Raw genomic sequence first — 57,671 nt, forward strand, 5'->3', positions numbered from 1 at the left:
AGAAGGTGGGACGAACTTTATGTTCGTTCCATCTTTTTTTTGTTTTAAAAAGGCTGCTTTTCTTTACCGTTTTATTATTAAATAGCTAGAAAAATAAACTTTGGAATCATTTGAAAGTTGAAAACAGTGCATTCGGGATATAAATAACGAGTTTTTATGAAAGAAGAAAGGTCCAACTTACTTGCCTTCACATTTATAAGTCCTCAAATGAATTTATAAGTCTTCAAAAAAATTTATAAGTCTTCATCAGAGTTTATAAGTCCTCAAAAAATATTTATAAGTCTTCACCATATTCTCACCCCTAACCCAGAGCTTAAAACCATCAAAAAGGAAACTTGGCATCTGCCAAGCTTTCATTCAACCCATAAAGTAAGCTCGGCAAGACGCCGAGCCTCGTATTCAAACCTAAAAAGGAAACTTTGGCTTCCGCCAAACTTCCTACTAAACTCCCCCAAAAACCACAACTGTTTTTGCATCAATTCTCCAGTTTCCAACTTGTCCAAAAAGTGTTATCCTTAACGAAGTATTTTTCACCTTGGGAGGCTTGCCATCATGTTAGATAATGCGTTCGTCATGGTTGGGATCATTTTATTGATCAATATTGTATATGTATCGTTTTTTACGATCAGGATGATCCTGACGTTGAAAGGGCAAAGGTACTTGGCTGCCTTTATTAGTGTGTTCGAGGTTATTATCTATGTGGTCGGCCTCGGGCTTGTTCTTGATAACTTGAATGAGATTCAAAACTTGATTGCATATGCGGTTGGTTATGGAATTGGTGTTTTAGTAGGAATGAAGATTGAAGAAAAGCTTGCACTTGGATATACTACTGTTAACGTAATTACGACAAATCTCGAAGGCGGTTTGCCGAACGAGCTTCGCAACAAAGGCTATGGTGTTACGAACTGGCTTGCAGAAGGTCGTGAAGGACAGCGGTTGATGATGGAGATTTTAACATCACGTAAATCAGAAATGAACCTATATAATACGGTAAAGGATTTAGATCCGAAGGCGTTTATTATTTCACATGAACCTAAAGCGTTTCATGGTGGATTTTGGGTTAAGGGTATCAGGAGGTAACAGATGGAGAAGAAACCTTCTAAAAAGAAGTTCGCTGTTGAAGCAGGAGAAACGATCTCGGATTGTCTGGATCGAATGGCCGATGAGGGCTATACACCGGTAAGACGTATGGAAGAGCCCGTTTTCCATGAAGTGAAACGAAACGGCAGAATGGAACCAGAAGTAAAGGAACAAAGAATTGTATTTGAAGGCAAACTCCTTCAATAATGACCAAAACACGAACATTAAATGTAATATACAACTTAATGTTCGATTTTTGTTGACAAAACAAAACAATCATTGCTACAATAAAACCAGAAGAATAAAGCCCTCATATAATTTCGGGGATATGGCCCGTAAGTCTCTACCTGATGACCGTTATTTCATCAGACTATGAGGGAAAGCATCTTTCTGTCTATTTTTTCGGATACGTATGTCCAGTTGGCTGCTTTCTCTCATATTAGGGAGAAGCATACCAACTGGACTTTTTTATATTTTCTGACAATAAGGAGGCTACCATGGCTAAAGTTGGCGTGATCATGGGAAGTGTTTCAGATTGGGAAACAATGAAAGAAGCGTGTGACCTATTAGATGAACTAGAAGTAGCTTACGAGAAGAAGGTGGTTTCGGCACACCGTACACCGGATCTCATGTTTCAATACGCAGAAGAAGCAGAGCATAGAGGAATTGAAGTGATCATTGCTGGAGCAGGCGGAGCAGCTCACTTGCCAGGTATGGTCGCTGCAAAAACGATCCTGCCTGTAATCGGTGTTCCGGTTCAATCCAAAGCGCTTAACGGCATGGATTCACTGCTATCCATCGTTCAGATGCCAAAGGGTGTTCCTGTAGCGACAGTTGCGATCGGGAAGGCTGGTGCAGCGAATGCCGGACTTCTAGCCGCACAGATGGTAGCCGTACATGATGAAGGAGTCAAACAACGTTTAAAACAACGCCGTGCCACAGCACAACAATTGGCGATCGAAAGTAGTGAGCTTCTTGTTTAAGACGATAAGACCACAACAAACACTTGGTATACTTGGCGGAGGTCAGCTTGGCCGTATGATGGCGTTGAGCGCTCGTGAGATGGGATTGAACGTTGTTGTTTTAGAGCCAGGTGAGAATTCACCATGCGGGCAAGTTGCGGATCAACAGATCACAACAGCTTATGACGACCGAGAAGGCATCAAGAAGCTTGCAGAACAAAGCGATGTCGTCACATACGAGTTTGAAAACATAGATGCAGAGAGTGCGAACTGGTTAGAAGAGAACGGAAACTTACCGCAGGGAAGCCGTCTTCTCTCTGTCACTCAGCACCGTTTAAAAGAGAAAGAAACGCTTCAAAAAGCAGGTGTCCCTGTAGCTCCGTACCGCCCTGTGACCGATCTTCGTTCACTCCAACGTGCGGTGGAAGAATTGGGTTACCCTTCTGTATTAAAAACGTGCAGAGGTGGATATGACGGGAAAGGGCAGTTTGTGATCAAGCAAGAAAGTGATCTTGAGATTGCAGCAACACTATTAGAAAAAGAGACAGATTGTGTGCTGGAAGCTTGGATTCCTTTTGAAAAAGAAATATCCGTAATCGTAACGAGAAGTGTGAGCGGTGAGGTTAAATCGTTTCCGATCGCAGAGAATATACACAAAGAGAATATCCTGCATCAAACGATCGCGCCAGCTCGCATCACGAACACAACAGCGGATCAAGCAAAGCTCCTAGCGGGGTCAATCGCAACGGAATTAGAGCTTGTTGGTACGCTTGCCGTAGAGATGTTCGTCGCAAAGGACGGTACGATTTATGTGAACGAACTAGCGCCACGCCCGCATAACTCCGGGCATTACACGATCGAGGCGTGTGAGACTTCACAGTTCGATCAGCATGTACGCGCCGTATGCAACTGGCCGCTTGGCAATACAGAATTAATAAAACCAGCCGTGATGATCAACATTTTAGGTGAACATCATGAGACTGTGTTACGAGAGATAGGAAATTTAGGAGAAGCGAAACTTCACCTGTACGGAAAGAAAGAAGCGAAAGCGAAACGAAAGATGGGGCATATCACGGTTTTAGGTGATACGATTGAACAGGCACTAGAAAAAGCAGAAAAAGTGTCCGCACTATTTTTAAGTGATAACAAAACGGAGGTAACACAATGATTGAACGCTATACACGCCCTGAAATGGGAGCGATCTGGACGGACGAAAACAAATATCAAGCGTGGCTTGAAGTAGAGATCTTAGCTTGTGAAGCTTGGGCAGAACTAGGAGATATTCCGAAAGAAGACGTGAAGAAGCTTCGCGAAAACGCGTCGTTTGATATCAACCGCATCCTAGAGATCGAAGAAGAAACACGTCACGATGTTGTTGCGTTTACACGAGCAGTATCTGAAACGCTTGGTGAAGAGCGCAAATGGGTACATTATGGATTAACTTCCACGGATGTTGTTGATACAGCTCTATCGTATTTACTTAAACAAGCAAACGACATTTTAGCGAAAGATCTAGATCGTTTCGTTGAGATTCTTGCTGAAAAAGCAAAAGAACATAAATATACCGTTATGATGGGTCGTACGCACGGAGTGCATGCTGAGCCGACAACGTTCGGATTGAAGCTTGCTCTTTGGTACGAAGAGATGAAACGTAACGTGGAGCGCTTCAAGCAAGCATCTGACACGGTTCGTTTCGGTAAAATTTCTGGAGCCGTTGGAACGTATGCGAACATCGACCCATTCGTTGAAAAATATGTGTGTGAAAAGCTTGGACTTGAAGCAGCGCCGATCTCAACACAAACGTTGCAGCGTGACCGTCACGCTCATTACATGTCAACGTTGGCACTAATCGCAACGAGCATTGAGAAGTTCGCAACAGAAGTGCGCGGTCTTCAAAAGAGTGAAACGCGTGAAGTAGAAGAGTTCTTTGCAAAAGGTCAAAAAGGATCATCGGCAATGCCACATAAACGTAATCCGATCGGATCTGAAAACATGACAGGATTGGCTCGTGTGATCCGCGGTTACATGATGACAGCGTATGAGAACGTATCCTTATGGCATGAGCGTGATATCTCTCATTCATCAGCTGAGCGTGTGATTCTACCAGATGCGACGATCGCACTGAACTACATGCTGAACCGTTTTGGCAACATCATCAAGAACTTAACTGTGTTCCCAGAGAACATGAAACGCAACATGGAGCGCACATACGGCTTGATCTACTCACAGCGCGTACTTCTCAAATTGATCGACAAAGGCATGGCACGTGAAGAAGCGTATGACACCGTTCAACCAAAAGCGATGCAAGCATGGGAAGAAGGCGTACAGTTCAGAACATTAGTAGAAGCCGAACAAAAAATCACTGAAAAATTAACACCTGAAGAAATCTCTGAATGCTTTGACTACAGTTATCATCTGTCACACGTAGACACAATCTTCGACAGATTAGGGCTTTAAAGGGTTTTATATACGAAGAATTGCTTTTATAAATGGTTAGTTTTTAAATCTTTAACGTTTGCACATCATTGAAAAGTTGATTGAAGTGAAAGATGCGAGACTCCTGCGGGACGAGTGGGCAGGTGAGACACTCAATGGCGCATAGCGGCGAGGGGCTCACCGCACGCCCCGCGGAAAGCGAGTATCTGAAACGGAAATCAACCTCTTTCAAACTTCGAAGATTAAACAAGCTTTTTTGCAGTACTTCAACTAAAAAGAGAGTGATCTATTGAGCTCTCTTTCTCTTTGCCTTTTTTAAAAGATTGAATATTAGGAATCTTCATATAACGGAGGGATCACGATGGAGAAGTTAGAGCAGCTATACGAAGGAAAAGCAAAACGCATCTACCGCACAACAGACGAAAACATCGTCTGGGTCAGCTACAAAGATTCAGCAACAGCGTTCAACGGCGAGAAAAAAGCCGAGATCGCAGGAAAAGGAAGACTGAACAACGAGATCTCTTCTATCCTTTTTGAACTGCTCAAAGAGAAGGGAATTCACTCCCACTTCGTAAAACGAGTATCCGAAACCGAACAGCTCGTGAAGAAGGTGACCATCATCCCCTTAGAAGTGGTTGTCCGCAACATCGCGGCTGGTTCTTTATCAAAGCGTACCGGAATTCCTGAAGGGCAGATCCTTCCACGCACGATCGTCGAATTTTATTACAAAAACGATGACCTTGGTGATCCGCTTATAACGGAAGAACATATCGACATCATGAACTTGGCAACACGAGAACAGCTCAGTCAGATTTCAGAACAAGCGATTCAGATCAACGAAGTACTCACGTCTTATTTTGTTCAAAAGAACGTAAAGCTCGTCGACTTTAAGCTAGAGTTCGGAACAGATGCTAACGGTAACCTTATGCTCGCTGACGAAATTTCTCCTGATACATGCCGTTTATGGGATGCAGAAACGAACGAGAAACTTGATAAAGATGTATTTCGCCGAGGGTTAGGAAGTTTAACAGATGCTTATGAAAAAATACTACAACGTCTAGGAGGCTTATCATGTACAAAGTAAAGGTGTATGTAACATTAAGAGAGAGTGTATTAGATCCGCAAGGTAAGGCAGTAATGAGCTCGCTTCACAAAATGGGACAGTCAGAGGTTGAAGATGTACGTATTGGTAAGTATCTGGAGTTAACACTTCAAAAAGGCGATTACGATCTTGATGAGAAAATCGTGAACATGTGCTCGAAGCTTTTATCGAATCCAGTGATCGAAGACTACCGCTACGAGGTGGAGGAGGTTGTCGCACAGTGAAGTTTGCTGTAATCGTTTTTCCGGGATCAAACTGTGACACTGACATGTATCATGCTGTAAAAGATGAGCTCGGCGCTGAAGTCGAGTACGTCTGGCACGATGCAACGAACTTAAATCAATTTGACGGTATTTTATTGCCTGGTGGTTTCTCTTATGGAGATTACCTCCGCTCTGGCGCAATCGCACAATTCTCGAACGTGATGACAGAAGTGGTGAAAGCAGCACGTGAAGGAAAACCAGTTCTTGGTGTATGTAACGGATTTCAGATTTTATTAGAAACGGGACTTCTGCCAGGAGCGATGCGCCGCAATGAATCTTTGAAATTCATCTGCCAGCCAGAAGAGCTAGTCGTTGAGAACACATCGACGATCTTCACGACTCAGTACGAAAAAGGAGAAGTGATCTCCGTTCCGGTCGCGCATGGTGAAGGCAACTATTATTGCGATGAAGAGACGCTAAAACAGCTAAAGGCAAACAATCAGATCGTTTTCACGTATAGGAACAATCCGAACGGATCGGTTGAAAACATTGCCGGTATCACGAACGAAGAAGGCAACGTGCTTGGAATGATGCCGCATCCGGAACGCGCGGTCGATCAGCTGTTAGGCAGCAAAGATGGTCTTAAATTATTTCAATCTATTGTGAAGAGCTGGAGGGAACGTTATGTCGCTGCAACATGAACCAACAAGTTCACAAATTAAAGAACAAAAATTATACCGTGAGATGGGTTTAAGTGATTCAGAGTTTGAACTCGTAGAAAAGATTATCGGCAGATCTCCTAACTGGACAGAAACAGGACTGTTCTCTGTTATGTGGAGTGAGCACTGTTCTTATAAAAATTCAAAGCCTGTTCTAAGCAAGTTCCCTACAAAAGGTGAGCGCGTCCTTCAAGGTCCTGGTGAAGGTGCTGGAATCGTGGATATCGGTGACGGTCAAGCGGTTGTTTTCAAGATCGAATCGCATAACCACCCTTCAGCGATCGAGCCTTATCAAGGAGCGGCAACAGGTGTCGGTGGAATCATCCGTGACGTTTTCTCAATGGGAGCGCGTCCGATCGCGATGCTGAACTCACTTCGTTTTGGAGAGTTAGAGTCTCCGCGTGTGAAGTATTTGTTCGAGCAAGTAGTAGCGGGGATCGCAGGCTACGGCAACTGTATCGGAATTCCGACGGTTGGTGGAGAAGTTCAATTCGATCCATCGTACGAAGGCAATCCACTTGTGAACGCGATGTGTGTCGGTCTGATCGACCATAAAGACATCAAGAAAGGTCAAGCGAAGGGTGCAGGAAACTCTGTCATGTACGTTGGGGCGAAAACGGGCCGTGACGGAATCCACGGTGCAACGTTTGCATCGGAAGAGCTTTCTGAAGCGTCAGAAGAAAAGCGTCCAGCCGTTCAAGTTGGAGATCCTTTTATGGAGAAACTCGTTATGGAAGCGTGCCTAGAGCTAATTCACAATTGTGATGCACTTGTTGGGATACAAGATATGGGTGCGGCAGGTCTTACAAGTTCGTCCGCTGAGATGGCGAGTAAAGCGGGTATGGGAATCGAGATGAACCTTGATCTTATTCCACAGCGTGAAACAGGAATGACAGCTTATGAGATGATGCTTTCCGAATCTCAAGAGCGCATGCTGTTAGTTGTTGAAAAAGGCCGTGAGCATGAAGTGGAAAAGATCTTTGCAAAATGGGATCTTGATTGCGTAACGGTTGGAACGGTTATTGAAGAACAAGTACTGCGTCTTACTCACCAAGGTGAGATCGTTGCAGATGTACCGGTAGATGCTCTTGCAGAAGATGCTCCGGTTTATCATAAGCCATCAAAAGAACCTGCTTATTATGGCGAGTTCCAAGCGCAAGCAGACTACTTCCCAGAGATTACTAGCTTCAAATCTACGTTGCTATCTCTTTTGAAGCAGCCGACGATCGCGAGTAAAGAGTGGATTTACAACCAGTACGACTACATGGTGCGTACGAATACGGTCGTAGCACCTGGATCGGATGCAGCAGTCGTCCGTATCCGTGGAACGAAAAAAGCGTTAGCGATGACAACAGACTGTAACTCTCGCTATCTCTATCTCGATCCAGAAGTGGGTGGGATGATTGCTGTTGCTGAAGCAGCTCGTAATCTAGTATGTTCAGGAGCACAGCCTCTTGCGGTGACAGACTGTTTGAACTACGGAAATCCTGAAAAGCCTGAGATCTTCTGGCAGCTAGAGAAATCAGCTGACGGAATGAGTGCGGCATGCAACAAACTTGCAACACCAGTTATCGGTGGAAACGTGTCTCTTTATAACGAAACGAACGGGGTAGCTGTTTATCCGACGCCAGTAATCGGTATGGTCGGGCTTATTGAAGATACGAATCACATCGTGACGCAAAGCTTTAAAGAAGCGGGCGATATCATCTATCTAGTTGGTGAGAGCAAGGCTGAGTTTGGCGGAAGTGAGCTTCAGAAGATGAAAGAAGGACGCATTTTTGGTAAAGCGCCTCACATCGATCTAGAAGTGGAAGAAACAAGACAGCGTGAGCTTTTAGCAGCGATTCAAAAAGGCTTGATCCAATCTGCGCATGACGTTGCAGAAGGCGGACTATCTGTTGCACTTGCTGAGTCTGTGATGGACGGTAAAGTAGGAGCGAGCGTGACGTTAACAGATGAGCCGATCGGAAGTCTTTTCGGAGAATCTCAATCCCGTTTCTTAGTCACTGTAAAACCTGAACATCAAGATGAGTTCCAACAGCTTGTAAAAGACGCAAAAATTATAGGTTTTGTACGTTCTGAGAGCGGTCTAGCGATCGATAATGAGCAGGGTGAAGAGTTGTTATCCTGCACGCTCCAGGAGATGCAAGACGCCTGGAAAGGAGCTATTCCATGCTTGCTGACATCAAAGGCTTAAACGAAGAATGTGGTGTGTTCGGGATCTGGGGTCACCCAGATGCCGCACAACTCACGTATTACGGTCTGCACAGTTTGCAGCACCGCGGACAAGAAGGAGCAGGTATCGTTGTAACAGACGGTGAGCGCCTGAGAACACATAAAGGAAGCGGACTTGTTAACGATGTGTTCAGCAAAGGGGAGCTCGAAGGCTTGATCGGACATGGTGCAATCGGTCATGTTCGGTATTCCACGGCAGGAGGTAATGAACTTGCAAATGTTCAGCCACTCTTATTCCGTTCGCAAACAAGTTCACTTGCACTTGCTCATAACGGAAACCTTGTAAATGCCAACGCGTTAAAACATCAGCTAGAATCGCAAGGAAGCATCTTTCAAACCACTTCAGATACGGAAGTGCTTGCTCATCTGATCAAGCGCAGCGGTTATTTTACACTAAAAGAAAAAGTACAGAACGCTTTAACGATGCTAAAAGGTGCGTATGCATTCTTAGTGATGACGGAGAACGAGATGATGGTTGCGCTTGATCCGAACGGCTTACGCCCATTGTCACTCGGTATGCTAGGTGATGCGTATGTGGTCGCTTCTGAAACGTGTGCGTTCGATGTAGTTGGGGCAACATACGTGCGTGATGTGCAGCCGGGAGAACTTTTAATCATTAATGAAGATGGGCTAAGAGTTGATACGTTCTCGACTTCTGTTCAACGCTCCATGTGTTCGATGGAATATATTTATTTTTCACGACCAGACAGCAACATCGAAGGAATCAATGTTCATGCGGCTCGTAAAAGTCTTGGGAAAAAGATGTATGAAGAAGCGCCGATTGAAGCGGATGTTGTAACCGGTGTGCCTGATTCTAGTATCTCAGCTGCGATCGGTTATGCGGAAGCATCCGGTATTCCGTATGAGATCGGTTTGATCAAAAATCGTTATGTCGGTCGTACGTTCATCCAGCCTTCTCAAGAGCTTCGTGAACTTGGTGTAAAGATGAAGCTTTCCCCGGTTCGAGGAATCGTAGAAGGAAAGCGTGTCGTGATGGTCGATGACTCAATCGTACGCGGAACGACGAGCCGACGAATCGTGAAGATGCTGCGTGCTGCGGGCGCTACAGAAGTTCACGTACGCATTACAGCGCCACCTATTGCACATCCATGCTATTACGGCATTGATACGTCCGAACGCGCAGAACTGATCGCATCTAAGCATTCAGTTGATGAGATTCGTGAGATTATTGGTGCTGATTCCTTATCGTTTATCTCCGTAGAAGGATTAATGGAAGGTATTGGACGATCGAATGCCGAGCCGAACTGCGGACAATGTTTAGCTTGTTTTACAGGGCGATATCCAACAGAAATTTATCCAGATACTGTTTTACCATATGAAAAAGAGCTTGTTTAAAGGGGGAGAAGACGATGGCAGAAGCATATAAGCAAGCAGGCGTGAACATCGAAGCAGGATATGAAGCGGTTGATCGTATCAAGAAACATGCACAGAGAACAAAGCGTCCGGAAGTATTAGCGGGTCTTGGTGGATTTGGGGCGATGTTCGATCTATCCGGATTCTCACATAAAGAGCCGGTGCTCATTTCCGGAACAGACGGAGTAGGTACGAAACTGATGCTTGCGTTCATGGCGGATAAGCATGACACGATCGGTGTAGATGCCGTTGCGATGTGTGTGAATGATATCGTGGCGCAAGGTGCTGAGCCGCTTTATTTCCTGGACTATATTGCTTGCGGCACGCTTCACCCTGAAAAGATTGAACAGATCGTTAGTGGAATTGCTGATGGCTGTGAACAAGCGGGATGTGCGCTCATCGGCGGGGAAACGGCAGAGATGCCTGGCATGTATGACAGTGAAGAGTATGATCTTGCTGGATTTACGGTTGGAATCGCCGAGAAATCGAAGCTGATCAACGGCGCTGCTATCTCCGAGAACGATGTATTGATCGGCCTTGCTTCAAACGGTCTTCATTCCAACGGCTTTTCACTCGTTCGTAAAGTTTTATTAGAAAACGCAGGACTTGATCTGAACCAACATATTGATAGTTTATCTAAAGCATTAGGTGAAGAGCTGTTAACACCTACTCGCATCTATGTAAAACCCTTGCTTGAAGTGTTCAATCAGTTTGATGTGAACGGTGTTGCTCATATTACAGGCGGCGGATTCATTGAAAACATCCCACGCATGCTGCCAGAAGGTCTGGCGGCAGAAGTAGATTATGGTTCATGGCCGGTACCTGCAATCTTTGATCTGATCGAAGAAAAAGGAAACCTGACACGCAAAGAAATGTTCACAACGTTTAACATGGGAATTGGAATGGTGCTCTCGGTTTCAGAAGAAAATATGCTCCCGATCATCCGCCTTTTAGAAGAAACAGGCGAGAAGCCTTACATCATCGGCCGCGTGAAGCAAGGTGAAGGCGTGATCTTTGGCGGAGGAAACATCGAATGAAAAAAATAGCTGTATTTGCTTCTGGAAGCGGAAGTAACTTTCAAGCCATCATAGACGCGGTTGAAGCAGGCGAGCTTCAAGCGGATATCGAGCTTTTAGTATGTGATAAACCGGGGGCGAAGGTAATCGATCGTGCGCGCCACTTCGGAATTCCGACGTACTCGTTCTTGCCAAAAACATTTGCATCAAAAGCTGATTTTGAAAAAGAAATCGTTTCTGAACTTCAATCCTATGGAGTAGAATTTATCGTTCTCGCAGGATATATGAGGCTTGTTGGTGAGGTATTATTAAAAGCGTATGAAGGCTGTATCATCAATATCCATCCGTCGTATCTGCCAGCCTTTCCTGGTAAAGATGCGGTCGGACAAGCTCTGAAAGCTAACGTTTCTGAAACAGGTGTAACGGTTCATTATGTGGACAGTGGCATGGATACAGGGCCGATCATCGAACAAGTTCGCATCCCCGTATTGCCTGGCGATACAGAGCAAACCTTACAGCAACGCATACAAAAAGCGGAACACCAATTGTACCCAGCCATCATCAACAAACTATTACAAAAAGACACCGTAGGAGGCTTCTTACATTGACGATCAAACGTGCACTCATAAGCGTTTCAAATAAAGAAGGATTACTTCATTTTGCAGAAAAACTAGCTCAACACGGCGTAGAGATCATCTCTACAGGCGGAACAAAAAAAGCGTTACAAGACGCAGGAATACCTGTAATCGGTATTTCTGAAGTGACTGGTTTTCCAGAGATCATGGACGGACGTGTAAAAACGCTTCATCCAAAAATTCACGGCGGTTTACTCGCTGTTCGTGATAATGAGACACATCAAACAGCGATGACAGAAAATGAGATCTCTCCGATCGATCTTGTAGTCGTAAACCTATATCCGTTCAAAGAAACGATCGCCAAAGAAGGAACTACATTCTCTGATGCGATCGAGAACATCGACATCGGCGGACCGAGTATGCTTCGTTCAGCAGCAAAGAATCACGCTTACGTAACCGTCGTTGTCGATCCGGCAGACTATGAGACAGTAGCGAGTGAACTTGATGGTGCAGGAGCTGTAAGTGAAGAAACGCGCCGCAGACTTGCTGCGAAGACGTTCCGTCATACAGCGGCGTATGATGCGTTGATCGCTGAGTATTTAACAGCAGCTGTAGAAGAGGAACACCCAGAATCCTACACGGTAACATATGAAAAGAAACAGGACCTTCGTTATGGTGAGAACCCTCATCAAAAAGCCGCGTTTTATTCGACGCCACGAAAGAACACGCTCTCTTTAACAGACGCTGAACAGCTTCACGGAAAAGAGCTTTCTTACAACAACATCAACGACGCAGATGCGGCACTTTCAATTGTAAAAGAGTTCGTTGATCCAGCGGTAGTTGCGGTTAAGCACATGAATCCATGTGGCGTTGGAACAGGCACAACGATTCTTGAAGCATATACCCGTGCGTTTGAAGCTGACCCTGTATCGATCTTCGGCGGCATCATCGCTGCTAACACAGAAATTGATGAAGAAACGGCTCAAAAGCTGAGTGAGATTTTCCTTGAGATCATCATCGCTCCTTCATTTACAGAGAAAGCGTTAGAGATCCTAACGAAAAAGAAAAACATCCGTTTATTAAAATTAGATTTATCAGAAGGTAAAGGAATCGCAAAAAAAATCACGACCGTTTCTGGTGGAATGTTAGTTCAAGAGGAAGACGCTTTCGGATTGGATGATGCGAACGTGACGATTCCTACAAAACGCCAGCCGACTGAGCAAGAGTGGAAAGATCTAAAGCTTGCTTGGAAAGTGGTAAAACACGTGAAATCTAACGCGATTGTCTTAGCGAAAGACGAAATGACCGTAGGAGTTGGTGCAGGTCAGATGAACCGCGTTGGCGCAGCGAAAATTGCGATCGAACAAGCAGGCGAACGTGCAGTAGGCTCTGCACTTGGATCAGATGCATTCTTCCCGATGGATGATACCGTAGAAGCAGCGGCACGCGCTGGTGTTACAGCGATCATCCAGCCAGGTGGATCCATCAAAGATGAAGATTCAATTAAGAAAGCAGACGAGCACGGGATCACGATGGTGTTCACAGGCGTAAGACACTTTAAGCATTAATCATTAATTCTTTTAGCTGTTTTCGAATGCATTGTTAGTTCCTGAAAGTAGTTGATTTCCGCTCCAGGTTGCACGCTTTCCATGGGGCGAACGGTGAGCCTCCTGTCTAGTTGCAGTGACTAGCCCCTCGAGGTCAAAAGGTAAACGGTCAAGAAGTCAAAGTGCGCCTTCCAAGCCCATTTCCCTTTTGCTTGTCGGGGCTGAACGAGTCACTTCCACTTTTCGGACTGCCGCTTTGCGCCTTTAGGAGTCTCCACCTGACCGCTCGTCCCATAGGAGTCGGCAACCTTCCGCTCCAATCAACTTGCATAAGTAGTACAAAAAGAAAAAATCTAAAAGACAATCGCTTAGCCTTTTCTCAGAGGTTTTATTAAGAAGTCTTTTAAATTACTGAATTAGTTCAAAACGTCTTTAGCATCAGTTCGTGACTAACAAACTAAAGTGCCAACAGTCTTTAGTATTACCTATAAACTTCACTGATTAGGTTGATCGGAGTGCAAGGTGCGAGACTCCTGCGGGACAGGTGGGCAGGTGAGACACTTATACGTGAAACGTACGAATGTGGCTCACCGCCTGCCCCGCGGAAAGCGAGTACCTGGAACGGAGATCAACAGCTTTCAAAGACTACATGAAAACACTGTAAAAAGGAGGTAGCAACCATGAACGTTCTTGTAATCGGCAAAGGTGGACGTGAACATGCGCTCGTGTGGAAGTTTGCCAACAGCCCGAGCGTCACACAAGTGTTTGCTGCACCAGGAAACCCAGGCATGTCACAACAAGCAACATGCGTTTCCATCAAAGAAACCAACATCGAAGAGCTTGTCACTTTTGCAAAAACAAACGAAATCGGATTAACTTTCGTGGGCCCTGAAGTGCCTCTACTAGAAGGCATCGTAGATCGTTTCACGGAAGAAGGCCTTGTTATCTTCGGTCCATCTAAAGCGGCAGCAGAGATCGAAGGCTCAAAATCGTTCGCGAAGGACCTTATGAAAAAGTACGACATCCCAACAGCTGCATCAGAAACGTTTACGAATCATGATGAAGCTCTAGCTTACGTTCGAGAAAAAGGCGCACCAATCGTGTTGAAAGCGGACGGGCTTGCGGCAGGTAAAGGTGTCATTGTGGCAATGACCTTAGAAGAAGCGGAAGAGGGTCTACATGAGCTGATGGTAGACAAACGCTTTGGTTCGGCGAGCGAAACGGTTGTTGTTGAAGAATTTCTTGAAGGGGAAGAATTTTCATTAATGTCTTTTGTGCACGATGAAATTTTCCTTCCGATGGAGATCGCTCAAGATCATAAACGTGCCTATGATGGGGATAAGGGTCCGAACACAGGTGGGATGGGGGCATATTCACCTGTTCCTCAAATTTCTGACGATCATATTCAAAAAGCCATCAAAGAAATCGTTCAGCCAACTGTTGCTGCGATGAAAGAAGAAGGAACTCCTTTTACAGGAATTCTTTATGCAGGCTTAATCTTAACGAAGAATGGGCCGAAAGTGATCGAGTTTAACGCACGCTTTGGTGACCCTGAAACACAAGTGATTCTGCCTCGACTAAAAAACGATCTAGCTGATCTGCTTCTCTCTCTTTTAAACGGCAAAAAGCCGGAACTTCAATGGTCTGAAGAATCCGTCCTAGGTGTTGTTCTTGCATCCGAAGGTTACCCTGTTTCGTCTTCAGAAGCTCAAGAAATCAGTGGGCTAGAAAACATTCAAGGTGATTCTAACGTGTTTCACGCGGGTACGAAAAGAGAAGATGAATCTCTTCTAACGGATGGTGGCCGAGTATTATTGGTAGCCTCTAAAGGACGTTCACTAAATGAAGCTCAGGAGAACGTATATAAAGAAATGAAGAAAATCACGTGCGAAGGCTCATTCTATCGCAAAGATATCGGGTTTCGAGCTATTTCGCACGTCTCTTCTTAATAAACACAAACGAGATGGCGATGATTCCGCCAATCAGCAGAATGTAGAGAAAAGCTGTATCCATTAAATATTCGTAACTCATATGGCTAACCTCCTATATGGAATGTTGAAGGCTGAGGGACAATGGTTGATCAAAACCTTGTTCGTCAGCCTTCATTAATTGGATTTGGATGAGACGTGGCCGAGTCCGTGTTCGGAGCTGCGGTTGCCATGGGTTTGGGTGGTTGTATAATAGACAACGGTTTCCACCGCCGTAAGAGCTGCATCCCAATAAAGATGACAAAACCTGCTATCACGTACGTCACATAAGGAACAGCACTTTGTCCGCCATCTGCGACTTCAAACAATCGTCCTCCGATTGAATTTCCTATCGCTTCTCCTATCCCTGTAAAGACGCTTGCTAATCCAAAGAACATGCCAAGAAACTTAGCAGCCGCAAGTTGTGAGATCGATGTATCCAACGTAGGCATGATCAACATCTCGCCTGTGATAAAGATGATACCGGTAAAAACAAAGAAGAATAAAGTGTTCGCAAAATACAAACTTCCAAGAGCTGATCCGATACAGATTGCCCCTATACCAACAGAAGTGAGGGGATGGATGTTTCGGATAATATTTTTGGTAATGAGCGTTTGAGTCAATATGACCGTGATGCTGTTGATGGTCCAGATGATGCTTATATCTTTTCCGTTAGATAACACATTTTCTGCTCGAAGCGGGAGCACGAGTGCAAACTGTACGTAAAGAGCCCAAACAAAGATGGTAGCGATCACAAAAACGAGGAAGGGAATGTTTTTTAACGCTTGTCGATATTCACTCCACTTTACTTCTCGGCAGTTTTCGTCCCCACAGCCTGCAGGCAAGAAGAACCAGCTGATCACACTTGCTCCTAAATAGATAACAGCGGCGGTGATGAAGATTAGTTTTGAACTTCCTGTAAATAAAGCAAAAACAGTCAATCCTGCAATCGCCATTCCTATGTTGGCAAAGATTCCGCGTAATGAAAAAGCAGTAGATCTCATATCTGCTTGAACGAGAGACGAAATAAATGCTTTTGTGGAAGGTGCATTGAGCCCAAGACCAAGCCCGCTGATCGCAGCAGTTAACAATATGAGTGAATAACTTGAAAAATAAGCGAAACCTATCAGCCCGCCAGCCCGTATTAAAGCACCAAGCGCGATGATAAAACGTCTGCCTGTTCGGTCAGCGAATACGCCTCCGACTACACTTCCTACTTGCATGAAGATCGAGATAACAGCGAGAGTAAACCCAATCTGTGCTGCTGTTAGTCCGGTTTCCACTTTTAACAGGATGGGAAGGACAGGCAAGACAAGATACGAGCCAAGATGGGTAATAAAGACAACGACCAATAGACTGAACAGAGGTCTGTTGCCTTTTAATAAAGAATGAGTGGGCATAGTGCTGCCTCCTTCTTATTATGAAGGGTTGAACGGCGAACCTTCTTCCGCGATGTTACCAAGATCCATGTCGTTCATTTCTTTGCTTTTGTGAAGAAGGTCAGTCACTGGGCAGTAGCGAACGATTCCTTCTGCTACTTTCATCGCACCCATTAAAATCATAAGGATGTATGACTCTTTGTAAGGTTTTCTTGTCAGTTTTGCTGTATAAACAGAAAGCAGTGTCAGACCTGCAATAATACGAATCATGCTATTAACTAATCCAATATTTTGTCTCATTGTGATACTCCTTTCAATTTTCACCAATTTGCTTAGCGAATATGGTATTCTTGAAAAAACGAAATTTTCAGAGAGAAAACAGGTGATCCAACATGAACCAACACATTGCTTTTTGGACAAAAGCGCAAATGCGCAAACAAGTGGCCGTCATTCAAGGTGAATTGGCACCGTCGCTTGTCTTAACAAACGCTACTTATTTGAACACAGCTCTAAAAAAATGGGTAAAAGCAAACATATGGATTCTTCAAGACCGCATCGTCTATGTAGGCGAAAAGATGCCTGAACATACAACAGGAACGGAAATCACAGATCTAGAAGGTAAGTTTGTTGTGCCGGGATACATTGAACCTCATTGTCATCCGTTTCAACTTTATAATCCCCAGTCGCTCTCGCGATATGCATTGCAGCGTGGAACGTCTTTATTTTTAGCCGATAACTTTATGCTGCTTTTTGAAATGAATATTTCGAAAGCGCTTTCTTTTATGGAGGACGTGAACGATCTGCCTTCTAATTTCTTTTGGTGGTGCCGTTATGACGCACAAACTGAGCTCTTAGAAGAAGAGAATTATTTTTCGGAAAAAAGCGTGAGACAGCTGCTTGAAAGCCCTTATGTTCTACAAGGTGGTGAGTTAACGAGCTGGCCGCGCGTTCTGCATGGCGATGATACGCTTTTGCATTGGATGCTGAAGACGAAGAAAGCGGGTAAGAAGATCGAGGGACATCTGCCAGGAGCTTCTGAGAAAACATTAACCGCGATGACGTTGCTCGGTGTGGATTGTGATCATGAAGCGATGACAGGTACAGAAGTGATGGACCGATTGAATGCTGGGCTTCAAGTATCGCTTCGTTATTCTTCCATTCGTCCTGATCTGCCGAAATTATTGCGTCAGATGAAAGAAGAAGGTATCACGAACTATGAACGAATCTTTATGACGACTGACGGTTCCACACCTGCTTTTTATGAAGAAGGTGTTACTGATAAGATGCTAGAGATCACACTGGAAGCAGGACTCGATCCAGTGGATGCGTATATGATGGTCTCTTATAACGTGGCTAGATATTATGGTCTAGATCACCTCTTTGGCATGGTTGCCGCAGGGCGGGTCGCTCATCTGAATATTTTAGATGATGTAACAAATCCGTTGCCTGAATCTGTTTTGGCAAAAGGAAAATGGATGAAACATGACGGTAAGGATGTTAGTGACGATCGTGACTTTCAATTTGATTGGAAAGGTCATGGCATCAAAAAAAGAGAGATCACATGGGACCTCCAAGACGAGGATTTTCAGTTTTCAGGTCTCGTTGGAATAGAAATGTACAATAGTGTGATCACACGGCCATATAATGTATCGATCAATCCTTTTTCTGAAGAGATTAACGAAGAATCGGATGAGTGTTTCTTAATGCTGATCGATAAAGAAGGAAAGTGGAGAATCAATACAGTCGTAAAGGGTTTTGCGAAAAATCTGTATGGATTTGCGAGCTCGTATTCCAATACGGGAGATCTTTTGATCATCGGAAAAAGCAAAAAAGATATGGCTGTGGCGTTCGAACGCTTGAAAGAAGTCGGTGGAGGCATCGTTCTTGCGGAGAGAGGCGAGATCGTCGCTGAGATAAAACTTCCTTTAGCGGGAGGAATGTCGAATCTTAGTATAGAAGAACTAGTGGTAGAAGAGAAAAGATTAACGAGTGCATTAAGAGAAAGAGGCTATCAATACGAAGATCCGATCTACTCGCTATTGTTTTTCTCATCCACACACTTGCCATACATCCGCATTACGCAAAGAGGCATTTACGATGTAAAAAAGAAAGGGTTACTCTTTCCTTCGATTATGCGTTAATATAGAAAAGGATTGGGCAAAATAATACGATACAAAGGTAGTGAGCCCAATGAAAAAGTGGTACGTCATCTTGATGTCGATCATGATGGTATTAACGCTGTCTGCATGTAAAGGCGCAAGAGATAAAGTATTAGAAGAAGGTAAAGTAGATAAAGCTGAAGCGACGGATTCAAAAAAAGAGGAGTTTTCTTTTGTTTATCCACTCACTGGTTTGGGAACGAATGAAGAGGTAGATCATCGTGCGGTTTCGGTCATGGTGAACAACCATCCGAAAGCACGACCGCAATCTGGACTTCATAAAGCTGATATCGTTTACGAAGTATTAGCTGAGGGAGAACTTACACGCTTTTTGGCGATCTTCCATAGTGAGATGCCAGAAATAGTAGGACCGGTTCGAAGCGCGAGGGATTATTACATCGAGCTCTCACGTGGCTACCATGCACTATTCGTGGCACACGGATTCAGTCCTGAAGCGAAGGAGATTCTCGATAGCGGAACGATTGATCACCTGAACGGAATGGAGTACGATGGTGTTCTGTTTAATCGGGCTGATTTTAGAAAAGCGCCTCACAACTCTTACATCACCCATCAAAATATCGAAAAAGGGATGGAGAAGATTGGCGCTGAGCAATCAGATGATCTGGATATGCTTTCATTTTTAACAATTGAGAGTGCTAAAGCTATAGAAGGTACGCCTGCAAACGAGATTCAGATTTCTTATCCAGGTGGGGAAACAGTAGGATTCACGTACTCTATTAAGAAGAAGACGTACGCGAGAAGCAGCAACAATGAACCAACGATAGATCGTGAAACCGAAACACCCATTACGGTTAGCAATGTATTCATTGTTGAAGCGGCACACCGGGTAATCGATGATGCTGGCAGACGAGAGATCAATTTAACGTCAGGCGGAGATGCGATTCTGATTCAGAATGGTGTCGCACAAAACATTTCGTGGAAAAACGAAGATGGAAGAATCGTTCCGGACGGTGGAGCTTTTGTTCCAGGAAAGACATGGATTAACATTGTACCGAGTGGAATGACAGATTCGGTTAAGATGCAATAAAAAGGAGTGCATGTTTCATGCAAATTGATAAATTACGAGGAAAAGCATTAGATCAGCTTTTTGAATCGGTTTTGTCGCTAAAAGATATGGAAGAATGCTATCGATTCTTTGATGATCTTTGTACGATGAACGAGATTCAATCTTTGGCACAGCGACTTGAAGTGGCGCGCATGCTTCGTGAAGGAAAAACCTATCACAAGATCGAGAGCGAAACAGGAGCGAGCACGGCGACCATCTCACGTGTAAAACGCTGTTTGAACTTTGGTAACGACGCATACGCGATGGTCCTTGACCGCGTTCATGAAGAGGAAGAAGCGAAATAATGAGCCGAAAACCTGCCTGAGTGGTGGGTTTTTTTGTTCATTTTGAGGGTCTTGCAGCGGGATGAGTTTTGGGTTTGTCGATAGATGTCGAGGATTGTAGACTCGTGGATAAACTGTAAAAACTTTAGGATTCAACGCTAAAACTCGTGGATTGAGCAGCCAAACTCGTGGATTGAGAGCAAAAACTTTAGGATTCAGGCTGAGCACAGTAGTTTTCCTACTCTGTAAACCTCAAAATGTAAGCTTGGCGGCTGCTAAGCACCTATATATACTTAAAATATTGACAGAAATCACATTACAATTTATATTTGTATGTACAAACAACATTAACGATGTAAAAAGAGGTGCTATAATGCCCGAAAAGTATCTAGAAAACTGCTTATATTTTACCGTAAACAAGCTTTCTCGCGTTATTTCCAAAATGGCCGAGGAATCGTTTAGACCAACAGGAATTACACCTACTCATGGCTTTATGATGATGCTCGTAAACGACAAACCGGGAATCTCTCAATCGGAGTTAGCAGAAGAACTTCACATGACACCGAGTACGATCACAAGATTCGTGGACAAGCTTGTTGTTAAGGGACTTGCTGAGCGTAAGGTGCAGGGGAAGATGTCACACATCCATCCAACACAAGCTGGAATTGAGATCCAAATAGATCTCGAAAAAGCATGGAAAGATCTTTACCGTACGTACTCCGATCTTTTAGGAGAAGAAGAAGGAAAAGCACTCACAAAAGCAACACATCTAGCAGCAGGGCAGCTCGAATCATAATTGGGCTCTCTTTTTTATCATTTAAGTTGTTTGTACAAGCAAATGTTAATTTATTCATATAAGGCTCCCGTTTCTAAAGCATTTGTGGCTTTTAAATCTTTTATTTCTGCCTCATTGCAAGGTGATTGTAACGCAAGGTTGCCGACTCCTACGGGACGAGCGATCAGGTGGAGACTCCTAAAGGCCCGTAGCGGCAGGAGGCTCACCGTACGCCCCGTGGAAAGCGAGCGACCTGGAGTGGAAATCAACTTCTTTCAAAGCTTCAATGCAAACGAAAACAGCCTAATAAAGGAGACTCACAAATGAAAAAAACACTCGTCATTATCGCACATCCAAATTTACAAAACTCTACAATAAATAAAAGATGGGCAGAGGAAATAGAAAAACAAGATCATGTTACGGTTCGAAAACTTTATGACCTGTATCCAGATGGGAAAGTGAACGTTGACGAAGAACAACGTATGCTATTGCAGCACGATCGAATCGTTCTTCAATTTCCGTTCTATTGGTACAGCTCACCTTCTCTATTAAAAGAATGGCAAGATGAAGTGCTAGCGTTTGGCTGGGCATACGGTCCTGGTGGTGATGCACTTCATGGAAAAGAATTAGTACTGGCGATCTCAACAGGCGGGCCAGACTTCTCTTATCAAGCGGGAGGCTACAACCACTATACGATGAGCGAACTGCTTCGTCCGTTCCAAGCGACATCTAATTTAATCGGAACGCGTTATATCACGCCATTCGTCTTCCATAGTGCGATTCGCGCGTCAGAGGAAGCCGTTGAACAAAGCGCGCAGAACTATGTCTCATACGTTTTGAATCCTGAAATTTAATGAAATTCATTTTTCATCAAGCTCATTTGGACTTGGTCGCGGCAGTTTCCGCGAATCCATTCTGCCTGACGGACTACGCCTTCCGCTTGGAAGCCTAGTCGGCGGGCGAGCTTGATGCTTTTTTCATTTTGAACCGCAGCCCGCAGCTCAACGCGATTCAGCATCAACGTGTAATAGGCATACATCAACATTCCTTTTACCGCGCGCTGTGCGATTCCATGACCTTCGAATCCAGACCCTACCCAATAACCTAGCATACCTGACTGGTTGTGCCACTTAATATCATATAGAGCAACAGATCCTGCTACTTGTCCTCTATACCATATAAAAAGAACAACGTCTGTTTGTTCTTTCATCTTTTTGTTCACTGTTTTAATAAACTGCCGCATCTCACCGCTAGATTGAGTATAATCGACCCAGCTGATCCACGGTCCAAGATGTTGACGTGATTTTTCTAACAAACTATAGATGTTTTCGGATTCTTTAACGTCTGCTTGTTTTAGCATGATTTCGTCGTCGATATGCCACATAAGCATAGCTATTCCTCCTAAAAAGCAGTATGAACTTCACAATCTTTCCACATGATGAATCATAGAGTGAGAACCTTATTTTTGTTATAATGCAGAAGTACAGAACTGGCTTGTTAAAATAGCAAGCACGGGTGTTTCTAAACATGAAAGGAAGAACACAATGTTTGATTATCAAAAATGGAAGCATGTGTTTAAGCTAGACCCAGATAAAGAGATCAGTGACAGTGACCTTGAACGGATCTGTGAGAGCGGAACGGACGCTGTTATCGTAGGGGGATCTAGTGGCGTAACGCTTGATAATACGTTAGACCTTATGTCACGTATCCGTAGATATGCGGTTCCTTGTGTGCTTGAAGTATCTAATATCGAATCACTTACACCAGGGTTCGATTTTTACTATATTCCTACCGTATTAAATGCAGAGGATGCTAACTTCATTACGGGGCTTCATACAGAAGCATTAAAAGAATTTGGCGACATCATGAACTGGGAAGAGATTCTTACAGAAGGATATTGCATCTTAAATCCAGATTGTGCGGCTGCTGAACGTTCGAGTGCCGACACAGATCTCTCGGCAGATGATGTTGTAGCATATGCCCGCTTGGCCGAAAAAATGTTTAAGCTTCCGATCTTTTATTTGGAATACAGCGGCACGTATGGTGATGTTGATATCGTTCGCCAAGTAAAAGGAGTACTTGAAAACACGACTCTTTATTATGGAGGCGGCATTCATTCGGCTGAACAAGCAAAAGAGATGTCAGAGTTCGCGGATACAGTTGTCGTTGGGAACGTTATTTATGACAACTTAAATGCTGCGATTGAAACAGTTGAAGCGGTTAAGGGTAAAAGTTGATAAAATCTCAAAAATGAGTAAGAATAAAAATAAGAATATATGTTCGGGCGGTGAATGAAGAATGAGTATGCAACAAATGATTGAAAAGCTATTATCAGGATTGAATCCTGAGCAGAGAGCTGCAGTAAAACATACAGACGGGCCATTGTTATTGATGGCTGGAGCGGGAAGCGGTAAGACGAGAGTATTAACACATCGTATCGCTTATTTAATGATGGAAAAAGAAGTGGCACCATGGAATATTCTTGCGATCACGTTTACAAATAAAGCAGCACGAGAGATGAAAGAAAGGGTCGCGAAGATTACAGGACCAGTAGCAGAAGAAATCTGGATCTCTACGTTCCACTCCATGTGCGTACGAATTTTACGCCGTGATATCGATCGAATCGGAATCAACCGTAACTTTACGATCTTAGATGCGACAGATCAATTGTCTGTCGTAAAAGCTGTATTGAAAGATCTGAACTATGATCCGAAAAAATACGAACCTCGCGGAATATTAAGCGCGATTTCCTCTTTAAAGAACGAACTAAAAACAGCAGCAGATTTTGCAAAAGTGGCGAACGGGCACTTTGAAGGTGTTGTTCAAGAAGTTTATGAAGGCTATGAAAAGCGACTGCGCAAGAACCAGGCGTTAGATTTTGATGATCTGATCATGACGACGATCCAACTTTTCGCAAAAGTACCTGAAGTACTCGAGTTCTATCAACGCAAGTTTCAATATATTCATGTTGATGAGTATCAAGATACGAACAGAGCGCAGTATATGCTCGTGAAGATGCTTGCTGATCGATTCCGCAACCTTTGTGTTGTAGGGGACTCGGATCAGTCGATCTATGGCTGGCGTGGCGCGGATATCGCGAACATTCTATCGTTTGAAAAAGACTATAACGATGCTGAAGTTATCCTTTTAGAGCAAAACTATCGTTCTACGAAAAAGATTCTTCAAGCAGCTAATAAAGTGATCGAAAACAACATGAACCGTAAGCCAAAGAATCTTTGGACAGATAATACGGATGGAGCTAGCATCACGTATTACCAAGGTGATGATGAGCAAGGTGAGAGCTATTACGTAACAGGTAAGATTCGTGAAGCTGTTTCATCAGGCAAACGTTCGTATAATGACATCGCGATTCTTTACCGTACAAATGCTCAATCTCGTGTAATTGAGGAAGTTTTGATCAAGTCCAACATTCCGTACAATATCGTCGGAGGCACAAAGTTCTATGACAGAAAAGAGATAAAAGACATCTTAGCGTATCTTCGATTAATTTCGAATCCGGACGATGATATTTCTCTTCAGCGTATCGTTAATGTACCGAAGCGCGGGATCGGTGCGTCTTCTATGGATAAAGTGGCACAGTATGCAGCAAACAATGATCTCTCCATGTATCAAGCCCTTCAAGAAGTGGAGCAGATCGGTCTTAGTGCTCGTGCAACGAACTCTTTAAGAGAGTTCTCTGAGTTTGTAACGAACTGGACGCGTCAGCAGGAATTTCTTTCTGTGACCGAACTAACAGAAGAAGTGCTTAGCAAGACGGGCTATCGTGATGCGCTAAAAGCAGAGAAAACGATCGAAGCACAAAGCCGTTTAGAGAACATCGACGAGTTTATTTCAGTTACACAAGACTTTGAAAAGAAACAAGATGATAAATCATTGATCGCCTTCTTAACTGATCTGGCACTTGTTGCAGACATCGATAAGCTCGATGAAGATGCAGCAGATGACAAGCCAAAAGAATCTGTTGTTCTGATGACGCTTCACTCTGCAAAAGGTCTAGAGTTTCCGATGGTCTTCTTGATGGGTCTAGAAGAAGGGGTATTCCCGCATAGCCGTGCTCTTTTTGAAGAAAATGAGATGGAAGAAGAACGTCGTCTGGCGTACGTTGGGATCACACGTGCAGAAGAAGAGTTATTCTTAACGAATGCTAGAATGCGCACCCTTTATGGACGTACGACGACGAATCCGGAATCGCGTTTTATCGCTGAGATTCCAGAAGATCTTATCGAGACAGAAGTAAAAGAAAAGCCATCTGTACCGTGGGGAGCAAGTGCTCGCTCAGGTGGAGGATCAACGCCATCGTTCATGGCACCGAAAAAGAAAATGGTTACACCTGTCTATCAATCTTCTGGTGGGGAGAAACTGGAGTGGAGAGTAGGCGACAAAGTCAAACACCGTAAGTGGGAAACAGGAACGGTTGTAAGTATGCGAGGTTCAGGAGATTCAATGGAACTCGACATCGCGTTTCCACAGCCTGTAGGTGTGAAAAGACTGCTTGCTAAATTTGCCCCGATTGAAAAAGCGTAAGAAAAGAAGGAGTGGAACGGGTTGAACGAAGAACAAGCGAAGGAACGCATCCTGGAACTCCGGGAAATGCTAGAAAAATATAATTACGAATATCATGTACTAGATAAGCCGTCGGTACCTGATGCTGAATATGATCAGCTTATGAAAGAGCTGATCGAACTTGAAAACAATCATCCAGAACTTCATGACGAGCACTCGCCTACCTCACGTGTAGGCGGTGCTGTTTTGGACTTTTTTGAAAAAGTGGACCATACCGTACCGATGCTGAGTCTCGGCAATGCCTTCAATGATCAAGATCTGCGAGATTTTGACCGCCGTGTTAGAGATGGAGTAGGTTCGAACGTATCGTATGTAGCTGAACTTAAAATCGACGGTCTAGCTGTATCCCTCACGTATCAAGATGGTCGTTTTGTTCGTGGAGCTACACGCGGAGACGGCACAATCGGTGAAGATATAACGAATAATTTAAAAACGATCCGTTCTATTCCATTCAAGTTAAAAGAAGATGTGATGCTTGAAGTTCGAGGAGAGGCATTCATGCCGAAAAAATCCTTCCAAAAGCTGAATGCGCATCGAGAAGAAGAAGGACAAGAGCTTTTTGCGAATCCACGAAATGCTGCAGCGGGTTCTCTACGTCAACTTGATCCAAAGATTGCAGCGAGCCGTAACCTCGATATTTTTGTTTATGGTGTAGGAAAGCTTGAGGGTCATTCAGTTGATTCGCACGACGAAAGCTTAACGTACTTAAACCACTTAGGTTTTAAAACGAACTCGGAGTGGAAGAAATGCGCGAACATCGAAGAAGTGATTGAATATGTGAACAGCTGGCAGGAAAAGCGTCCAGACCTTCCATATGAGATCGATGGGATCGTAATTAAGGTGAACTCTCTGTATCAGCAAGAGGAACTAGGATTTACGGCGAAGAACCCGCGTTGGGCGATTGCCTATAAGTTCCCTGCTGAAGAAGTGGTAACAAAGCTAGAAGGTATCGAGTTGAACGTCGGGCGTACGGGTGTTGTAACACCAACCGCGTTGCTTCAGCCTGTGTTAGTTGCGGGAACGACGGTAAAGCGTGCTTCGTTACATAATGAAGACTTGATTCGTGAAAAAGACATCAAGCTAGGCGACTATGTTGTGGTTAAAAAAGCCGGTGACATCATTCCTGAAGTCGTAAATGTAATCACGGAGCGCCGAACTGGTGATGAGATCGATTTTAATATGCCAACCGAATGCCCAGAGTGCGACAGCAAGCTAGAGCGTTTAGATGGAGAAGTAGCACTGCGCTGTTTGAATCCGCAATGCCCGGCGCAGATTCGAGAAGGATTCATTCACTTTGTATCTCGAAACGCCATGAACATTGATGGACTCGGTGAAAAAGTAGTCGCACAGTTATTTAAAGAAAAATTAATTCAAAACTTTGCCGATTTGTTTAAGCTAGAGCGCGAGAAACTGTTAGAATTAGAGCGTATGGGCGAGAAGTCGGTAGACAACTTGCTTGTTGCGATTGAAAAGTCAAAAGAAAATTCATTAGAGCGACTTTTGTTTGGGCTGGGCATTCGTCACGTTGGAGCGAAAGCGGCGAAGACGATCGCGCAGCGTTTTGAAAATATGGATGGTTTGATGAGTGCTTCTAAAGAAGAGCTTTTAGCTGTTGAAGAGATCGGTGAAAAGATGGCTGACTCTATCCTGCTTTATTTTTCAAAGCCAGAAGTGCACGAACTCGTAGCTGAACTTAAGACCCTAGGCATGAACATGGAATACAAAGGTCCGAAGCTTGTAAAAGTGGAAGATCTTGATACTCCTTTTGCTGGGAAAACAGTCGTGTTAACAGGTAAACTATCTATCTTGACTCGTAATGATGCAAAGGAACAATTGGAACGCTTAGGAGCGAAAGTGACAGGAAGCGTGAGTAAGAATACAGATATGCTGATCGCAGGAGAAGATGCTGGATCTAAGCTTGATAAAGCAAAGACGCTAGGCATTGAGATTTGGGATGAGCAAAAATTGGTGGACGAGCTAAACAAATAAGATTGGCGAGAGCTAACCAACAAACTAGAGGAGTGTCCGTGATGATGAAACGGGTTGGGCTCCTTTTCTTAAGTACTTTACTGCTTTTGACCGGCTGCTGGGGTGGCGATGAGCTGGAAAAAGAAGAAAAGATCGTGCAAGAAAAGGGCAAAAAAGATGAGAAAGCGATTATAACTGGGGAGATTAATACTGGTGAAAAGTACTACCGAAGTATTTTTCCGTTCGAACCAGGTGGTGCTCGTGGTGTAATTCGTTATGGCGTTGATAACCGGCTTGATATCAACGAGTTTGAGATGGGATTAATGCGCATCGCTCAAGACACATTCAGTACAGACAAGTACTTTTTCCAAGAAGGACAATTTCTGAATGAGCCTACGGTTACGAACTGGCTGAAGAGATCAGATGAAGAACCAGGAAAGAGCAAGAGTGAGCTAGACCAAACAGGATTGAATCCTAAGCTAGGTGTAAAAGTTGACGAAGGTGACCCAGGGTTTAAAGATAAGATGCTAGAAGCAAACAAAAACAATCCTAAGTATCTTTCTTATGTTCTTGAACACAATTATCTCGTTCAGAGTGGCGATGGTAAAGTAAAGCTTGGCGGTGTGGTAGTAGGTTTATCCTTTAACTCCACGTACTATTATGACGTTAACCAACAAGGCTTGATCTATCCTGGTGAAGTGAAGCTCCAGCGTGAAAAAGTGAAACAAGAAGCACAGAAAATAGCAGGACAAGTGGCAAGCCGATTGCGCACAGATTCAAAGCTTAAAGATGTGCCGATTGTATTTGCTCTCTATCAAGAAGAAGAACGTGATTCTGTAACGCCTGGAAACTTCTTTGCGTCAGGCGTTGTGAAAAAAGGAAGCAGCTCAGTAAGTTCATGGGAAGACGTAGATGAAGATTATGTGCTGTTCCCTTCAGACTCAGCTTCAAAAAAGAAGCGAAGTGACTACGAAAAGTTTACTTCTTTCAAATCAAAGGTTCAGGAGTATTTCCCTAACTATATCGGGGTAATCGGGAAAGGGTACTATAAAGACGGCAACCTAGAGCGATTGACGCTTGAGATTCCTGTTCAGTTCCGCGGTAAAGCGGAAATCATCTCCTTCACCCAGTTCGTCGCGACGTCCGCACTAGGCGAGCTACCGAACGTGCCGGTAGAAGTATATATCGGGTCAGCGGTTGATCAACCAGAGGCGCTCATCGTGAAGGACGAAACAACACAAGAAGAACCATTCGTGCATATTTATCGTAAATAAGGATTTTAGAAAGCCCACTACCGTTATGGTTAGTGGGCTTTTGTATTTTGTTTCGTTGTATTAATAACTTTAGCTTTTGAAGGTTTTTAAAACTTCAATGACAAGTTGATAGGAGCGCAAGGTGCGAGACTCCTGGGGATCAGCGGGACAGGTGAGACCCCGCCAACGCAAAACGGTAGGGTGGCTCACCGCACGCCCCCCGGAAAGCGAGCAACCTGGAGCGGAAATCTACCACTTCCAAAAGCTTCTTTGTTATTTGGAAAAATATACTTCAAGAAGAACATAGAATTCATAATTATTCGCCCATCTCCTACGAAAATCACATAAACTCATACAAAACCTTATTAATCATTCAACATAAAGAAAAAAGATGCACAAAGTGGGCTTATCCCTTGAAAATAAAGAATTCTGACTATTATCAGTTTGTTTGAACAAACCGCTATGTTCATGTAGAATGAACGTGGGAAACCGAATAATGAAAACGCTTTAATAGGAGGGGAATTTATTATGACACGTGAATACCGTCATGAACCATTTATGGATTTTTCAGTTCCTGCAAACAAGGAAGCTTACGAAGCAGGGTTAAAAGTAATTAACTCAAAGCTTGGTACAGAGTTTCCGCTTGTTATCGGCAGTGAAAAGATCACGACAGACGAAAAGATTGTTTCTATAAATCCAGCTAACAAAGAAGAAGTGATTGGATCTGTTTCCAAAGCGACTCAAGATCATGCTGAGCAAGCGATGCAAGCTGCATTAACAGCTTTCGAATCTTGGAAAAAGTGGGATCCTGAACACCGCGCGAACATTTTGTTCCGTGCAGCAGCGATCATCCGCCGCCGTAAATATGAATTCTCCGCTATGCTTACAAAAGAAGCAGGTAAGCCATGGAAAGAAGCTGACGCTGATACAGCTGAAGCGATCGACTTTTTAGAATACTATGCACGCCAAGCGATCAAGCTTAAAGCTGGACAACCAGTTGTAAGCCGTGACGGCGAAATTAATAAATTTAGCTATATCCCACTTGGAGTAGGTATCGTTATCTCTCCATTCAACTTCCCGTTTGCGATCATGGCAGGTACTGCAGCAGCGGCGTTCGTTACAGGTAACACAGTATTGTTGAAACCAGCGAACTCAACGCCAGTTATCGCAGCAATGTTCGTACAAGTGATGGAAGAAGCAGGACTTCCTGCAGGCGTACTTAACTTCGTTCCTGGTAGCGGTGCAGAAATCGGTGACTACCTAGTAGATCACCCGAAAACTCGCTTCGTATCATTCACAGGTTCTCGTGAAGTAGGTTGCCGTATCTATGAGCGCGCAGCAAAAGTACACCCTGGCCAAATCTGGTTGAAGCGTGTAATCGCTGAAATGGGCGGAAAAGACACAGTTGTTGTTGACCGTGATGCTGATCTTGAATTAGCAGCAAGCTCAATCGTTTACTCTGCGTTCGGATTCTCTGGACAAAAATGTTCTGCTGGATCTCGTGCCGTTATCCACCAAGACGTTTACGACGAAGTTTTAGAAAAAGCAGTAGCGCTTACTAAAACATTAACGATGGGTAGCCCTGAAGAAGTTGGCACTTACATGGGGCCAGTAATCGACCAAGCTTCTTTCAACAAGATCATGAAGTACATTGAAATCGGAAAAGAAGAAGGCCGTCTGATGACTGGTGGAGAAGGCGACGACTCTAAAGGTTACTTCATCCAGCCTACAATCTTTGCTGATGTAGATGAAAAAGCTCGTCTGATGCAAGAAGAGATCTTCGGACCAGTTGTAGCGGTATGTAAAGCACGTGACTTCGATCACATGATGGAAATCGCAAACAACACAGAGTACGGTCTAACAGGTGCGCTTCTTTCTAACAACCGTGAGCACATCGAGCGCGCGCGTGAAGAGTTCCACGTAGGTAACTTCTACATCAACCGTGGATGTACAGGTGCAATCGTTGGATACCAGCCGTTCGGCGGATTCAACATGTCTGGTACTGACTCAAAAGCGGGTGGCCCAGACTACCTAACACTTCACATGCAAGCAAAAACAACTTCAGAAACACTATAATTTTTGAAATTGAGCCCTTTCTCGCCTGAGAAAGGGTTTTTTTGTGGGGATTTTTCATTTATAAGTCTTCAACAAAATTTATAAGTCTTCAACAAAATTTATAAGTCTTGAAAAAAATTTATAAGTCTTCAAATTTTTTTATAAGTCCTCAAAAAAATTTATAAGTCTTCGCACCATCTGCAAACAAAAAAATGGATTGTACACGTCGCTTCAGGAGAAGTTAATCGTATACCGATATGAAAGCAGGTGTGAAGATGTCAAAAGATAAAGAGCAAAAGAAAGTCGATTTGGATGAAACGTTGCCTCATCAAATCAGTTCGCCTGATTTTAAAGGTACAGGTATGAAGATGCAAGCACCGTTTGTAAACGAGCATGGTGTGGTAATTGGAGATAGCCTTTACGACTCGTCCAATTCTCCTCTCAACAACTGGAGTACAGACACAGATCCAGAAGTGATGGCAGGGGATGAGTGGGTGCATCCGACGAACGATATCGGCTGGAACACGAACATGAACCGCGACCTGATCGAAAAGAAAGCACCGCCGAAAGAAGGCATGCTTCGCCATCCAACGAAAGACTCGGGCTACGGTAAAGATTGAAACATCTGGTTTTATTGACCGGATGTTTTTTCTTTTATGCCGAGAGCTGACTATAGTAAGATGAGAGTAATAATGAGGGAGGTAACACACATGGCATATTTTGCAGCAATTTTACATATGGAAAAACCAGAGCTCAATCAAGAGTTCCGTCAGGCTCACCTCGACTACCTAGCAGAGCTTGTTGCACAAGATAAAGTTCATCTAAAAGGACCATTCTTAGACGGAGCAGGCGGTATGGTCATTTATAAAGCTGAGTCATTAGACGAGGCGAAACAATTAGCGGAAGAAGATCCTTACGTAAAAGAAGGAGTACGCCGTTTAGAGCTTCATGAGTGGGGAATCTAAAGCATTTAGTATCAATAACGAAAGAATCTACGAAAAAGTAGATTCTTTTTTCTATTTTGAGAGCTATTTGTGTGGCGTAAGTGATGCATTCAAGTGGAAGCGGTGCGATCCTCAGGTGGTTACACGCGTCAGGACGGTGCTCACAGCACTTTTTCAGGTGGTAACTCAACACTCTCAGGCGGAAACAGCCTATTCACCGGTGAATGCGTAATAAAAATAAAAACACGTACCGTAAAAAAGTGCAATCCCGGACTCAAATCCCACAAAAATAACTCAATTTCGTGAATGTTCCGTCCTCAAGTTGCTTATACAGCAAGCTTTTTGTTATCATCAGAATAATACTTTTCGTATAGAAAGTCTTGGAGGTGGCGAGCTTGTCTCGAATTTCGAAAGATCAAGTGAAGCACGTGGCGCATTTAGCCAGGTTAGCGGTTACGGAGGAAGAAGCCGAATTGCTGACTGAACAATTAGATAAGATTATCGGGTTTGCTGAAGAACTGAACGAACTCGATACAGATAACGTGGAGCCGACTACACACGTTCTGGAGCTGAAGAATATCCTTCGTAAAGACGAAGTGAGAAATTCTGTTTCAGTGGATGAGGCGATGAAAAATGCGCCTTCAGAAAGAGATGGCCAGTTTAAAGTTCCGAACATTTTGGAGTAGGAGGAAAGACCACGTATGTCGATTTTAGATAAAAAGATCTCAGAACTTCATCAGTTATTACATACAAAAGAATTGAGTGTAACTGACATTGTGGATGCGACGTTTGACCGCATTCATCAAGTAGATGATAAAGTAAAGGCGTTTTTAACACTAAATGAAGAATACAGCCGCATTAAGGCTAAACAATTAGATGAAAAGCTTGTTTCAGGTGCTGATAGAGGACTGCTCTTTGGTATGCCGATCGGAATCAAAGATAACATCGTAACAAAAGGGATTCGTACAACGTGTGCGTCTCGCATTTTAGAGAACTTTGAACCGATCTATGATGCAACCGTTGTGGAACGCTTGAATCAAGCGGACACGATCACGATCGGAAAATTGAACATGGATGAATTTGCGATGGGGTCATCAAATGAGAACTCCGGATTTCATCCAACTCACAACCCGTGGGATCTTTCTTGTGTACCAGGAGGTTCATCCGGTGCGTCTGCAGCATCCGTATCAGCGGGAGAAGTTCTTTTCTCACTAGGTTCTGATACAGGTGGCTCGATACGTCAGCCTGCTGCTTTCTGTGGTGTTGTTGGATTGAAGCCAACTTACGGACTCGTATCTCGTTACGGCTTAGTCGCGTTTGCGTCTTCACTGGATCAAATTGGTCCTGTAACGCGTAACGTCGAAGACAATGCATACTTGCTGCAAGCCATTGCAGGGAACGACCCGATGGATTCTACATCTGCAAAAGTGGATATCCCAGATTACCTGGCTTCTTTTACAGGTGATGTTAAAGGATTGAAGATTGCGGTTCCAAAAGAGTATCTCGGTGAAGGTGTAGAGCCTGGCGTAAAAGAGCGCGTGATGGAAGCTCTAAGAATACTTGAAGGACTTGGAGCGACATGGGAAGAAGTATCTCTGCCGCATTCTCGTTATGCACTTGCAACGTACTACTTGCTGTCATCATCTGAAGCTTCTGCTAACCTTTCACGCTTTGATGGCGTTCGTTACGGACTGCGTTCAGATAACAGCGAGAATTTGATCGAGATGTACAAGCAATCTAGAAGCGAAGGCTTTGGTGAGGAAGTAAAACGCCGCATCATGCTTGGGACGTTCGCGTTAAGCTCTGGATACTACGATGCTTATTATAAAAAAGCACAAAAAGTTCGTACGCTGATAAAAGAAGACTTTACGAACATTTTTGAAAAATACGATGTGATCATCGGACCAACAACGCCATCTGCATCGTTTAAATGTGGATCGATGACGAAAGATCCGTTAACGATGTATATGAACGATATTCTAACGATTCCGGTTAACTTAGCTGGTGTGCCTGCGATCTCTGTACCTTGTGGATTCTCAGATGGACTGCCGATCGGACTTCAGATCATCGGTAAGCATTTTGACGAGAGCACGATTTACCGCGTAGCACATGCGTTTGAACAAGCAACAGATCATCACACAGAAAAGCCGAAGCTGTAGGGGGTGCAGAAAATGAGCGAATTTGAAACGATAATTGGATTAGAAGTACACGTTGAATTAAAAACAAACACTAAGATTTTCTGCGGCTGTTCTACAAACTTTGGTGCACCGCCGAACACGAATGTATGTCCGATCTGCTTAGGCCATCCTGGAGTGTTGCCTGTTGTGAACCAGCAAGCTGTAGATTTTTCAATGCGTGCCGCACTTGCTCTTAACTGTGAAATCAATAAAGAAACAAAATTTGACCGCAAAAACTACTTTTATCCAGACAATCCGAAAGCTTATCAAGTGTCACAGTTTGATAAGCCGATCGGTGAACACGGCTGGATTGAGATCGAAGTTGGCGGAAAGAAAAAGAAAATCGGTATTACGCGTATCCATATGGAAGAGGATGCAGGTAAGTTGACTCATACAGCAGACGGATCACTTGTCGATTTAAACCGTCAAGGAACCCCTCTTGTTGAGATCGTCTCTGAGCCAGATATTCGTACGCCTGAAGAAGCTTACGCGTATTTAGAAAAGCTTAAAGCGATCATTCAATACACAGGTGTTTCTGACTGTAAGATGGAAGAAGGTTCGTTGCGCTGTGACGCGAACATCTCGATCCGTCCGGTTGGTCAAGAGAAGTTCGGAACAAAGGCAGAGCTTAAAAACTTAAACTCGTTTGCTTTCGTACAAAAAGGATTAGAGCATGAAGAGAAACGTCAGCGTGAAGTGGTTTCAGCTGGAGGAGAGATTCTTCAAGAGACTCGCCGCTATGACGAAGCGACGAAAACGACAATCCTGATGCGTGTAAAAGAAGGATCTGACGACTATCGTTACTTCCCAGAGCCTGATCTTGTATCCATTTTTATCGATGAAGAATGGATGGATCGTGTGAAAGCGGACATTCCAGAACTTCCGGATGCTCGTCAAAAGCGTTATGTCGGTGACTTCGGATTACCTGAATATGACGCAAAAGTATTAACGATGACAAAAGAGATGGCTGATTTCTTTGAAGCGACAATCACAGCTGGTGCAGATGCGAAGCAAGCATCCAACTGGATTATGGGTGAAGTGAGTGCTTACTTAAACAATGAAAATAAAGAGCTCGATCAAACGGCACTAACAGCGGAAGGTCTTGCTGGCATGATTAAGCTGATTGCAGACGGAACGATCTCTAACAAGATCGCGAAGACGGTCTTCAAAGAGTTGATCGAGAACGGTGGCGACGCAGAGAAAATCGTTAAAGAAAAAGGTCTCGTGCAGATCTCAGACGAAGGAGCGATCCGAGAAATCGTTGTGAAGATCCTTGATGCGAACGAGCAATCTGTTGCGGATTATAAAGACGGAAAAGAAAAAGCAGTCGGATTCCTTGTTGGACAAGTGATGAAAGAAACAAAAGGGAAAGCAAACCCTCCACTTGTGAACAAGCTGATTGTGGAAGAACTTAAAAAGAGATAGATTTTGTATTCAAAAAGGGTAAGGCGACCTAGTCAAATTGAGGTTGCCTTACCCTTTAATAGTTTCTTGGAATGAGTTCTTCAGACGGTGGGTGTATCGGATTACAGTGCAGTTCTAAAACAAATCTACTTTGAATTACTGTATTTCATTCTCAACTTTGACAAGTTGATTGGAGCGTAGGGTGCGAGACTCCTTGGGGATCAGTGGGACAGGTGAGACTCTTAAAAGCGCAGAGCGCTAAGAGGCTCACCGCACACCCCCAGGAAAGCGAGCGTCCCGGAGCGTAGATCAACACTTTCAAAAAGTTTTCTCTATACTTCCAAACAATCCTGAATCAAATAAGCAATCTGCTTACATGCTGGGTGGTTATTCAGGTTTAAGATTAATCCTTTTACGATTGCAGGACTGAGACTCGGTTCAATCATCTGCTCTTTCAGGAGATTCAATGATTCTTTTAACGTTGAATCATCCACTTCCTCTATCTTTTGCTCTACCATCTCTAGCAGCTGTTCTTTTGTTACATGAACATGAAAAGGTTCATTAATCGTGTGGTAAAGCTCTTCTGTGATAAACGTCGTTTCTGAATGTTTGGCGAGTAGTGCTGTTTTTTCCGCAAGTGAGCGACTCAATGTATGAAGATCCAGCGGAACGTTAAAGAACAGAATTAAATGTGAATACGTATGAATAAAGCCTTTTACACAATAGATCAAATCATAACGAGTCTGTGAGATCTCTTCGCTATAAATGCGGTCTAACATGCCTAATATGATGTTATCGATGAGTTTATCATAGTGATGAATCTTTGAGATCAGCTCTTCATTCGGTGTTTTTGATTGTTCTTTTATAAAAATTTTGGCAAAATCAGAATGCTTTTGAAAAGAATGAAACGCAGCTTGATAAAATTCGTATAAAGGATTAGCATCCGTTTCGTGATTTTTGACTACTTGGTCAATATCTGAGATCAAACTCAGCATAAAATGGTCGATCAGACCGTTGATCAGTTCGTCTTTTGATTTAAAAGATAAATAAAATGCACCCTTTGAGATGCCTGCGTGTTCAGTGATTTGTTGGACTGATGTGGCATCAAACCCTTGCTGTGCAAATAGTTCGAGGGCACTCTCCATAATTAGTTGTTTCTTACTCATTGTATCGCTCCTAAGTAATTCATTGACAAATGACCAATCAGTCATTAGTATAAATAATTGAGTTGGATAAGTCAATTAGGGGTTGGTGGATGAATGAAAGGTTTAGTTAATTTTGTCTTAATGAATAAATTAGCTGTATGGCTGCTTACCATTATTATAACAGTCTCAGGTATTTATTCAGGAACACGTATGAATATGGAAACGATTCCGGATGTTTCGATTCCTTACTTGATGGTGATGGACGTTTATCCTGGAGCTACGCCAGAGAAAGTAATGGAAGACGTATCGATGCCGATCGAGAAAGCGGTTGAAGGGCTTGAAGATGTTAAAGCCGTTTATTCAAATTCTTATTCAAACATGTCTAATCTCCAAGTGGAATATGAATACGGGATAGACATGGACGAAGCAAAGCGTGAGCTCCAATCTGCACTAGATGCAGTCGAATTGCCAGAAACAGCTGAGGAACCGACTGTGACAGCAATCAGTATGAATATGATGCCTGTTGCGGCACTTAGTGTAAGTAGTACGAAAGAGGATATCGTTGAATTAACATCAACGGTTGAAGAAATCATCCTTCCTAAGATCGAGAAAATCGATGGTGTGGCATCCGCTAAGATTACGGGTCAGCATATCGAAGAGGTAGATCTTACATATAAAAAAGATAAGTTGAAACAGTTTGATCTAACAGAAGATAAAGTAAAAGAAATGATTCAAGCAAGCAACATGGCTGTTTCATTAGGATTGTATGAGTTTGAAAAAGGTGAAGAAGCAGTTGCCGTTGATGGAAAGTTCATGACTTCAGATGAACTGAAGAACATGATGATCCCGGTAACACCATCTGCAACTAACCCAACACCTTTTGTAAAGCTAAGTGAGATTGCTGATATCAAAACGGTAGGTAAAGTGGAATCTGTCTCTAGAACAAACGGAGATGAAGCGATCGCCATTCAAATCGTAAAAGAGCAGCAAGCCAACACGGTTGATGTTGTAAATGGTGTAAAAGAGCTGATTAAAGAAGAGAAATCTAAAGTAGACGGTCTAGTTATTGATGTGTCACTCGACCAAGGAAAACCAATTGAAGATTCAGTCGCAACCATGATTGAAAAAGCTTTGTTTGGTGGTTTGATCGCGGTACTGATCATTCTGTTATTCCTTCGTGATTTTAAATCAACAATTATCTCAATCATCTCTATTCCGGTTTCCATCTTTATGGCGCTACTTGTGCTCAACTGGATGGATATTACGTTAAACATCATGACACTAGGGGCGATTACGGTTGCGATCGGTCGTGTAATCGATGACTCAATCGTTGTTGTAGAAAATATTTATCGACGTTTGCATTTAAAAGAAGAAAAATTAAACGGACGTGCGTTAATTAGAGAAGCGACAATTGAGATGTTTAAGCCGATCCTTTCTTCCACACTCGTAACGGTTGCGGTGTTCGCTCCGCTTATCTTTGTGGGTGGTATGGTAGGCGAACTGTTCGCGCCGTTCGCGTTAACGATGACATTTGCGCTAGGTGCGTCACTCATTGTTGCAATAACAATCGTTCCAGCGTTGTCACACTTTTTGTTTAAAAAGAAGCTGTATAGCGAAAAGACAGAAAGCAGCCATAAGGAAACTGGTAAATTAGCACAATGGTATAAAGGGATTCTTAATAAATCTCTTAATCATAAAATTATTACTTCTATCTTGGCGATCCTTTTACTTGCAGGAAGTTTAGCTTTAACGCCTATTATCGGTTTCAGCTTCATGGGCAGTGAAGAAGACAAAGTGATGTACTTAACATACACACCAAAAGCAGGTGAGCTTAAAGAAGAAACATTGAAAAACGTTGAAGCTCTAGAAGAGAAGATGCTAAAACGTGATTATATCGATATCGTTCAAATCTCTGTTTCAGATAACGCAGATCCGATGATGGCTATGGCCGGCGGCGGAGAAGGCGGGGCACTCATGTACCTCATCTTTGATCCGGAAATGGAGAACTTCCCAGAAGTGCGGGATGAAATAGAAGACTATGTCGCTGACCTTGGTCAATCAGGAGAATGGAAGAGTCAGAACTTCGCTGCATCAACAGGAGCTGAAAACGAAGTCAGCTATACGTTCTACAGTGAAGATCTGAATAAACTCAATAAAGCGGTGAAGATGGCAGAAGAAGCCATGAACAAGAACGATCAGTTAGAAGATGTTTCGTCAAGCGCAAAGGATGCGTTCGTCGAGCATACGTTTAACGTCGATCAAAATGAGATTCTAAAATACGGACTAACAACAGGTCAGATCGTGATGATGCTGAATCCGATGAAAGCGGATGAAGTCTTAACGACGATTGAAAAAGACGGAGATACACTAGACGTTATCGTTCAGCAGGAGCAAACGAAACAACCTAAGTCCGTAGACGATATTTTAGCAAGACAGGTACCAACAGCTCTAGGCACGACAATGCCGTTATCTGAGCTCGTTACGGTTGAAAAAGGAACAACACTGAATACCCTTGCCCGAAGTAAAGGGGAGTATTATGCTACGGTGTCTGGTAAGGCAATTGGCGATGATATGCCAAAAGCAACTTCGGAAGTTCAAAAAGACATCGATAAACTGGATATGCCAAAAGGAGTTACAGTTGGAGTGGCGGGAGTTCAGGCTGATATGAACGAAACCTTCACACAGCTTGGAGCGGCTATGCTTGCGGCGATCGCGATCGTGTATTTCATACTTGTCGTAACATTCCGTGAAGGTGTCGCACCGTTTGCGATCCTGTTCTCACTACCATTTGCTGTGATTGGTTCGTTTGTAGGTTTATTGATTGCAGGTGAAACCATATCCGTATCGGTTATGATGGGGCTTCTGATGTTGATCGGTATCGTTGTAACGAATGCTATCGTACTCGTAGACCGAATCATTCATATGGAACGTGAAGGAATGAGTATGCGTGATGCGATTTTAGAGGCTGGTGCTACACGACTTCGTCCGATCCTGATGACAGCTATCGCAACAATCGGAGCATTGATTCCGTTAGCAGTTGGCTCAGGCGGCGGCGGGCTGATCTCTAAAGGTCTTGGCGTTACGGTAATCGGCGGATTAGCGAGTTCTACATTATTAACGCTGATCATCGTGCCGATCGTATATGAAGTCCTCTCCAAAATCTTTAAAAAGAATCGTAAAGAAGTAGAAGAGAATTAAGAAGAAAGCCCTGCAAAGTGATATTTAGTCACTTACAGGGCTTTTTATATTTAAAGCAGAATACTTATCGCATCAACTACTTCCGCATCCACTGCCGCAACTGCTTCCACAGCTGCTCCCGCTGTCACTGCTACAGCTGCTATCATGTCCGCCATTGTCGTCACGGTGGTTGCCACACCCACTTCCGCAAGCTGTTGTGTTACCTGAGTAATGGTTAGAAGCGGGACTCAATTTTGCCATGTGCATGTCATAGTCTTCATAATGATGATAAGAATAATAAAGCATTGCACCAGCTAAGATCGGTGCACTATCTATTGAATTCGGTGTTAGCTTTAATCCCTTGTAAGGATCTTTATCATTCGATATTCGGTTTAAGTCTACTTTAATTTTTGTTAGTAAAGCGTGAACCGTTTCTTTATCAGCATTCGGCCTAAAATATCGATTTCCAATTTCTTCTGTTGAAAGTGTTTGGAGCTCATGTAAAAGACCTTGATGTAACGGATTTTGAAAGAAACTACCCCAAGCTATGGGTGTAAAGTCGGTAAAGGAGAAAAGATTCGAATACAAAAGATCAAACCAAGCTCTCCCATGTGGATCGGGTTCTACAATATCATTCGGAGCATGATGAATATGCTCACCGCATAGTTCAGCAGAAAACTTCTCATACTCCTTCGTATACATCAGCATCTCGTGCCAGATGTCATCCACTTTTTTACTGAACATCGGTACATTATTTAAAAGTGAACACATGATAAAGAAGCGTTGAAGCTCATAATATACAACCTCAAAGTAGGCTTCTGTTGCCTTTGGGTGCTCTGAAAGATACCTGCGTTTTATTTTTTCTTTAAACTCACGAGGGAGAGCTTTCTCCATGTTTCTTACACTTTTTTGTAAATGTAGATCTTCGCGAATCCCTAAGTTTGGTGGAAGTTCAGTTTTTTCTGCCACCTTTTGATAATTTGGTTTAGTGGTGAATTTAATAACTAGGGGAGCGATTACGACTATGGCGAAAAATAAAAAAAATAGTTTAAACATCTATGGCGCCTCCTTTTACGTCTCCTACCAAATAGCTATATTCTAGTTCTCTACTTTAATGATAATATAAGATGAATTTATTGTAAAAAAGTGGGTGTTTTTTTGACGGTTTTATTGTTAGCTGGAATCTTGTTTACGTTAATCCTCATAACAAAAAAAAGAGATATTGCCACTGTTGGTATCGTAAGAAACATTACCCATAAATTGAAGAGTCGTTCTTTAAGTACGAACTACTGGCAAGCAGGTATAACATTATTTGTTGCGAACGCTGCATTATTCGCACTAGCTTTTGTAATTCTTTTCTTTCTGCCTTACGGTGCTATGGCGGGGCTATGCCTGTGCATACCGCTAAGTCTTATTACGTGGATGCTATTTTCTGAAGTGTGGAGAGGATCGTGGAAGGATAAAGTGAGGATGGCGTTCATCGGAAGCACGTTTTTTCTCTTTTTCTTAGGGTGGATTTTTTGGTATTATGCAACACTTGAACCCGCTTATCCAGGAGAAGATTTATTCATGGTATGGGTTGGTGTGATCATTGCGTCTATTTTTACTATAGGAACAATGAGCGTGAGTATGTTTGTGATTTTGCGAAAATAATTATTCAGTTTAAAAGAGAGACTGCTTAGAAAGCAGTCTCTTTTCATTTGCTCAATTACGAATGAGGTTTCTATTATTTTCAATCTCAAACTCTTTAATATTGATCATGTTCGCAGATACGTAATGATCGTTACCAACATGAATCAACTGTGGCGGATAGAGCGGTTTATCTGGCAGAATGATAGGTTCTCTGTATGCATTACGACGCTCAGGATCTGCGATCGGAATGGATGATAAAAGAGATTTCGTATAAGGATGGATCGGATTTCGGTACAATTCACCTTTTGGGGCCAATTCGATCAGATGGCCAAGGTACATGACGGCAACTCGATCACTCATATAATGAACAACGCCAAGATCATGTGAGATGAACAAACAGGTTAGATCAAGTTCGGACTGAAGATCTTTTAATAGATTCAACACTTGTGCTTGAACAGATACATCGAGCGCTGATACGGGTTCATCTGCAATAATAAACTTAGGATCTAGCATCAATGCACGAGCGATTCCAATCCGCTGACGCTGCCCACCGGAGAACTCGTGGATCTTTTTTAGATAAGAAGTCTTCGGCAATCCGACTTTTTCTAATAGATTGTAAGCTTTCTTCGTACGCTCTTCTTTACTTAACATCCTCTGAATAACAAGCGGTTCTTCTAAAATTTCCCCGACCGTTAGACGAGGGCTGAGTGATTCATAAGGATTTTGAAAGATCATCTGAAATTCTTTACGGTATGGCCGCAACTTTTTTTCGGGCATATGTGTGATGTCCAGACCATCAAACGTAATGTTTCCGTGCTCGGGTTCATACAATCGCATGATCGTTCGGCCAAGGGTCGTCTTACCAGATCCAGACTCCCCAACAATACCTAATGTTTCGCCTTTAAAAATATCGAGAGTTATTCCATCGATTGCTTTATGGATTCCTGTCTTCGTCATAAAATACTTAGAAAGGTTTTGGATGGTTATCAAGTGTTTATCCAACGATCGTCACCTCGCTCTCATCAAATAGACGAACATAATGCCCAGGTTCCACTTCGATAAGAGAAGACGGAGCATGATAGACTTTGCTTTCCATGGAATAAGTCTCTGGTGCGAATTTTCTTCCCTTATATCCTGCTTCTTCAAACGAATAATCGTAAACGCTCTTTAAACGCTCGCTGTCGCTCTCCAAACTTGGAATGCAGCCGATCAATCCTTTTGTATAAGGGTGGATGGGATTATTAAAGATCGTAAACACATCTCCTGATTCTACGATTCTTCCTCCAAACATGACATACACCCAGTCAGCATATTCTGCCACTACACCAAAATCATGTGTGATCATTAAAACAGAAGCGTCTTCACGTATTTTATAATCAGCGATCAAATCCAATACCTGCCTTTGAATCGTTACGTCTAACGCGGTCGTTGGTTCATCCGCAATTATCAGTTTAGGTCTACAGGATATGGCCATTGCAATTAAGATACGTTGTTTCATGCCACCTGACAGCTGAGAAGGATATTGATCAAAAATATGTGCAGGATTATGAAAACCTACTTGTTCGAGAAGGGAGAGCGCCACGGTTCTAAGCTCTGATTTTGCTATCTGTTTATGATATTTCAAGCCTTCTGTGATCTGAATACCCACTTTCATAGCAGGATTCAGTGAGGCGATCGCGTCCTGAAAGATCATGGAGATCTCGTTGCCTCTTATTTTTTGCATCTCTTTTTCTGTCATCTGCAAAATCTCTTGATCGTCAAAACGGATCGAGCCTGACTCTGCTCGACCATTGGCTGGTAGAAGTTTTAACACTGAAAGAGAAGTGATACTTTTTCCAGAACCTGATTCGCCGATAAGAGCGGCAGTCTGTCCTTTACTGACGGAGAGACTTAAATCAGTAACCGCATTAAATACGTTCTTTCCACTGCCGAAAGCTATGTTTAGATTGTTTATTTCTAAAAGTCTGTTAGACATGTTTCACACCTCACTTATGATTTGTTGGATTCGAGGCTGTTCTGTATACCTTGTATCATGAGATTGATCGAGAAAATCGTAAAAGCAAAGAATGATAGTGGCACTAAAATAATCCAAGGAGCTGTTAAGAGCTTCTGATATGATTGGCCGATGATACCAGCCCATTCGCCGCTTAATGATATGGTAGCTGGCGTTAAGTTAAAGATATCACCCATCATCACAGTTTTTGATCCACCGATAAAAACAGCAAGAACACCTAAGTGTGCTAACAAAATTAATGTTTGAATGGCTTGCTGAGCAAATAAAAGCAGGAGTTTTGAGCTCAGTTCAGGCAGGACATGCTTGTAATAGACATATGGCTTTTTCGATCCTAATGAAAAGGTGCTAACAATATAGTCTTTTGCTAGGATAGAGCGTATCTCTTCAGAAAACGTTGATACTAGAGGCGGTACACCAATCCCAACGAGAATCAAGCACTGCACGATAATCAGAGTCATCATGCCCATCGGCTCAGTGGCATCTTTTACAAAGAGCGGAACCATGAACATATAAGCTAAGATAGCAGTTGGAATATAGAGTGTAGCTTGTACGATATCGTCAAAGAACGTACTCTTCGATTTTCTATGAAACAAGGAAAAGAAAAGGGCAAAGAAAATTCTAAGAAAAGCGATGACTAAAGTGATTAGGATTGTATACTTTGCACCTTCTAAAACAAGATACAATAAGTGCTTTCCGTTCATATCCGTTCCAAAAGGAGGCATGTCTTTCGGTGAGAAAGGAGCAACACCAACGATGACTTCATTCTCGTCATATAGGAACTTAGATTCCTTTTGAACATCCATGAGAGATGGATAAATAAAGCTTAATAAAATTAAACTCACGATAAATAGAAATCCGATTAAGAATTGCGGCTGTTTAAGCAATCGAACGATCATGCTGCATCCTCCTTTTGAACGTTTAAGCCTCCGCGGTATGATTCCATGACCTCGAACAGAAAAGAGAAAGGAATCGCGATAAACAAGACCGTTATGATAAATGAAACACCTTGCGTGTTCAGCATGATGGTCATGATTCCGTTCAAGTTAAAGACGTATTCTAGAATGAATAAGTTCGAAAGCATGAAAACAAAGATGGTCTTGGAATATTGAAAGAGACTCGTCATAATATTACGGAACACATGATTGAGCGTGATGTAGAGGTTTCCGAGTCCCATCGCTCGTGCTACGGTTATGTATGGTTTGTTTTGCTCTTCTTTCATTAGTAGAAAGGTAATCTTAAAGAGTTGAATCGTTGGCAGGACAGAGAGTGTTAGAATCGGAAAAAAGTAGATGCGGTTGTCGTAGACGCCGGAAACGTTCGCTATTAATAATCCAGTCTTCTTAAAGATATATACTGCTGAAACTTGTAGCGCGATAACGATAAAAAGATCGGGTAATGATTCTAATAGTGTTAAAAATCCATAGACAGCGCGTTTTAATGGTCTTGGCAGCAGTGTCGCTAAGAACGTCAGCAATAACGCTACTAGGAGACCTAGGAGTAGTGCTGTAAAGAAAATCGTCATCGAGTAAAAAAACTTATCAAAAATATCCGGAAATAGACTATATTTTCGATTCTCGATGGTGTACTCCCAAAGCTTCATGCTTTGAAGTGGTGCGATGCCAAAGAAGATTGAAGGAAGAAAACTGATGATCAAAACGCCGATTAAGATCGACCGAAGCCTCTTCAGATAACTTGTAAATGAAAAGTTCATTTATTACACCTCTTTTTGTAGCTGTAGTTGACAGAATAATCTGTATGTAATAATTGTAAACGAATTGACATGTCTTTTGAATAGCGTTATGTATTAAATTTCCAACAAAAAAATACTGAATGGAAATCATCAGTATTTTTCCAGTAAAACCTCTTTTGCCAACCAGTCGATTCCTTCTTGAATAAATATTTCAGAGGGATTTGAGTGCGGTGTATGTTCGAGTATCCAAATAAGATCGGGGTAACTTGATAAAACGTGGAGAATTTCCTTAAGGGAATAATGTTGTCCGTCATCTTCATGTGATGGATGGATAGGAACCCATATGTATTTGTCATCCATATATTCAATGTTGTGTAGATGGACAACTTTAATGTGATCTTTCCACTTCTGAATCATGTTTAGAGCTTTTTCATCTGCAGCTAATAGGTAATCGCCAATATCGATGCACAGCTTCAGTCCGTATTTTTCCCATACTGTGATAGGAAAAGCATTTAGGTACTGTATTCCTTTCGGCGATTTATCCAATCCAAGCTTTGGTTCGCAGATGATCGGCAAGTTGTATGTTTGCTGTAGTTCAGATAATCGTTTCAGACCCTGCTCAATTAACGTATCGGGATTACGGGCGCAGCCTTGAAAATAAGGGAAATGAACAAGGATATACTGAGCGCCTATTTCAACGAGACGCTGAATTTCCTTTTCGAACAAGGTCCATGCTTGTTCAGGTGTATATTGAAACTTCTCTAATAAATCATATTTACTTCCGTTTCTATAGATGGGAGAGTGGATGCCAAAGGTTTTGTTGCTATTTTTTAGAAGTGATAGAAACCTTTGAAAGGCATCTTCATTTTCGAATTCTCCAATTTCAATATGTGTGATCTGCTCATGAACTCGAAACAGATCGTTGAATTTTGTTTCATCAGACATGATGGTACTGCCAGAAATGCCGATTGTATGTGTCATCTTAACCTCCTAGATAATATAAAAAAGACAGGAAATGAGATCCTGTCTTTTAAAATCCTCCACCACCGCTACCACCCGAGTGGTGATTATGTTGGGATGCGTTCCAGGCTGCTGCATTATTGATCTTGTTTTGATCACTAACATGCTCTTCAAGCTCGTATTTGTAGTTATACCTTCTGTACTTTAGCCTTGTTCTCCAGTTGACGATTGCGGCTAGTAAAGTCACCGCGGCGATAGGTCCTAAAATGTATAGCCAAAACATAGAAGCACCTCCTTAAATTGTGTTGTTACTCGTTACCGTATGTTGTTATTCCTTATATATGCGAATCAAGAAAGAGATGAAGCTTGTCCAGGCCCTAAGCTGCTTTAATTGTATAATTCTACAAAAAATGTAAGAAATCCTTTAAGGGGTCTGTCCCGGGGTCTGACCCCGGGACAGACCCCCTACAATTTAGACGCAATTTTAACACATACTGGGAGATAACTGCTTTGCAATTTAAGACAGGTATCACTATAATATAAGAGGAATCGACAGAAGCAGTCCGGCAGTGGGCTGTTTTTTGCAGTTATACAACAAACAAATTTAGGTTAAAACTTTTAAAAGAAGTCAAACAATGAAGGTGAAAGATATGAAACGAGCTCGACTAATATATAATCCAAGTTCGGGAAGAGAAACGGTAAAAAAACAGCTTCCTTATATTCTAGACAGACTTGAAAATGCAGGTTATGAAACGTCATGTCATGCAACAACACCCGAAGAAGGTTGCGCGACTCGCGCTGCACGTGCAGCAGGGGAAAGAGGTTTCGACCTCGTTATCGCAGCTGGTGGAGACGGAACGATCTATGAAGTGGTCAATGGATTAGCAGGACTTGAAGATCGCCCCATGCTAGGAATCATTCCAGCGGGAACTACGAATGACTTTGCACGTGCAGTAGGCGTGCCGCGCACGATTGAAGGAGCTTGTGACGTTCTATGCGGTGGTGTACATATGCCTGTTGATATCGGTAAAGTAAACGACAGGTTCTTCATCAACATCGCAGGTGGCGGTCGTATAACAGAGCTAACGTATGAAGTGCCAAGCAAGCTGAAGACGATGATCGGACAGCTGGCTTATTTCTTAAAAGGAATCGAGATGTTGCCGTCGATTCGTCCTACATTTGTTGAGATCGAATTCGATGATAAAGAAAAATATGAAGGCGAGATCATGCTCTTCTTAGTAGCTAACACAAATTCAGTTGGAGGCTTTGAGAAACTTGCTCCATCATCAGAATTCCATGACGGTCTTTTTGATGTAATCATCTTAAAGAAAACGAATCTTGCAGAATTTGTACGTATTGCATCTCTTGCGATCCGTGGGGAACACATTCATGATGATCATGTGATCTACAAGAAGGCGAAGCGTGTAAAAGTAACGCCTCGTGAAAAGATGCAGATCAACCTAGATGGAGAGCTAGGAGGCATCCTTCCAGGTGAGTTTGAAAATCTACACCATCATTTTGAATTGCTTGTACCAAAAGAGCGACTTAAACCTTAAACCAACCATGTCAAAGAACACTGAAGCAAAATCTGCTGAGTGTTCTTTTTTATTAAAAAATGAGTAACGGGAGATGTTTATGACTTACCTATTTCAGGTTATGACTCAAGAACAAGCTGAGGAGATTGCGTTTCAATGGCACTATGATGGAGAGTATTCATTCTATAATATGGAGTCAGATAGAGATGATTTAGCAGAATTTATTAACCAAGAAAAGAGAGGGGAATCTGTGTATTCAGTCCTTAATAATAATGAACTAATTGGTTTTTTTAGCGTGAATAAAGCAGATGAACGGATATATGATATTGGTTTAGGAATGAGACCAGACTTAACGGGTAAAGGTATAGGCTTCAAATTTCTGAAATCAGGAATAGAGTTTGTGAAAAGTGAATACAAACCAAAAAAAATAACATTATCTGTAGCGACATTTAATCAAAGAGCGATAAACGTTTATGGAAAAATGGGTTTTAAAGAAATTAAGACTTTTATGCAAGCTACAAACGGTAGTGAATTTGAGTTTATCAAAATGGAGTACGGATGCTAATTTAATGATACAGCTGTCCATAAAAGACATCTATTTAATCATAAAAAGACCTGTCATAGCTTTGTAAGTTGAAAAGTAAAATAGATTTCAGGGGGCATAACGCTCTATTTCATATTCCTTTTCTTCCAAAGGAGTTTTTAGAAGATGGATAGCAACCAGAATCTGTGCGAGCAGTTTGCCAAAATATTAAATGGTCGTTCACAAAATCACCAAGGTGTTTGTTCGGTCTCCCTGCACCGAACGTTTTCAGCTACTGTGCAAGGAAAATCAAGTAAAGCGGTACTTCCAGTAGGGATATCGTTTGAGTCTTTGGATCAAAGCGGAAATGCTTTGAACCTATTAGAAATTGCTGTTCTACAGGAAGAAATACCACGTTTTATGTATGCCGTTGTTCAGCAGGGGCTCATTGTAAGTGCGCTTCATAATCACTGGCTATACGTTAATCCGCAGATTATGTACATGCATGTTCAATCCGTCGAACCGCCTTTAAATTTTGCTCAAAAGGTAAGCCGTTCTTTTTCTTATTTATCAAGTTACCCTTCTTCTTAAAAAATTCTTACGTCTGGGCCACATATAGGTGGTCCGATTTTTTATGTAAGCATTTGGTGTCCACTAACAGTTATGCTACAATCAGAAAAGCATAAGAGACAAAAAGGGACGATGACAATGACAAAGGCTGATTTGCCTGTTCATAAAAATGAAAGTTATGAAGTAGATATAGTGGATTTAACCCATGAGGGAGCAGGAGTTGCTCGTGTAAATGGGTTTACTTTGTTTGTGCCGAATACATTGCCTGGCGAGCGTGCGAAGATCAAGGTTGTAGGTGTGAAAAAAGGATTCGGTTTTGGTCGTTTAGAAGAGCTGATCGAAGAGAGCCCTGAACGTGTTGAACCACCTTGTCCGATCTATAAATGGTGTGGAGGGTGTCAGCTTCAGCATCTATCCTATGAAGGACAGTTGGAATACAAACGCAAGTTAGTAGAAGACGTTCTAGCGAGAATCGGAAAGTTAGAAGACGTTCCCGTTCTCTCAACACTTGGCATGGGAGAAGAACCTTGGCGTTATCGCAATAAAGCGCAAGTGCCAGTTGGTGAACGCAACGGCCGCATCATCACAGGTTTCTACCAAAAGCGTAGCCATGAGATCGTAGAGATGGATAGCTGTATTATCACGGGAGATACGAACGACGACGCGGTACAAGCTGTGAAAGAAATCGTGAATCAGTATAACATCAGTGCCTATAATGAAGAAAAACATAAAGGTATTCTTCGTCATATCATTGCGCGATACGGGAAAACGACAGGTGATTTAATGATCGTACTCGTAACGAACGGTCAAGACCTGCCGCAGCGTAAGAAGATAGTAGAAGATATCCGAAAAGCACTACCTGAGATTAAATCAATCGTTCAAAATGTGAACTCAAAACGTACGAACGTGATTTTTGGTGAAGAAACACGCGTGCTTTGGGGTGCTGAATATATTTACGATTTTATCGGCGACATCAAGTTTGCCATCTCAGCGCGTTCGTTTTATCAGATCAATCCAGACCAGACGAAAGTGCTTTATGATCAAGCGTTACAATATGCGGAACTGAATGGTGATGAGACGGTCATCGATGCGTATTGCGGAATTGGGACAATATCACTGTTCCTCGCACAAAAAGCGAAAAAAGTGTACGGCGTAGAAATCGTACCAGAAGCGATTGAGGACGCGCGCCGCAATGCGGAGTTAAACAATCTCCATAACGCTGAGTTTGCTGTTGGTAAATCAGAAGATGTGATTCCCGAGTGGAAAAAACAAGGCATCACGCCAGATGTGATCGTCGTGGATCCACCACGAAAAGGCTGTGACGAGGAATTATTAAAAACCATCATTGAAATGAAACCGAAGCGTGTTGTGTATGTGAGCTGTAACCCAGCTACACTAGCACGTGATTTGCGCGTACTTGAAGATGGTGGATTTAAAACGCAGAAAGTCCAGCCGGTCGATATGTTTCCTCAGACGACGCATGTTGAAGCTGTTGCGTTGCTTGAGCTTAACTAATTAAAAAATAAAAATGGCTATCTATTCCTTTTATACTTACTGTTCGAATTGTAAGGATGCCGTAGAGATAAAGACAATGACTTTGGCATTGTTTTGAAGGGAACGTATCAGCAGTGTGGGCAAGATGTGACCAGATTGTAAATGAATGAAAATGAGTATTAATAATTACAGGAAGTGAGCCTTCAAGAGGGCTCACTTCTTTTTTTATTTTGACTGTGAAGATGACTTTGCAGACTGCTCACGAAATGTGTGTCACAGTTAGGGCTGAAGTAGATGGTGCATTCCTAATTTTAACAGTTTGCAAGTGTTATTGTTTTTCAAAAGTCGATATGCTAGAATCATGCTTGGGAATGATAATTATTATCAATAAGAAACGCAATAATAGTTTGTACATGTTGTATAGTTCTTTTTAATAATTACTAACAATCCCGTAGTTTGTAGTAACTTTGACAGAAAAATTTTAATCTCCGAAGTTTCTGGAGATTTGGTTAGGTATATAGAACTTGTTTGGTCTTCAAATGAAAGGGTGTAAATGATGAGGAACATCGAAAAATATAGAAATGCCTTTATTAATGTGTTGGAACTAGAGGAAGATGAAGTAGTTGAGAATTTAGTCTTAGCAGAATCAGCAGAATGGGATTCAATCGCACATATGGCGCTCATTTGTGAGATTGAGGATGCATTTGATGTCTCATTAGATTCAGAATGGATGACGGAATTCAATTCTTACCAGTCTGGAATTGAGCTATTGGAACGTTCGGGAGTGAACATTATTAATGAATAACTTCAAAAAAATGGAGCAGTTTGGGAACCGCACAGCTGTATCTGCAGACCGAGAATATTCATACTCAGAAATGGTAGAAATATCGGATGCCATCTGCGGTAATGTGGGTGAAAGAACGCTCGTTTTTTGTTTGTGCTCAAATAATAAAGAGTCTTTATTTGGTTACGTGGGCTTTATTAGAGGTGGCGTTGTCCCCGTTCTTTTGGATGCATCCATCCATATAGATCGGTTACGAAGACTGGTTCATCTTTATAAGCCTGCATACATCTGGGCAAGTAGTAATAATCAAGATCTCTCAAAGACAATGGATTCTTCCTTTGTATATGGAGATTACACATTATATAAATGTCCTACCCATTTTCAACATAATCTTCATGAACATCTTGCTTTACTCTTAACAACCTCTGGAAGTACGGGGAGCCCCAAATTTGTTCGTTTAAGCTATGAAAATATTTTTGAAAACGCTGTATCAATAGCAAAGTACCTTGATATCCATGAAAACGAAAAACCGATCACTACACTACCAATGAATTACTCCTACGGGCTTTCAATTATTAACAGCCATTTCGTATGTGGAGCCACCGTCGTTGTAACGGGGGCTTCTATAATGAGTAAGGATTTTTGGAATTTATGTAAGGAACAGCAAGTCACAACTTTTGGTGGAGTTCCTTTTGTGTATGAGATGCTTGACAGGATGAAGTTTGAAGAGCTTAGTCTGCCAAGTTTAAAAAAACTAACTCAAGCAGGTGGCAAATTGAACGAAACGCTATCTCGCAAATTTGCTAATGTGTGTAATCAGAAAGGGATTCAGTTTTTTACCATGTATGGTCAAACGGAGGCGACAGCCCGGATGACCTATCTACCCTATGAGAAAAATCTTGAAAAAGCAGGGAGTATCGGTATTGCTATTCCAGGTGGAGAGCTATTCATTCAAGATGACAAGGGAAATGAAATTACAACACCTTATTTGACAGGTGAATTGATATACAAAGGGCCTAATGTTTCCTTAGGGTATGCTGAGTCGTTATTCGATCTTTCTAAAAAAGATGAGAATAAAGGTGTTTTGCGTACAGGAGATATGGCTTACTTTGATGAGGATGGGTATTTCTTCATATCAGGACGCATTAAAAGAATGATAAAAGTGTATGGAAACCGCATCAGTCTTGATGATGTAGAATTGTTTTTACATGAGCATGGCCACGATTGTATCTGTGCTGGAAGTGATGACCAAATGTATATCTACACATTAAGAGATGATTATGTTCAGATAAAAAAAATAGTCAAGGAAAAATTAAACTTGAAGGGCTTTAAGATTATGAGAATTGAGGAAATCCCACGGAATCACTTTGGAAAAATCCTCTATTCAAACCTCCCTAAACTTGGCTAATTTATAGTTGGTGATCTTTATGACCGACCACCATCTGTTCAACGTGTTGCAATGCCATTTATGCATATTTTCTAGTTCGTTTTATCAGAAAAAAATATAAGGTAATTTTTTATCAGGTGATTGAATGACTTTTATATCAATTGAGTTTCTTCTATTTCTCGCAATAACCGTTTTGTTGAATTATATAATCCCCCATCGATTGAGATGGGTTCTTTTATTGGTTGCAAGTTATGTGTTTTACGCTAGTTTAAGTTTTCAATTTATACTATTACTGTTAATTAGCACAGCTTTTACTTATTTCACTGGAATTTTCATTGAAAAACAGGAGACCAAAAAACAGAAGAAAAAAGCCATGATCGTTGGTATTTCTGTATTGTTGTTTTTTCTTGGTTGGTTTAAATATTTTAATTTTGTGAATGAATCGCTTCGGTCGTTGGCGACATCCATGGGTTGGAATTATGCGATACCCTACCAAGAGATTGTTCTGCCATTAGCCATTTCATTTTATACATTTCAGGCTGTAAGTTATCTTGTGGATATTTTCTATGGAAAGCAAAAAGCTGAAAGACATTATGGTTATTTTTCGGTCTATTTTGCATTTTTTCCACAACTGGTTGCAGGGCCGATTGAACGTGCCAAAAAATTAATTCCACAATTGAAAGTCGAACAGCGTTTAAACTATGAAAATTTAGTATATGGAATGAAGAGAATCGCATGGGGTTTTTTTAAAAAGACATTGATTGCAGATCGACTAGCTCCAATCGTTGCTAGTGTTTACGATAGTCCTAACCCGTCTGGTTCTGAAATCGTACTAGCTACTATCTTATTCTCGATTCAGTTATACGCTGATTTTTCAGCATGCAGTGACATTGCCATTGGTAGCGCCAGAATGTTGGGAATCAATTTAACTGAAAACTTTAAGCAGCCGCACTTTGCCGTTTCGATTGCAGATTTTTGGAGTAGATGGCATATAACGCTCTCCACATGGCTTAGGGATTATATTTTTTTCCCGTTAGGTAAGAGGAAAAAGAAGAGAAGCGAAATTTATTTTGCCATTGTGATTACTTTTTTAGTAAGCGGCATATGGCACGGAGCCGCTTGGACTTTTGTATTATGGGGTCTCATTCATGGGTTTTATCGCGTGTTTGGAGATGCAACGAAATCTTATCGTGAAAGTATGGCTTCGTTTATTCGATTGGATAGAACTCCAGTGCTTCATAGGTGGTTGAAGATTGCAATAACCTTCCTTCTAGTCTGCTTTTCTAGAGTTTTTTTTCGATCGGATACCGTAGCACAAGCATTTGATCACGCAAAACTTTTCTTGAGCATCAGCTCTTGGAGCCCGGTGGGAATGGTTAAAGCTTTTGAAATTTTTCCGTTATTTGATCTGTTACTTTTTATTTTTTTCTTTATTATTCTACAACTGTTTCAATATATAGAAAGAAACAATGGTTCTGCATGGGAATTTCTATCAAAGCGCTCCACATTTACTAGATTGGCATTTTATATTTTTCTTATTTTTTCAGTTCTTATATTAGGTGTTACAGAGAATGGATTTGTTTATGGTGGATTTTGATACAACAACTTCCATGTGTAGTTTAGGTGAAGATTTGATAAAAGATACACGGTGTTGAAAGGATTTGCTATGTTACGTTTATTCATCAAGTTAACAATTATCATCGGTGTTGTTATCCTACTTTTTATGCCGATCAATCAATTTGTTAAGGATTCATATGATTACAATATTGATCATGACATACTGGCATTTAAGAAACAACCACATCCTGTTGATCTCATCAATCTAGGTGCATCTCATTCGATGTATGGTTATTATTTTAAGCCCACTGGTTTGTCCCATCTGGACTTAGCGCTTCCTTCTCAGACCATTCAATACGACTCTAAATTGTTGAAAGAGTATGGTGAGCATCTTAAACCTGGTGGTGTCGTTCTCGTTTCCATCTCTCAAATGACTTTCGCCAATTCTGAGGCTAAGAACATTGGGAACTATTATAGAGTTTTAGATCGTAGTGATATTGAACCGTATAATATCATTGATTATTACACTTACTTGAATTTACCTGGGACAAATACTGGGAGTCTTAGCTCTGCAATCACGGGTAAACTAAAAGACTTAAGATGGAATTCTCATCAACCTTGGTCAAATAATGGTAAAGATTATTCAGAAAGAAAATATGAGAAAATAGAAGAACAGTACCAGGAAGCAATAGAAAACAATAACATTGAACCAAATGTAAAGCAGTTAGAAGAAATTGTAGATTATTGCAGCGATAAAGGCTACCAAGTCGTGTTGACCATGGAGCCTGTTCATCAGTCTTATCAAAAATATTTCAATAAAGAAGTTATGAATAGACTTGTTTTTCAGCATTTAGAAGCTCTAAATCTAGATGTTCCATTGTTAAATTATATGAGTGATCCAAGATTCGTAAACAAGCAAGAATATTTTATCGACCCCGATCATTTAAACAGTGAGGGCAGAAAAAAGTTCTCTTGGATCGTATACGAGGAACTGATGAGAATGGGCTATTTAAAAAAGGATTGAATCAAAGTTGAATTAAACATGAAACATTTAAATAACTTTAAAAGTTAATAAAGGTGCAGACCTGCAGGTTAGAAGGGCAGGGACGAAAAAGAAGACAATATATTTTTGTACGAATTGTATTGATATCATAATCATCGAGAGGCTTTTTTGTACATTTGTAAATTTCCATAAATTATAAATGTGCAGTGATTGATATAGAGTGAACAATCATGATATAAGAGTAAAAGAATATTTATTTTACCGGGATTTTGAAGTTGCATTATAGTGAGAGGATTTGAGCATCAATGATAGATAATTTTTGGCGTGATCTGCCGCGTCCGTTTTTTGTACTTGCTCCAATGGAGGACGTGACAGATGTGGTTTTTCGTCATGTTGTAAGTAAGGCTGGGCGACCGGATGTGTTTTTTACGGAGTTTACAAACTCAGATAGCTATTGTCATCCAGAGGGTTTAAAAAGTGTTCGCGGCCGTTTAACGTTTACAGAAGACGAACAGCCTATGGTGGCACATATATGGGGAGATAACCCTGAATATTTCCGTCAAATGAGTATTGGCATGAAAGAGATGGGCTTTAAAGGAATCGACATTAATATGGGCTGTCCTGTACCCAATGTCGCACAAAGAGGAAAAGGAAGTGGCCTTATTCTGCGTCCAGATGTAGCGGCTGAATTGATTCAGGCGGCTAAAGCTGGCGGACTGCCTGTTAGTGTGAAAACAAGACTTGGGTTTAAAGAAATTGATGAGTGGGAAGCGTGGCTTACGCATATTTTAGAGCAGGATATTGCAAACCTTTCTATCCATTTACGAACAAGAGAGGAAATGAGTCTTGTAGATGCTCATTGGGAGCTTATTCCTGAGATTAAAAAGCTGCGTGACCGAATTGCACCAGATACGTTACTAACGATTAACGGAGACATTCCGGACCGTCAAGTAGGGCTAGAGCTTGCTGGAAAATACGGAATTGATGGTGTTATGATCGGACGAGGAATCTTTAAAAATCCTTTTGCTTTTGAAAAAGAGCCAAGAGAGCACAGCAGCAAAGAATATCTTGATCTGTTAAGACTGCAGCTTGATCTTCAAGATCAATACGCGGAAGAAGTGCCGCGTTCTATCACAGGACTTCACCGCTTTTTCAAAATCTATGTAAAAGGATTCCCAGGAGCGGCAGAATTACGCAATCAGTTGATGAACACAAAATCAACGGATGAAGTGAGAGCGTTGCTAGATCAAATCAATCATTAATAACTTTTAAAAGAATAAAGAAATAGATTGAAAAACAGTATGATACCTTATGGGTACATGCTGTTTTTTTGATTTGAGTCCATGAAATTCATCAAGAGGTAATTTATGTTAAGGTGAAGCTAACAACTGCTAGCCAAATGCAAAAGGGAGGTACGTTCATGAAAAACAATCGGAAGTTGTTAATCATTGTTGTAACCGTTCTGCTCGTTATAGTATCCGCTTGTGGAAATTCAATCGATACTTCAAATGGATCAACGGATAACGAATCAAAAAAGGATAAATCAACTCAAAAATCAGGTGAAGATATTTCAAATAAAGATGATATTGAAAAAGCTTCAGGAAGTGATCATACTAATGAAAAGGTAGATATGTCTCAGAAAGATGCTTCTGAAATTAAGGAAAGTACAAAAGAAAAATATCTTCAAAAATGGGAAGAGACGAAGAATAAAGTAGCAGAGATGAGAAAGAATCCAGTAGATGATACAACATTCGCTTTGAAGAAAGTTGAAGGCGATGCATACGAACTATTAGATGATTTGTTAAACGGAATTTATGGATTACTAGAGAAGCAACTCAATAAAGAAGAGATGAACCTATTAAGAAAAGAACAACGTGAATGGTTAATCAATAGGGAAAATATAGCTAAAAAGGAATCTCTTAAATATGAAGGCGGTACATTGGAGCAATACGAATATGTAAGAACAATAAACAATCTTACAGAGAAGAGATGCTTCGAATTAATTGAGAATTATATGAAGTAATAACTGAGTCTAAAAGTAACTCCACAAGGTGTATAAGAGGAAGGTGACAGCTTCTGTAGAATTATAGATACATTCATGGAAAAGCAAGGAGGAGTTACGTTATGAAATTACTGCTCACATCTGGAGGCGTGATTAACAAAAGCATACATGAGGCGCTCGTTAATATGTTGGACAAGCCAATTGCTGATTGCAACGCCCTTTGTATACCTACTGCCATGTACGGACATCCCTGGGTGGGACCAGGCGTGAAAGCGTGGGAGTTCATCACCGGGAAAGAGGAAAATCCTATGGTTAACCTAGGTTGGAAGTCAGTTGGTGTGCTCGAGCTTACTGCGCTGCCAAGCATAGACAAAGAACGCTGGGTACCCCTCGTAAAGGAGACCGACGTCTTTTTAGTTTCGGGCGGAGACGCTCTTTACCTGTATCATTGGATGCAGCAGTCGGGGCTAGCAGAGATATTACCATCGCTTCGTGCAGTATATGTGGGAATGAGTGCAGGTAGTATGGTGATAACACCTAGGATTGGGAAAGATTTCGTTGGCTGGACTCCACCGAACGGTGAAGATCAAGCACTTGGATTCGTCGATTTTTCAATCTTTCCACATGTTAATCACGAGATGCTGCCAGAAAACACCATGGCAGCAGCAGAACAATGGGCTGCTGAGATTATTGGACCAGCATATGCTATTGATGATGATACCGCAATCAAAGTAATTAATGGTGAGACTGAAGTGATTTCTGAAGGACATTGGAAACTGTTTTAGTTTTGAATGTATTATTCTGCTAGCTCGTTGAATGTCATTTGTGTATCTGTTTTTTTAAACGAAGAATAGAGGTTTTAATATGGAAGCCAATAAAAGATGGCTTTCTATTCCTAAAGAGATTAGAAGTCAGCTTATTAATAATCTTTTTT

56 protein-coding genes and 1 riboswitch (1 of these 57 running past the window's edge) are annotated in these 57,671 nt (G+C 42.1%); of the genes, 44 read left to right on the forward strand and 12 right to left on the reverse strand.

All coding sequences use genetic code 11. The features are described 5' to 3' along the window. Window positions 1-552 precede the first annotated feature (552 nt). The 15 genes from IHV09_RS14540 (at window position 553) to purD (ending at window position 15,198) form a co-directional block, all read left to right on the forward strand. Window positions 553-1,080: a DUF2179 domain-containing protein gene (locus IHV09_RS14540; RefSeq protein WP_066390813.1), complete on the forward strand. Its 528-nt coding sequence runs from the start codon at window positions 553-555 to the stop codon at window positions 1,078-1,080. Window positions 1,081-1,083: 3 nt separating this feature from the next. Next, window positions 1,084-1,287 carry an NETI motif-containing protein gene (locus tag IHV09_RS14545; protein ID WP_066390814.1) on the forward strand — a complete coding sequence of 68 codons (204 nt, stop codon included), beginning with the start codon at window positions 1,084-1,086 and terminating at the stop codon, window positions 1,285-1,287. A gap of 83 nt (window positions 1,288-1,370) precedes the next feature. Beyond that, window positions 1,371-1,473, forward strand: a riboswitch (purine riboswitch). A gap of 104 nt (window positions 1,474-1,577) precedes the next feature. After that, window positions 1,578-2,063: a 5-(carboxyamino)imidazole ribonucleotide mutase gene (purE, locus tag IHV09_RS14550; RefSeq protein ID WP_066390815.1), complete on the forward strand. Its 486-nt coding sequence runs from the start codon at window positions 1,578-1,580 to the stop codon at window positions 2,061-2,063. Further along, window positions 2,056-3,210, forward strand: a complete 1,155-nt coding sequence (gene purK, locus IHV09_RS14555) for a 5-(carboxyamino)imidazole ribonucleotide synthase (RefSeq protein WP_197191970.1) — start codon at window positions 2,056-2,058, stop codon at window positions 3,208-3,210. The genes purE and purK overlap by 8 nt, the downstream gene beginning before the upstream one ends. After that, window positions 3,207-4,499: an adenylosuccinate lyase gene (purB, locus tag IHV09_RS14560; RefSeq protein ID WP_144704474.1), complete on the forward strand. Its 1,293-nt coding sequence runs from the start codon at window positions 3,207-3,209 to the stop codon at window positions 4,497-4,499. The genes purK and purB overlap by 4 nt, the downstream gene beginning before the upstream one ends. 340 nt (window positions 4,500-4,839) lie before the next feature. After that, a complete protein-coding gene (gene purC / locus IHV09_RS14565; protein WP_197264811.1) occupies window positions 4,840-5,562 on the forward strand; it encodes a phosphoribosylaminoimidazolesuccinocarboxamide synthase in 723 nt (240 codons plus the stop codon). Next, window positions 5,550-5,804, forward strand: a complete 255-nt coding sequence (gene purS / locus IHV09_RS14570; protein WP_137791366.1) for a phosphoribosylformylglycinamidine synthase subunit PurS — start codon at window positions 5,550-5,552, stop codon at window positions 5,802-5,804. Before purC ends, purS begins: the two co-directional genes overlap by 13 nt. Further along, window positions 5,801-6,484, forward strand: coding sequence for a phosphoribosylformylglycinamidine synthase subunit PurQ (gene purQ, locus IHV09_RS14575; protein WP_197264812.1), 684 nt, complete (start codon window positions 5,801-5,803; stop codon window positions 6,482-6,484). The genes purS and purQ overlap by 4 nt, the downstream gene beginning before the upstream one ends. Beyond that, the gene (gene purL / locus IHV09_RS14580; RefSeq protein ID WP_197264813.1) at window positions 6,468-8,699 is read left to right on the forward strand and encodes a phosphoribosylformylglycinamidine synthase subunit PurL; all 2,232 of its coding nucleotides are present in this window, start codon (window positions 6,468-6,470) and stop codon (window positions 8,697-8,699) included. Before purQ ends, purL begins: the two co-directional genes overlap by 17 nt. Further along, window positions 8,675-10,093 (forward strand): amidophosphoribosyltransferase, encoded by a 1,419-nt coding sequence (gene purF / locus IHV09_RS14585; RefSeq protein ID WP_137791368.1) that lies wholly within the window; start codon window positions 8,675-8,677, stop codon window positions 10,091-10,093. Before purL ends, purF begins: the two co-directional genes overlap by 25 nt. A gap of 14 nt (window positions 10,094-10,107) precedes the next feature. After that, window positions 10,108-11,148 carry a phosphoribosylformylglycinamidine cyclo-ligase gene (purM, locus tag IHV09_RS14590; protein WP_197264814.1) on the forward strand — a complete coding sequence of 347 codons (1,041 nt, stop codon included), beginning with the start codon at window positions 10,108-10,110 and terminating at the stop codon, window positions 11,146-11,148. Further along, window positions 11,145-11,735 carry a phosphoribosylglycinamide formyltransferase gene (gene purN, locus IHV09_RS14595; protein ID WP_197264815.1) on the forward strand — a complete coding sequence of 197 codons (591 nt, stop codon included), beginning with the start codon at window positions 11,145-11,147 and terminating at the stop codon, window positions 11,733-11,735. The genes purM and purN overlap by 4 nt, the downstream gene beginning before the upstream one ends. After that, window positions 11,732-13,270, forward strand: a complete 1,539-nt coding sequence (purH, locus tag IHV09_RS14600) for a bifunctional phosphoribosylaminoimidazolecarboxamide formyltransferase/IMP cyclohydrolase (RefSeq protein WP_197264816.1) — start codon at window positions 11,732-11,734, stop codon at window positions 13,268-13,270. Before purN ends, purH begins: the two co-directional genes overlap by 4 nt. 531 nt (window positions 13,271-13,801) lie before the next feature. After that, window positions 13,802-13,924 (forward strand): hypothetical protein, encoded by a 123-nt coding sequence (locus tag IHV09_RS22675; protein ID WP_255520101.1) that lies wholly within the window; start codon window positions 13,802-13,804, stop codon window positions 13,922-13,924. 5 nt (window positions 13,925-13,929) lie between these two features. Next, the gene (purD, locus tag IHV09_RS14605; RefSeq protein WP_197264817.1) at window positions 13,930-15,198 is read left to right on the forward strand and encodes a phosphoribosylamine--glycine ligase; all 1,269 of its coding nucleotides are present in this window, start codon (window positions 13,930-13,932) and stop codon (window positions 15,196-15,198) included. Here the strand turns inward: purD and IHV09_RS22830 are convergent. From IHV09_RS22830 to IHV09_RS14615, 3 genes are all read right to left on the reverse strand, one after another. Continuing rightward, window positions 15,176-15,280 (reverse strand): EYxxD motif small membrane protein, encoded by a 105-nt coding sequence (locus tag IHV09_RS22830; protein ID WP_328086095.1) that lies wholly within the window; start codon window positions 15,278-15,280, stop codon window positions 15,176-15,178. The genes purD and IHV09_RS22830 overlap by 23 nt on opposite strands. A 64-nt stretch (window positions 15,281-15,344) precedes the next feature. Beyond that, window positions 15,345-16,616 (reverse strand): MFS transporter, encoded by a 1,272-nt coding sequence (locus IHV09_RS14610; protein ID WP_197191954.1) that lies wholly within the window; start codon window positions 16,614-16,616, stop codon window positions 15,345-15,347. Window positions 16,617-16,634: 18 nt separating this feature from the next. Beyond that, a complete protein-coding gene (locus IHV09_RS14615) occupies window positions 16,635-16,895 on the reverse strand; it encodes a YgaP family membrane protein (RefSeq protein ID WP_082861228.1) in 261 nt (86 codons plus the stop codon). Window positions 16,896-16,987: 92 nt separating this feature from the next. On the opposite strand from IHV09_RS14615, the gene IHV09_RS14620 reads away from it, so the two are divergent. From IHV09_RS14620 to IHV09_RS14640, 5 genes are all read left to right on the forward strand, one after another. Continuing rightward, window positions 16,988-18,736: an adenine deaminase C-terminal domain-containing protein gene (locus IHV09_RS14620; protein WP_197264818.1), complete on the forward strand. Its 1,749-nt coding sequence runs from the start codon at window positions 16,988-16,990 to the stop codon at window positions 18,734-18,736. A gap of 49 nt (window positions 18,737-18,785) precedes the next feature. Continuing rightward, window positions 18,786-19,802 carry a DUF3048 domain-containing protein gene (locus IHV09_RS14625; protein WP_197264819.1) on the forward strand — a complete coding sequence of 339 codons (1,017 nt, stop codon included), beginning with the start codon at window positions 18,786-18,788 and terminating at the stop codon, window positions 19,800-19,802. Window positions 19,803-19,819: 17 nt separating this feature from the next. Continuing rightward, window positions 19,820-20,125 (forward strand): YerC/YecD family TrpR-related protein, encoded by a 306-nt coding sequence (locus IHV09_RS14630; protein WP_066242834.1) that lies wholly within the window; start codon window positions 19,820-19,822, stop codon window positions 20,123-20,125. Window positions 20,126-20,477: 352 nt separating this feature from the next. After that, the gene (locus tag IHV09_RS14635) at window positions 20,478-20,900 is read left to right on the forward strand and encodes a MarR family winged helix-turn-helix transcriptional regulator (protein ID WP_197264820.1); all 423 of its coding nucleotides are present in this window, start codon (window positions 20,478-20,480) and stop codon (window positions 20,898-20,900) included. 302 nt (window positions 20,901-21,202) lie between these two features. Next, complete coding sequence (locus IHV09_RS14640; RefSeq protein ID WP_197264821.1) at window positions 21,203-21,733, forward strand: NAD(P)H-dependent oxidoreductase; 531 nt, start codon at window positions 21,203-21,205, stop codon at window positions 21,731-21,733. Here IHV09_RS14640 and IHV09_RS14645 read toward each other — a convergent pair. Next, window positions 21,730-22,269, reverse strand: coding sequence for a GNAT family N-acetyltransferase (locus IHV09_RS14645; protein WP_197132237.1), 540 nt, complete (start codon window positions 22,267-22,269; stop codon window positions 21,730-21,732). The genes IHV09_RS14640 and IHV09_RS14645 overlap by 4 nt on opposite strands. Window positions 22,270-22,423: 154 nt before the next feature. Here IHV09_RS14645 and IHV09_RS14650 point away from each other — a divergent pair, with 154 nt between their 5' ends. The 10 genes from IHV09_RS14650 to gatB all read left to right on the forward strand — a co-directional run bounded on the left by IHV09_RS14650 (window position 22,424) and on the right by gatB (window position 35,285). After that, complete coding sequence (locus IHV09_RS14650; protein ID WP_197264822.1) at window positions 22,424-23,116, forward strand: heptaprenylglyceryl phosphate synthase; 693 nt, start codon at window positions 22,424-22,426, stop codon at window positions 23,114-23,116. A 67-nt stretch (window positions 23,117-23,183) separates the two neighbouring features. Further along, window positions 23,184-25,424: a DNA helicase PcrA gene (gene pcrA / locus IHV09_RS14655; RefSeq protein WP_197132679.1), complete on the forward strand. Its 2,241-nt coding sequence runs from the start codon at window positions 23,184-23,186 to the stop codon at window positions 25,422-25,424. A gap of 21 nt (window positions 25,425-25,445) precedes the next feature. Further along, window positions 25,446-27,452 (forward strand): NAD-dependent DNA ligase LigA, encoded by a 2,007-nt coding sequence (gene ligA, locus IHV09_RS14660; RefSeq protein ID WP_197264823.1) that lies wholly within the window; start codon window positions 25,446-25,448, stop codon window positions 27,450-27,452. A gap of 41 nt (window positions 27,453-27,493) precedes the next feature. After that, window positions 27,494-28,705 carry a CamS family sex pheromone protein gene (locus IHV09_RS14665; protein WP_197132246.1) on the forward strand — a complete coding sequence of 404 codons (1,212 nt, stop codon included), beginning with the start codon at window positions 27,494-27,496 and terminating at the stop codon, window positions 28,703-28,705. Between the two features lie 507 nt (window positions 28,706-29,212). Further along, complete coding sequence (gene pruA / locus IHV09_RS14670; protein ID WP_197191946.1) at window positions 29,213-30,760, forward strand: L-glutamate gamma-semialdehyde dehydrogenase; 1,548 nt, start codon at window positions 29,213-29,215, stop codon at window positions 30,758-30,760. A 254-nt stretch (window positions 30,761-31,014) separates the two neighbouring features. Further along, window positions 31,015-31,359, forward strand: coding sequence for a DUF3905 domain-containing protein (locus tag IHV09_RS14675; protein ID WP_197191968.1), 345 nt, complete (start codon window positions 31,015-31,017; stop codon window positions 31,357-31,359). A 90-nt stretch (window positions 31,360-31,449) separates the two neighbouring features. Further along, window positions 31,450-31,704 carry a YciI family protein gene (locus IHV09_RS14680; RefSeq protein ID WP_197132252.1) on the forward strand — a complete coding sequence of 85 codons (255 nt, stop codon included), beginning with the start codon at window positions 31,450-31,452 and terminating at the stop codon, window positions 31,702-31,704. Window positions 31,705-32,078: 374 nt separating this feature from the next. Next, entirely contained in the window at window positions 32,079-32,369 is a 291-nt protein-coding gene (gatC, locus tag IHV09_RS14685; RefSeq protein ID WP_066390841.1) for an Asp-tRNA(Asn)/Glu-tRNA(Gln) amidotransferase subunit GatC, read from the forward strand. 15 nt (window positions 32,370-32,384) lie between these two features. After that, a complete protein-coding gene (gene gatA / locus IHV09_RS14690) occupies window positions 32,385-33,842 on the forward strand; it encodes an Asp-tRNA(Asn)/Glu-tRNA(Gln) amidotransferase subunit GatA (RefSeq protein WP_197191945.1) in 1,458 nt (485 codons plus the stop codon). A gap of 12 nt (window positions 33,843-33,854) precedes the next feature. After that, entirely contained in the window at window positions 33,855-35,285 is a 1,431-nt protein-coding gene (gene gatB, locus IHV09_RS14695) for an Asp-tRNA(Asn)/Glu-tRNA(Gln) amidotransferase subunit GatB (RefSeq protein WP_197132258.1), read from the forward strand. A 311-nt stretch (window positions 35,286-35,596) separates the two neighbouring features. On the opposite strand, the gene IHV09_RS14700 is transcribed toward gatB, so the two are convergent. After that, the gene (locus tag IHV09_RS14700) at window positions 35,597-36,430 is read right to left on the reverse strand and encodes a TetR/AcrR family transcriptional regulator (RefSeq protein ID WP_197264824.1); all 834 of its coding nucleotides are present in this window, start codon (window positions 36,428-36,430) and stop codon (window positions 35,597-35,599) included. Window positions 36,431-36,523: 93 nt separating this feature from the next. Between IHV09_RS14700 and IHV09_RS14705 the strand changes: the two genes are divergently transcribed. Further along, window positions 36,524-39,607 (forward strand): efflux RND transporter permease subunit, encoded by a 3,084-nt coding sequence (locus IHV09_RS14705; RefSeq protein ID WP_197264825.1) that lies wholly within the window; start codon window positions 36,524-36,526, stop codon window positions 39,605-39,607. A 72-nt stretch (window positions 39,608-39,679) separates the two neighbouring features. Here IHV09_RS14705 and IHV09_RS14710 read toward each other — a convergent pair whose 3' ends face one another. Then, window positions 39,680-40,642: a hypothetical protein gene (locus IHV09_RS14710; RefSeq protein WP_197264826.1), complete on the reverse strand. Its 963-nt coding sequence runs from the start codon at window positions 40,640-40,642 to the stop codon at window positions 39,680-39,682. A gap of 102 nt (window positions 40,643-40,744) precedes the next feature. Here IHV09_RS14710 and IHV09_RS14715 point away from each other — a divergent pair, with 102 nt between their 5' ends. Continuing rightward, entirely contained in the window at window positions 40,745-41,239 is a 495-nt protein-coding gene (locus IHV09_RS14715; protein ID WP_197264827.1) for a hypothetical protein, read from the forward strand. 51 nt (window positions 41,240-41,290) lie between these two features. Here the strand turns inward: IHV09_RS14715 and IHV09_RS14720 are convergent, their stop codons facing one another. From IHV09_RS14720 to IHV09_RS14745, 6 genes are all read right to left on the reverse strand, one after another. Next, on the reverse strand, window positions 41,291-42,220 hold the full coding sequence (locus IHV09_RS14720) for an ABC transporter ATP-binding protein (RefSeq protein WP_231618340.1): 930 nt from the start codon (window positions 42,218-42,220) through the stop codon (window positions 41,291-41,293). Next, window positions 42,213-43,193: an ABC transporter ATP-binding protein gene (locus IHV09_RS14725; RefSeq protein ID WP_197264828.1), complete on the reverse strand. Its 981-nt coding sequence runs from the start codon at window positions 43,191-43,193 to the stop codon at window positions 42,213-42,215. The genes IHV09_RS14720 and IHV09_RS14725 overlap by 8 nt, the downstream gene beginning before the upstream one ends. A 14-nt stretch (window positions 43,194-43,207) precedes the next feature. Beyond that, window positions 43,208-44,128 (reverse strand): hypothetical protein, encoded by a 921-nt coding sequence (locus IHV09_RS14730; RefSeq protein ID WP_197264829.1) that lies wholly within the window; start codon window positions 44,126-44,128, stop codon window positions 43,208-43,210. Beyond that, on the reverse strand, window positions 44,125-44,943 hold the full coding sequence (locus IHV09_RS14735; RefSeq protein WP_197132275.1) for an ABC transporter permease subunit: 819 nt from the start codon (window positions 44,941-44,943) through the stop codon (window positions 44,125-44,127). Before IHV09_RS14735 ends, IHV09_RS14730 begins: the two co-directional genes overlap by 4 nt. Before the next feature lie 129 nt (window positions 44,944-45,072). Beyond that, complete coding sequence (locus IHV09_RS14740; RefSeq protein WP_197264830.1) at window positions 45,073-45,903, reverse strand: TIM barrel protein; 831 nt, start codon at window positions 45,901-45,903, stop codon at window positions 45,073-45,075. 49 nt (window positions 45,904-45,952) lie between these two features. Next, a complete protein-coding gene (locus tag IHV09_RS14745) occupies window positions 45,953-46,165 on the reverse strand; it encodes a hypothetical protein (protein ID WP_197132279.1) in 213 nt (70 codons plus the stop codon). A gap of 367 nt (window positions 46,166-46,532) precedes the next feature. Here IHV09_RS14745 and IHV09_RS14750 point away from each other — a divergent pair, with 367 nt between their 5' ends. The 12 genes from IHV09_RS14750 to IHV09_RS14805 all read left to right on the forward strand — a co-directional run. Beyond that, entirely contained in the window at window positions 46,533-47,438 is a 906-nt protein-coding gene (locus tag IHV09_RS14750) for a diacylglycerol kinase (protein ID WP_144704382.1), read from the forward strand. A gap of 79 nt (window positions 47,439-47,517) precedes the next feature. Next, on the forward strand, window positions 47,518-47,982 hold the full coding sequence (locus IHV09_RS14755; protein ID WP_197191936.1) for a GNAT family N-acetyltransferase: 465 nt from the start codon (window positions 47,518-47,520) through the stop codon (window positions 47,980-47,982). Window positions 47,983-48,126: 144 nt separating this feature from the next. Continuing rightward, window positions 48,127-48,531, forward strand: a complete 405-nt coding sequence (locus tag IHV09_RS14760; RefSeq protein ID WP_197264831.1) for a DUF1259 domain-containing protein — start codon at window positions 48,127-48,129, stop codon at window positions 48,529-48,531. A gap of 117 nt (window positions 48,532-48,648) precedes the next feature. Continuing rightward, window positions 48,649-50,025 carry a 23S rRNA (uracil(1939)-C(5))-methyltransferase RlmD gene (gene rlmD / locus IHV09_RS14765; RefSeq protein WP_197132688.1) on the forward strand — a complete coding sequence of 459 codons (1,377 nt, stop codon included), beginning with the start codon at window positions 48,649-48,651 and terminating at the stop codon, window positions 50,023-50,025. Window positions 50,026-50,560: 535 nt separating this feature from the next. After that, entirely contained in the window at window positions 50,561-50,809 is a 249-nt protein-coding gene (locus IHV09_RS14770; RefSeq protein WP_137791400.1) for a phosphopantetheine-binding protein, read from the forward strand. Next, complete coding sequence (locus tag IHV09_RS14775; RefSeq protein WP_197264832.1) at window positions 50,802-52,196, forward strand: AMP-binding protein; 1,395 nt, start codon at window positions 50,802-50,804, stop codon at window positions 52,194-52,196. Before IHV09_RS14770 ends, IHV09_RS14775 begins: the two co-directional genes overlap by 8 nt. Before the next feature lie 124 nt (window positions 52,197-52,320). Beyond that, on the forward strand, window positions 52,321-53,772 hold the full coding sequence (locus IHV09_RS14780) for an MBOAT family O-acyltransferase (RefSeq protein WP_197264833.1): 1,452 nt from the start codon (window positions 52,321-52,323) through the stop codon (window positions 53,770-53,772). A gap of 69 nt (window positions 53,773-53,841) precedes the next feature. After that, window positions 53,842-54,756, forward strand: a complete 915-nt coding sequence (locus IHV09_RS14785; RefSeq protein WP_197132291.1) for a hypothetical protein — start codon at window positions 53,842-53,844, stop codon at window positions 54,754-54,756. A gap of 284 nt (window positions 54,757-55,040) precedes the next feature. Then, window positions 55,041-55,997: a tRNA dihydrouridine synthase gene (locus IHV09_RS14790; protein ID WP_197264834.1), complete on the forward strand. Its 957-nt coding sequence runs from the start codon at window positions 55,041-55,043 to the stop codon at window positions 55,995-55,997. Between the two features lie 158 nt (window positions 55,998-56,155). Next, window positions 56,156-56,758, forward strand: coding sequence for a lysozyme inhibitor LprI family protein (locus IHV09_RS14795; RefSeq protein ID WP_197264835.1), 603 nt, complete (start codon window positions 56,156-56,158; stop codon window positions 56,756-56,758). Window positions 56,759-56,859: 101 nt separating this feature from the next. Beyond that, complete coding sequence (locus IHV09_RS14800) at window positions 56,860-57,522, forward strand: Type 1 glutamine amidotransferase-like domain-containing protein (protein WP_197264836.1); 663 nt, start codon at window positions 56,860-56,862, stop codon at window positions 57,520-57,522. Window positions 57,523-57,601: 79 nt separating this feature from the next. Beyond that, window positions 57,602-57,671, forward strand: partial view of a hypothetical protein gene (locus tag IHV09_RS14805; RefSeq protein ID WP_197191931.1) — the 5' end (the start) only. It continues 128 nt past the right edge of the window; the window shows 70 of its 198 coding nt (coding positions 1-70); it begins with the start codon at window positions 57,602-57,604; its stop codon lies off the right edge, out of view.

Source organism: Fictibacillus sp. 23RED33, assembly GCF_015903925.1.
In the GTDB taxonomy this organism is placed as follows: Bacteria; Bacillota; Bacilli; order Bacillales; family Fictibacillaceae; genus Fictibacillus; species Fictibacillus phosphorivorans.

Bases quoted from the DNA above. Each gene is read 5' to 3' on its own strand.
- IHV09_RS14630 (WP_066242834.1), top strand. From the start codon at position 19,820: ATGCAAATTGATAAATTACGAGGAAAAGCATTAGATCAGCTTTTTGAA.
- IHV09_RS14740 (WP_197264830.1), bottom strand. From the start codon at position 45,903: ATGACACATACAATCGGCATTTCTGGCAGTACCATCATGTCTGATGAA.
- IHV09_RS14625 (WP_197264819.1), top strand. From the start codon at position 18,786: ATGAAAAAGTGGTACGTCATCTTGATGTCGATCATGATGGTATTAACG.
- rlmD (WP_197132688.1), top strand. From the start codon at position 48,649: ATGACAAAGGCTGATTTGCCTGTTCATAAAAATGAAAGTTATGAAGTA.
- IHV09_RS14645 (WP_197132237.1), bottom strand. From the start codon at position 22,269: ATGCTTATGTGGCATATCGACGACGAAATCATGCTAAAACAAGCAGAC.
- IHV09_RS14620 (WP_197264818.1), top strand. From the start codon at position 16,988: ATGAACCAACACATTGCTTTTTGGACAAAAGCGCAAATGCGCAAACAA.
- purM (WP_197264814.1), top strand. From the start codon at position 10,108: ATGGCAGAAGCATATAAGCAAGCAGGCGTGAACATCGAAGCAGGATAT.
- purD (WP_197264817.1), top strand. From the start codon at position 13,930: ATGAACGTTCTTGTAATCGGCAAAGGTGGACGTGAACATGCGCTCGTG.
- IHV09_RS14725 (WP_197264828.1), bottom strand. From the start codon at position 43,193: ATGTCTAACAGACTTTTAGAAATAAACAATCTAAACATAGCTTTCGGC.
- IHV09_RS14790 (WP_197264834.1), top strand. From the start codon at position 55,041: ATGATAGATAATTTTTGGCGTGATCTGCCGCGTCCGTTTTTTGTACTT.
- IHV09_RS14615 (WP_082861228.1), bottom strand. From the start codon at position 16,895: ATGAGACAAAATATTGGATTAGTTAATAGCATGATTCGTATTATTGCA.
- IHV09_RS14705 (WP_197264825.1), top strand. From the start codon at position 36,524: ATGAAAGGTTTAGTTAATTTTGTCTTAATGAATAAATTAGCTGTATGG.
- IHV09_RS14795 (WP_197264835.1), top strand. From the start codon at position 56,156: ATGAAAAACAATCGGAAGTTGTTAATCATTGTTGTAACCGTTCTGCTC.
- IHV09_RS14775 (WP_197264832.1), top strand. From the start codon at position 50,802: ATGAATAACTTCAAAAAAATGGAGCAGTTTGGGAACCGCACAGCTGTA.
- IHV09_RS14710 (WP_197264826.1), bottom strand. From the start codon at position 40,642: ATGTTTAAACTATTTTTTTTATTTTTCGCCATAGTCGTAATCGCTCCC.
- IHV09_RS14680 (WP_197132252.1), top strand. From the start codon at position 31,450: ATGGCATATTTTGCAGCAATTTTACATATGGAAAAACCAGAGCTCAAT.
- IHV09_RS14760 (WP_197264831.1), top strand. From the start codon at position 48,127: ATGGATAGCAACCAGAATCTGTGCGAGCAGTTTGCCAAAATATTAAAT.
- purC (WP_197264811.1), top strand. From the start codon at position 4,840: ATGGAGAAGTTAGAGCAGCTATACGAAGGAAAAGCAAAACGCATCTAC.
- gatA (WP_197191945.1), top strand. From the start codon at position 32,385: ATGTCGATTTTAGATAAAAAGATCTCAGAACTTCATCAGTTATTACAT.
- IHV09_RS14635 (WP_197264820.1), top strand. From the start codon at position 20,478: ATGCCCGAAAAGTATCTAGAAAACTGCTTATATTTTACCGTAAACAAG.
- IHV09_RS14675 (WP_197191968.1), top strand. From the start codon at position 31,015: ATGTCAAAAGATAAAGAGCAAAAGAAAGTCGATTTGGATGAAACGTTG.
- IHV09_RS14665 (WP_197132246.1), top strand. From the start codon at position 27,494: ATGATGAAACGGGTTGGGCTCCTTTTCTTAAGTACTTTACTGCTTTTG.
- gatB (WP_197132258.1), top strand. From the start codon at position 33,855: ATGAGCGAATTTGAAACGATAATTGGATTAGAAGTACACGTTGAATTA.
- IHV09_RS22830 (WP_328086095.1), bottom strand. From the start codon at position 15,280: ATGAGTTACGAATATTTAATGGATACAGCTTTTCTCTACATTCTGCTG.
- IHV09_RS14755 (WP_197191936.1), top strand. From the start codon at position 47,518: ATGACTTACCTATTTCAGGTTATGACTCAAGAACAAGCTGAGGAGATT.
- IHV09_RS14610 (WP_197191954.1), bottom strand. From the start codon at position 16,616: ATGCCCACTCATTCTTTATTAAAAGGCAACAGACCTCTGTTCAGTCTA.
- IHV09_RS14735 (WP_197132275.1), bottom strand. From the start codon at position 44,943: ATGAACTTTTCATTTACAAGTTATCTGAAGAGGCTTCGGTCGATCTTA.
- IHV09_RS14545 (WP_066390814.1), top strand. From the start codon at position 1,084: ATGGAGAAGAAACCTTCTAAAAAGAAGTTCGCTGTTGAAGCAGGAGAA.
- IHV09_RS14540 (WP_066390813.1), top strand. From the start codon at position 553: ATGTTAGATAATGCGTTCGTCATGGTTGGGATCATTTTATTGATCAAT.
- IHV09_RS14800 (WP_197264836.1), top strand. From the start codon at position 56,860: ATGAAATTACTGCTCACATCTGGAGGCGTGATTAACAAAAGCATACAT.
- purN (WP_197264815.1), top strand. From the start codon at position 11,145: ATGAAAAAAATAGCTGTATTTGCTTCTGGAAGCGGAAGTAACTTTCAA.
- pruA (WP_197191946.1), top strand. From the start codon at position 29,213: ATGACACGTGAATACCGTCATGAACCATTTATGGATTTTTCAGTTCCT.
- purL (WP_197264813.1), top strand. From the start codon at position 6,468: ATGTCGCTGCAACATGAACCAACAAGTTCACAAATTAAAGAACAAAAA.
- pcrA (WP_197132679.1), top strand. From the start codon at position 23,184: ATGCAACAAATGATTGAAAAGCTATTATCAGGATTGAATCCTGAGCAG.
- IHV09_RS14785 (WP_197132291.1), top strand. From the start codon at position 53,842: ATGTTACGTTTATTCATCAAGTTAACAATTATCATCGGTGTTGTTATC.
- purF (WP_137791368.1), top strand. From the start codon at position 8,675: ATGCTTGCTGACATCAAAGGCTTAAACGAAGAATGTGGTGTGTTCGGG.
- purB (WP_144704474.1), top strand. From the start codon at position 3,207: ATGATTGAACGCTATACACGCCCTGAAATGGGAGCGATCTGGACGGAC.
- IHV09_RS14750 (WP_144704382.1), top strand. From the start codon at position 46,533: ATGAAACGAGCTCGACTAATATATAATCCAAGTTCGGGAAGAGAAACG.
- IHV09_RS14730 (WP_197264829.1), bottom strand. From the start codon at position 44,128: ATGATCGTTCGATTGCTTAAACAGCCGCAATTCTTAATCGGATTTCTA.
- IHV09_RS14640 (WP_197264821.1), top strand. From the start codon at position 21,203: ATGAAAAAAACACTCGTCATTATCGCACATCCAAATTTACAAAACTCT.
- IHV09_RS14780 (WP_197264833.1), top strand. From the start codon at position 52,321: ATGACTTTTATATCAATTGAGTTTCTTCTATTTCTCGCAATAACCGTT.
- IHV09_RS14650 (WP_197264822.1), top strand. From the start codon at position 22,424: ATGTTTGATTATCAAAAATGGAAGCATGTGTTTAAGCTAGACCCAGAT.
- IHV09_RS14700 (WP_197264824.1), bottom strand. From the start codon at position 36,430: ATGAGTAAGAAACAACTAATTATGGAGAGTGCCCTCGAACTATTTGCA.
- IHV09_RS14770 (WP_137791400.1), top strand. From the start codon at position 50,561: ATGAGGAACATCGAAAAATATAGAAATGCCTTTATTAATGTGTTGGAA.
- IHV09_RS14745 (WP_197132279.1), bottom strand. From the start codon at position 46,165: ATGTTTTGGCTATACATTTTAGGACCTATCGCCGCGGTGACTTTACTA.
- purE (WP_066390815.1), top strand. From the start codon at position 1,578: ATGGCTAAAGTTGGCGTGATCATGGGAAGTGTTTCAGATTGGGAAACA.
- purS (WP_137791366.1), top strand. From the start codon at position 5,550: ATGTACAAAGTAAAGGTGTATGTAACATTAAGAGAGAGTGTATTAGAT.